This is a genomic window from Rhizobium sp. NLR8a (assembly GCF_019685235.1).
In the GTDB taxonomy this organism is placed as follows: Bacteria; Pseudomonadota; Alphaproteobacteria; order Rhizobiales; family Rhizobiaceae; genus Rhizobium.
Window position 1 is genome coordinate 112,954 of sequence record NZ_JABDWI010000016.1, and the last position, 56,130, is coordinate 169,083.

A 56,130-nucleotide genomic window follows, 5' to 3' on the forward strand; every position below is an offset into this window, starting at 1 on the left:
TCCCGAATATTGTCCGTGCCGTTGGCCAGGCCCTGGTGCTGACCCCGATCACAGCCATTACGACGGCCGGCATTGCTCCATCAGATGCCGCCGCCGCCTCTGGCCTGACCAACATGCTGCGCAATCTTGGCGGCGCGGTCGGCACCGCCTCTCTCGGCACCATCCTGACGAAGCGCGAACAGTTCCATTCCAATATCATCGGCCAGTCGATTACGCTGAGCCGTGACGAAGTTCGCGATCGCCTGGGCAAGCTTACCGGCTACTTCATCCAGCATGGCGTCACCGATCCGGCTGTTGCATCGCAAAAGGCGGTCGTTGCGATGGGTCAGATCGTCAAGCGCCAGGCATTGATCTTGGGCTTCAGCGATACTTTCGCTATCATCGGCGTGGTGCTTGCAGTGGCGGCATTTGCCCTGCTCCTCACCAAAAAGCCTCAGGCCGGCGCCGGTGCGGGCGCCCATTGAAACCCGGCGGACGCCGCAGGAAGATCCTCCGTAGGGAAAGCCCCCCTTTGCCGTCATGCGAAGGGGGGCTTCACACGTGAACGCTAATGGCCGATCTCGACCGTGAAGGCGAAACGCGCAACGGCGCCCGGTGCAAGCAGCGTCGTCGAGGGCCGCTTCGACAACTCGCTCGATGCTCCGGCTTGCGCAGCCGTGCCATGCCATGGCTCGACGCAAAGGAAGGGCGCGCCCGGCTTGGTCCAGAGAGCGAGGTTGGGCAGGTTTTCGAAGCGGAACCGCAGGATTGGCCCGCCTTCGGCCCCGTAGCGCAGCCCTTCGCCCGCACCCTTGGGGAAGATCATCGCATCCTGCTCGAACAGCGCGTGATCCAGAACCAGACGTCCGGCATGAAACGGCGAAGGCAGCGCTGGGGGATTGATAAGGCCGCCCGCCAGCCGCACGAGTTCCGGCTCGCCCTGATTGTCGAGCGTGATGATGTGGGCGCGTCCGGTAGCGCCGGGCAGCGGCCAGGCGAAGGCGGAGTGGAATCCAAGCCCGAAGGGCATCGTCTTCCGGTCGCGGTTGGTCACCTCGGCGCTGACCGTCAGCGCCCGGCCTTCCACCGCATGCTCCACGGCCAGCAGGAATTCGAACGGATAGACCGCCCGGGTACTCTCCGAGGCGGCAAGCTCGTACCGACACATCGTTGCCGCGGATGCCGCGAGGGAAAACTCGCTGCGGCGGGCAAAACCATGCTGGGCCATCGGATAGGTCGTGCCGTCGATTGCAATCTTGTCGTCCGGGGCCTTGCCGACGATCGGAAACAGGATCGGCGAACGCCCGGTCCAGAAGGCGGCGTCGCCCGTCCATAGCCACGAGCGTCCGTCGCTTGATTTAAGTGCCTGCATCTCGGCGCCGAGGGAGGAGACATCGACAGTGAGGTCCTGATTGCCGATCCGGATTGAGGCTGGCATCGCAATTTCCCTTTCGTAGGTTGGTACCAAGTCATCTCATTTCCGCACCGTTAGTTTCGACTCAATCGGTGAGGGTGGTAATCACACGCAAGCTGGCGCTCGTTACTTCCGTATCGCGCCCAACCTTGCGATCACTTCGTTCGGAATTCCGTAGCGCTGAATGGCGTCGCGGTTATTTTTCATTCCGCAGATTTCACGCTGGATGAAGAATGCCCAGACCGCGTCGGAGGCGTCATTGAGAAGTCTCTCGCGCTCCGCACTTTGGCGTTCGCCGGTCCAGGCTTTCAAGGCGGCGAGGGCCGCCTCCACCTTCAGCCCGTGACGCCCGAGTGAATCGGCGCGCTCCGACATCAGCTCGTATTCGAGGACGCTGAGGCCGTTCCTATCCTCCTGGGATTGTCTGAAAGACTGCGGGGGCCGAACGCTCATGGGCACGGATTCCTTATCAGCGTAGGCGACAACCTTATCCAATCCGGTCTTTGAGATCGAGAGGGCAGGGGAACGGACCTTTCCCGCCATTTCCCGGCGTGGTAAGGGCGCCGTAACTTTCTTTCAGGCCCATAGCAGACCATGATTCGTATCGAGAATATCAGCAAGCAGCTCAGCCACCGGATCCTCTTCATTGAGGCGTCGGCCGCTCTTAACAAAGGCGAGAAGATCGGCCTCGTCGGCCCGAACGGCGCCGGCAAGACGACGATCTTCCGGATGATCAACGGTGAAGAGCAGCCCGACGAGGGACAGGTCTCCTGCGAGAAGGGCGTCACCATCGGCTATTTCGACCAGGACGTCGGCGAAATGTCAGGCCACAGCGCCGTCGCCGAAGTGATGAACGGCGCCGGGCCGGTCAGCATCGTTGCCGCTGAACTGCGGGAGCTGGAGGCGGCCATGGTCGACCCCGAGAGGGCCGGCGACATGGAGGAGATCATCGAGCGCTACGGCGAGGTGCAGGCGCGTTACGAGGAGCTGGACGGTTATGCGCTCGACGGGCGCGCCCGCGAAGTGCTTGCGGGCCTGAGTTTCAGCCAGGAGATGATGGACGGCGACGTCGGTGCGCTGTCGGGCGGCTGGAAGATGCGCGTGGCGCTTGCCCGCATCCTGCTGATGCGTCCCGACGTCATGCTGCTGGACGAACCGAGCAACCACCTGGATCTCGAAAGCCTGATCTGGCTCGAAGAGTTCCTGAAGGGTTATGAGGGGGCGCTGCTGATGACCTCGCACGACCGCGAGTTCATGAACCGCATCGTCAACAAGATCCTCGAGATCGACGCCGGCTCGCTGACCTCCTATTCCGGCGACTATGAATTTTACGAGCAGCAGCGGGCGCAGAACGAAAAGCAGCAGCAGGCCCAGTTCGAGCGCCAGCAGGCGATGCTCGCCAAGGAAATCAAGTTCATCGAGCGGTTCAAGGCGCGCGCTTCGCATGCTTCGCAGGTGCAGAGCCGCGTGAAGAAGCTGGAGAAGATCGACCGGGTGGAGCCGCCCAAGCGCCGTCAGTCGGTCGCGTTCGAATTCCAGCCAGCGCCGCGCTCCGGCGAGGACGTGATCAGCTTGAAGAACGTCCATAAGAAATATGGCAGCCGAAGCATCTATGAGGGGCTGGATTTCATGGTACGGCGGCGAGAACGCTGGTGCATCATGGGCATCAACGGCGCCGGCAAATCGACGTTGCTGAAGCTGGTGACGGGCACCACGACGCCCGACGAAGGCAGTGTCGCTCTCGGCGCCAGCGTCAAGTTGGGCTATTTCGCCCAGCATGCGATGGATATTCTCGATGGCGAGCGCACGATCTTCCAATCGCTGGAGGATCGCTTTCCCCAGGCAGGGCAGGGGCCTTTGCGCGCGCTCGCCGGATGTTTCGGCTTTTCCGGTGACGATGTCGAGAAAAGGTGCCGGGTGCTGTCGGGCGGCGAGAAGGCCCGGCTGGTCATGGCTATGATGCTGTTCGACCCGCCGAACCTGCTCGTGCTCGACGAGCCGACCAACCATCTCGACCTCGACACCAAGGAAATGCTGATCAAGGCGCTCGCGCAATATGAGGGCACCATGCTCTTCGTATCCCACGACCGGCATTTCCTAGCTGCGCTCTCCAACCGCGTGCTGGAACTGACCCCGGAGGGCGTCCATCAATATGGCGGCGGCTATACGGAATATGTGGCGCGCACGGGTCATGAGGCGCCTGGCCTGCGCAGCTGACGGCTATTTTTCCGGCGGCACGGCGAAACCATTGAAATCGAAACGACCAGCAGAGCGCGTCCGCATATTGTTGGACGGCCGGCGCTTTATCGGCGGTTGTGAAAGCCGTTTATGTGAACGAAGAAGAGCGCCGGCCGACATTGCCGGCGCTCTGCCACGATGATGACCCATTTCCATGGTGTTCGGGCCTTCTTCAAACAATCGGGGCGGGCACATCAGCATGGACTGGATCAATCGTCATATCGATCAGCCGTTATTGAACGGCGCGGCAGGCTTGCTGCGGCAGTGGCACATTCGTACACGGCAGTCGCCGGAGCTGCTGGAGCCGACGTGGAACCTTGTCGTGCTATCCTTTCTCCTTATCGCGAGCGGACAGGTCATGACGGGCAAGCCTTTCGCGCTGAGCATTGCCGCGCTGATCATGCTGGCCCTGCCTTCAGCCAAGAAGTTGCTTTCGGCGGTCAAGGCAGGGGGAAGCGCCTATGGCGCCCGGGAATACAAATCGTCAAGGGCGCGCGCCGTCGCCAAACGGGAGGCGGAATGGTCGGTGCGGATCATCGTGCTGTTTTCATCCGCCTGCCTTCCGTTCATCGCCCGCATCGATGATCCGGTGGGCGCCTGTTTCATGCTCGGGGCAAGTGTCTGGTTCGTGCTGACCGGGCCGCTCAAAACTTACCTCGATGCGGCCGAACCTCCCGAACCGACCGAGGGCGACCGGATGTACAGCGGCGTCTTTCATTTCGGCTGAAAGCCGCCGATGCGACGTTCCATCGGCCGGCCATGAGAGTGAGGGAACCAAACCGGACGGCCGCCGTTATCTCCGCAGCAACGTAAAAGGAGATTGCGATGCTTTACTACGCTCTGGTGTTTCTCGTTGTGGCCTTGATTGCCGGCGTCCTCGGATTTGGCGGCATTGCAGGGGCTTCAGCTTCCATTGCCCAGGTTCTGTTCTTCATTTTCCTGGTGTTGTTCGTCGTCTCGCTTGTCATGCGCTTCATGCGCAGAGTATAGTGAAGATGGTTCAAGTATAAAAGCCCGGTGATAATTATCGCCGGGTTTTGCTTTCCTTGATGGTCCCGCAGTGGTCGGTGAAACTCGCTTCGAGCGAATGTGCTTTTCGTGCAACCATCCCTAACAAGATCGTGAAAGACCGCATGCTGGTCGCATGTGCCTTCGAAATGTCCCAATGGGGCTGAACCGTGGGGCTGTCGCTTGCGCCTTCCCACGCGCTTTGACACGCGACGCGAAAACGGCGCCGTCCGGGATTGCTCTGCAGTCCCCTCCGATATCCGGTGCCGCCAGCCGGGTGTTCCCGTCACGATTTGAGAAGGAGAGACTTATGAAAACAACTCTTGCGGCGGCGTTTGCCGCGGTATCGTTGACGTTTTTCGGCGCGGGGGCGGCCAATGCCGCCGACCCTGTCACCAGAACCTATGAAGAGCCGGACCTGCGCAATGGCGTGAAGATCGGTTATCTCACTTGCGATATCGGCGGCGGCACGGGATATGTGCTCGGTTCGTCCAAGGAAGCCGATTGCGTCTTTCAGTCAATTGTCGGCAATGAGCTTTTCGATCACTACACCGGCGAAATCCGAAAGCTTGGCATCGACCTCGGCTTCACCACGCGCAGTCGCTTGATCTGGGCGGTGTTTGCGCCGACGGCTGGTTATCATCGTGGGTCGCTCGCCGGACTTTATGTCGGCGCCAGCGCAGAGGCGACGGTTGGTGCCGGCGTCGGCGCCAACCTCCTGGTCGGTGGCACCTCCGGTTCAATCCATCTGCAGACGGTCAGCCTGACGGGCCAGCTCGGCCTGAATGTCGCGGCCGGCAGCGCGTCGATGACACTGACACCGGCGGATTGACGGGTTTTGTCGCCCCCTGCCGCGACGCGGCGGGGGCTCCACGAGATTATTGGGTTGGCTTGCTGGCGACGAAACGATGGATATCCGAATTGCAACGCCGGGCGAGGATGAGATCCTGGTCGGCCACTATCTGAAAATCTGGGACAGCTATGGCACGCCGCCGGAACATTACAGGCCGGATGCGGCGGCGCGGATATTGGCGTTTTTGAGAAGCGGTCGCCAGGAGCGACGCCTCGCCGTTGTGGACGATGGAATCGCCGGTTCCGTATCTTGTCAGCTGCACCAATCGCCGTTTCCGGAAGTCATTCGGCCGGAGCAGCGGTTGCACGGTTATATCTGGTCCGTCTATGTCGCCGAGGCTTTCCGCCGGCGCGGCATTGCTTTGGCGCTGACGAACAGGGCCGTTGATTATCTGAAATCCATCGGCTGCACGACTGCCGTCATTCATGCCTCGGATGTGGGGGAGCCAGTCTATCGCAGCGCCGGCTTCGAGCTGGCGAAGGAAATGCGCCTGAAGTTTCCTGTGGAGTGAGCCGCATAGCCGAAGCGCCTACACACGGCTGAGGCATGTGCGCGGCGGCGCGTTTTCTGTTTACGCTTTCGGCTTTCCGGGCGCGATAAAGGCGTTGATCGCCGTCTCGTCATGGCCGGCTTCGCGTAGGAAGCGGCTGGCGAATTCGATGGCAGGACTTCTCAATGCATCGTCCGGCCGGATCAGGTGAAAAGCGACATGGGAATCGAGGGTGCGCTGTGACACTGCGACGACGCGCCCGGCGGCAAGCGCAGCATCCGACAACGGCGGCCGCGCAAGCGCAATGCCGAGCCCTTGCGCGCAGGCATCGACCACCAGATTGTAATCTTCGAAGCGTCGGTCCTGACCACGCGGCGTATAGTCGACGCCCTCACGCGCTAGCCAGCGCCGCCAGCCCTCGATATTGGAGTCGTGAAGAATCGGCAGATCGAGCAGCGAAAGCGCATCCGAGCGTTGCCCGAGTCGTGCTGCCATTGTCGGTGAGGCGATCGGAAAAGATTTCTCCTGCCACAGCGGCAGGGCGCGCACGCCCGCCCATGGTCCCTTGCCGCAGCGGACGGCAAGGTCCGTGCCTTCGCCGAAGTCCGCCAGGCGGTGTTCGAGCGTCAATTCGACATGCAGCTCATTTCCTTCGAGCTTTGCCAGGCGCGGAAACAACCATAGAGAGGCGACGGACGGAGTAACGGAAAGGCGCACCACCGCCTTGTTCGGCCGTGGCAGCCAGCGCTCGCCGGTGTTCCCGAGCAGGGAAAGAGCTTCCTCGGCACGTGCGAAGAACCGCATGCCCTCCGGGGTGAGGCGCACACCGCGAGCTTCACGCGCGAAGAGCCGCACGCCCATCCAGCGCTCGAGCCGCGAGACCTGCCGCGATACGGCGCCATGGGTGATCCCGCTTTCCTCGGCCGCGGCCGAAAACGATCCGAGCCGAGCGGCGCGGGCAAAGGTCTCGAGCGTATCGAGCGGTGGGAGCACTGGCGAGCTGTGAACCATGCGCACATTTGATCATCGATTGCGGTGCTTTTCAAGCATGTATCGAAGCCCTAATTCGTTGTCGCACGCACAGATGGAGGCGAACATGAGCATGGCGGCAAGCGCACCGGTTTCGGCAAAACAGCAAGGCGGCTTCGATCTGATCGCCTTTGCGGCGATTGTCGTCACCATTCTCTTCTGGGCCTCTTCCTTCGTGGTGATCCGTATCTGTCTCGGGCCGCTGACGCCGATCGAACTGGCAACGGCGCGTTATGTGGCGGCAGGCGTCCTCGCCCTTGTCTATCTCGCCATCTACCGGCCGATGCCGGAAAAGCGTGAATTCGTCCGCCTCTCGGTCGCTGCCGTCCTCTTCATCGCCGCCTATGCGGTTCTCCTGAACACCGGCGAGCAGACCGTGGCGGCGGGGCCGGCGAGCTTCATCATTAATACCATGCCCGTCTTCACCGCCCTGATTGCCACATTCGCGCTCGGCGAGCGTTTCGGCCGCTGGGGCTGGGTTGGCACCGCGGTTTCCTTCGGCGGCGTGGCGCTGATCGCCGTCGCCTCCGACGGCGGCTTCACGCTCGATCCGAACGCTGTGCTGATCCTCGGTGCGGCGCTCTGCTCGGCGATCGCCAGCGTGTTGCAGAAACCGCTGCTCGCTCGCCTGCCGGCGCTTGCCGTCACCGCCTGGATCCTGTTGATCGGCTCCGTGCCACTCTTTTCGGCCGTCCCGGCGACGATCCGCGCGCTGGCGGCGGCGCCGGCAGAGGTCAATTGGGGCGTTGCCTATCTCGTCATCTTCCCGACTGCGATCGGCTATCTTACCTGGGCCATCGCCTTGAAGCGGCTGACCGCTGCGCGCGCCTCGAATTTTCTCTACGGCGTCCCGCCTGTCGCAACGCTGATCGGGTTCGTCGGGCTGGGTGAGACGCCGACCGCACTGGGTGCTGCCGGCGGCGTCATGGCGATCCTTGGCGTGCTCGTGGTCAACGTGATGCGGAAACGATAACCGTATCGCGCTGCCGCCACGTTCGGAGTGCCGCAGTCGGGCAACTGACAAATAGGCATTGCGCTGCCGTTCGCTTTCTTTAAAAACGAAAGCAGAGCGAAAGGGGCGCGGATGTTCTTGACCGACCGACAAACTGAAATCGTGGCGATTGCGAAATCGAGCGGCAGGGTTCTGGTCGAGGAGCTCGCCTCCCGCTTCTCGGTGACGCCGCAAACAATCCGCAAGGATCTGAACGATCTCTGCGACGCGCAGGTGCTGACGCGCATTCATGGCGGCGCGACATTTCCGAGCGGAACGGAGAACGTCAAATACGAGGCGCGGCGGCAGATCGCCGCTTCGGAGAAGCAGGCGATCGGTATGGCGGCAGTCGAGCTGATCCCGAGCGGAGCCTCGCTTTTCATCAACATCGGCACGACGACCGAAGCGGTGGGCGAGGCGCTCGCCAATCACCACGAGCTGATGGTGATCACCAATAATATCAACGTTGCCAACAGGTTGCGTCTCTTTCCGGCCATCGAGGTGGTGATCGCCGGCGGCGTCGTGCGCGGCTCGGACGGCGGCATCGTCGGCGAAGCGGCGGTCGATTTCATCCGGCAGTTCAAGGTCGATTATGCCGTCATCGGCGCATCGGCAATCGATATCGACGGCGCGCTCCTCGATTATGATTTTCGCGAAGTGAAGGTCGCGCAGGCGATTATCGCCAATGCCCGGCATGTCATCCTCGTTGCCGATTCGACGAAATTCGAACGCACCGCGCCGGTCCGGATCGGCCAGCTTTCCCAGGTCCATACCTTCATCACCGACCACTGTCCGGTGCCGTCCATCCGCAATCTCTGCCTCGAAAACAATGTGAAGCTGATCGAAACGAGCACTAGATCGCGCTAGGTCACGCGAATGGAACAAACATTCGTTTGACATTCGCATTCCTTTCGTTTTAACTGTTATCACTTTCGCAATCGCGCAAGTTTTGTGCGATGCGAAATCAGCAGTGGGCTCGGAGGGGCAATTGGGCCGGGAGATACACGACATATTCGTCATTGGCGGCGGCATTAACGGCTGCGGCATTGCGCGCGATGCCGTCGGGCGCGGCTATTCCGTCGCGCTGGCGGAGATGAACGATTTTGCCTCCGGCACGTCGTCCGGCGCCACCAAGCTGATTCATGGCGGCCTGCGTTATCTCGAGCATTACGAGTTCCGGCTGGTGCGCGAATCGCTGATGGAGCGCGAGATCCTCTGGGCGATGGCGCCGCACATCATCTGGCCGCTGCGCTTCGTATTGCCTTATCACAAGGGCGGCATCCGCCCGGCCTGGCTGATCCGACTCGGCCTCTTCCTTTACGATCATCTCGGCGGCCGCAAGCTGCTGCCGGCGACGTCGGTACTCGACATGCGCAAGGACCCGGCCGGCAAGCCGCTGAAGGCGCTGTTCACGAGGGCGTTTGAATATTCCGACGGCTGGGTCGATGATGCCCGCATGGTCGTGTTGAACGCCCGCGACGCAGCCGACAAAGGGGCGGCCATCCTGCCGCGCACCAAGGTGGTGTCGGCGCGGCGCGAGAATGGTCTCTGGCACATTGAAACGACCGATACGGTGACTGGCCGCAATGACAGCCATCAGGCCCGCATGCTGATCAATGCCGCCGGTCCCTGGGTCGATCATGTCATCCGTTCCGCCTTCGGCCAGAACGAGGCCCACCACGTTCGTCTCGTTCAGGGTAGCCATATCGTCGTCAGGAAGAAGTTCGACGACCCTCGTGCCTATTTCTTCCAGAATCCTGACAACCGCATCATTTTCGCCATTCCCTATGAGGGCGATTTCACCCTGATTGGCACCACCGACCGCGACTACACCGCCGATCCCAAGGACGTCCGGATCTCCGAGGAAGAGACCGTCTACCTCTGCAACGCGGCTTCGGAATATTTCAAGGAACCGGTGCGGCCGGAAGATATCGTCTGGACCTATTCGGCGGTCAGGCCGCTTTATGATGACGGCGCCTCGAAGGCGCAGGAGGCGACACGCGATTATGTGCTGAAGCTGGAAGGCGAAGGCGGGGCTGCGCCGCTGCTCAACGTCTTCGGCGGTAAGCTCACCACCTATCGCCGGCTTTCCGAGCATGCGCTGGAGAAAATCGGTGCCGCGATCGGGGTCAAGGGCAGCCCGTGGACGGCAAAGAGCCATCTGCCGGGCGGCAATTTCGCGGTCCAGGGTTATGAGGGCGAAGTCGCCAAGTTGAAGCGGCGTTACCCCTTCCTTGCCGATCCGCATGCGCGCCGGCTGGTGCGCCGCTACGGCACCAGGGCCGAGACGCTGCTCGGCGATGCCCGCGGCATTGAAGACCTCGGGCAGCTGTTCGGCGCCGATCTTTACGAAGCCGAGGTCAAATACCTCGTCGAACATGAGTGGGCCCGGCACGCCGAAGACGTGCTGTGGAGGAGAACAAAGGATGGTCTGCGCCTTTCGAAGGAACAGGCTCAGTCACTGGAGGAGTACATGGCTGCCATACCGGCGATGGCCGGATAAGGTGGCGTGTGGTCCCCGCTGCGTGGAGGCACGGGAATCGGAATGCTGGAACTGCGAAACGCCGCCAAGATGGTGGGCGCGGACTATCATATCTATCCGACCGATCTGGTCCTCGAGCGCGGCACGCTGAACGTCCTGCTCGGGCCGACGCTGTCGGGCAAGACGTCGCTGATGCGGCTGATGGCCGGGCTCGACCGTCCGACCGCCGGCTCCGTCCGTTTCGACGGCGCTGATGTCACTGGCATGCCGGTGCAGAAGCGCAATGTCGCCATGGTCTACCAGCAGTTCATCAATTATCCGGCGCTGACCGTATACGAGAACATTGCCTCGCCGATGCGCATATCGGGCAAGGATGCCGCCACCATCGACCGCGAAGTGCGCAAGGCGGCCGAGCTTCTGAAGCTCACGCCCTATCTTGATCGCACGCCGCTCAACCTGTCCGGTGGCCAGCAGCAGCGCACTGCGCTGGCGCGCGCGCTCGTCAAGAATGCCAGCCTCGTGCTGATGGACGAGCCGCTTGCCAACCTCGACTACAAGCTGCGTGAGGAATTGCGTGAAGAGCTGCCGAAGATCTTCGCCCAATCCGGCGCGATCTTCGTCTATGCCACGACCGAACCGTCCGAAGCGCTGCTGCTCGGCGGCAACACGGCGACATTGAACGAAGGCCGGGTGACCCAGTTCGGGCAGACGATCGATGTTTACCGCCGGCCTGCCGACCTCGCTACCGCCGGCATCTTCGCCGACCCGCCGCTAAACACGCTCGACGTCACCAAATCCGGCAATGCCTTTACGCGTCCGGGCGGGGCAGCCCTTCCGGTTCCCCCGCATCTGGCCGTCGTGCCGGACGGGCCGGTGACGGTCGCTTTTCACCCGCATCATCTCGGCTTCAAGCCGCAGACGGGTGACGCGGCCTGCCTGCAGGCGCGCACGCTGGTTTCGGAGATCACCGGTTCGGAGAGCTTCGTTCACCTGGAATATGATGGCGTGCGCTGGGTAATGCTGGCGCACGGGATTCACGACATCGATCCCGACATGGAGATCGAGGCCTTCCTCGACATGCGCCACCTCTTGGCCTTCGGCGCCGACGGCCGCGCCATCGCTTCGGCCGGCCGCGATGCCGCAACGACCGGAAAGGCATAGGAGAGCACAATGGCACGCATTACGCTCGACCATATCCGCCACGCCTACGGAGCCAATCCGCAGACGGAGAATGATTATTCGCTGAAGGAAGTCGACCACGAGTGGAACGACGGCGGCGCCTATGCGCTGCTCGGTCCTTCCGGCTGTGGCAAGACCACGCTGCTCAACATCATCTCCGGTCTGTTGCAGCCTTCGCATGGCCGCATCCTCTTCGACGGCAAGGATGTGACGAATCTTTCGACGCAGAGCCGCAACATCGCGCAGGTCTTCCAGTTCCCTGTCATCTACGACACGATGACCGTTTACGACAATCTCGCCTTCCCCCTGCGCAACCGCGGCGTGGCGGAAGCCGATGTCGACCGGCGCGTGCGCGACATTCTCGAAATGATCGACCTTGCCGGCTGGGCCAAGCGCAAGGCGCAGGGGCTGACGGCCGACCAGAAGCAGAAGATCTCTCTCGGCCGCGGCCTGGTGCGCAACGACGTCAACGCCATTCTGTTCGACGAGCCGCTGACCGTTATCGATCCGCATATGAAATGGGTGCTGCGCTCGCAGCTGAAACGGTTGCACAAGCAGTTCGGCTTCACCATGGTCTACGTCACCCATGACCAGACCGAGGCGCTGACTTTCGCCGAGAAGGTCGTCGTCATGTATGACGGCCAGATCGTTCAGATCGGCACGCCCGCCGAACTCTTCGAGCGGCCGAGCCACACCTTCGTCGGCTATTTCATCGGTTCGCCGGGTATGAACGTCATGCCGGCGCAGATCGACGGCAGCGCCGTCAAGGTCGGAGACGAGGTGCTGGCGCTCGATTACGCGCCGAAGACTGCAGGTAGCTCCAAGACCGAGCTCGGCATCCGCCCGGAATTCATCCGCCTCGGGCGGGAAGGCATGCCGATCACCATCACCAAGATCGAGGATATCGGTCGACAGAAGATCGTGCGCGCTCGCTTCGCCGGCCAGCCGATTGCGATCGTCGTGCAGGAGGATACGGACATCCCCACGGATGCTCGCGTCACCTTCGATCCGTCCGCCATCAGCATTTACGCCGACAGCTGGCGTGTCGGCAGGGAGGCCTGAGCCATGCAGAAGACGTGGAACAACAAAGCCTGGTTTCTGGTCCTGCCGGTGCTGTTGCTCGTGGCCTTCTCGGCCGCCATCCCACTGATGACCGTGGTCAACTATTCGGTCCAGGATACGTTCGGCAACAACGAGTTCTTCTGGGCAGGTACCGACTGGTTCGTCCAGACGCTGCATTCCGACCGCTTCTGGGAAGCGCTCGAGCGCAACCTGCTCTTCTCCTTCATCATCCTGGCGCTGGAAATTCCGCTCGGCATCTTCATCGCGCTCAACATGCCGAAGAAGGGTATCGGCGTTCCGGTCTGCCTCGTTCTGATGGCGCTGCCGCTGCTCATCCCGTGGAATGTCGTCGGCACTATCTGGCAGGTCTTCGGACGTGTCGATATCGGCCTCCTCGGCCATACGCTCGAAGGGCTCGGCCTCGATTACAACTATGTCCGCGATCCCGTCGATGCCTGGGTCACCGTCATCGTCATGGATGTCTGGCACTGGACGAGCCTCGTCGTGCTGCTCTGCTATGCCGGCCTCGTCTCGATCCCCGACGCCTATTATCAGGCCGCCAAGATCGACGGCGCCTCGCGCTGGTCCGTATTCCGCTACATCCAGCTTCCGAAGATGAAGCGGGTGCTGCTGATCGCCGTGCTCCTGCGCTTCATGGACAGTTTCATGATTTATACCGAGCCCTTCGTCGTCACCGGCGGCGGCCCCGGCAACTCGACGACCTTCTTGTCCATCGATCTCGTGAAGATGGCCGTCGGCCAGTTCGATCTCGGCCCCGCCGCGGCGATGTCGATCATCTACTTCCTGATCATCCTGCTGCTGTCATGGATCTTCTACACGGTCATGACCAGCAGCGACGCCAACGCCTGAGAAAGGAGAGATCCATGGCTGCGACAATGAAATACAAGCCCGCCGGAAATTTCTCCTGGGTGGTCACGACGCTCTACATCGTCTTTCTGCTCCTGCCGATCTACTGGCTGATCAACATGAGCTTCAAGGAGAATGCCGAGATCACCGGCGCCTTCTCGCTGTGGCCGCAAAACCCGACGCTCCGGAACTACGCCGTCATCTTCACCGATCCGTCCTGGTATAGCGGTTATATCAACTCCATCATCTACGTGGTGATGAACACTGTTATCTCGGTGCTTGCGGCGCTGCCGGCGGCCTATGCCTTCTCGCGCTACCGGTTCCTCGGCGACAAGCACCTGTTCTTCTGGCTGCTGACCAACCGGATGGCGCCGCCCGCCGTCTTCGCACTGCCCTTCTTCCAGCTCTATTCCGCCTTCGGCCTGATCGACACGCACATCGCGGTGGCGCTCGCCCACTGCCTGTTCAATGTGCCACTGGCAGTCTGGATCCTCGAAGGCTTCATGTCTGGCGTGCCGAAGGAGATCGATGAAACCGCCTATATCGACGGCTACTCCTTCCCGCGCTTCTTCGTGAAGATCTTCATGCCGCTGATTGCGAGCGGGATCGGTGTCGCCGCCTTCTTCTGCTTCATGTTCTCCTGGGTCGAACTGCTGCTGGCCCGCACGCTGACGACGACCGCGGCAAAGCCGATCTCGGCGATCATGACACGCACGGTTTCGGCGGCCGGCATGGACTGGGGCGTACTGGCGGCAGCCGGCGTGCTGACCATCATTCCCGGCGCGCTCGTCATCTATTTCGTTCGCAATTACATCGCCAAGGGCTTTGCCCTGGGCCGCGTCTGAGGAGGAGACTGCCATGAATTTTTCCTGGATGGCTTGGACACTGCCGACGGCGCTGTTCTTCCTGACGATCCTGGCGCTGCTGATAGCCATGAGCGTCTGGGAATATTTTTCGCCGGGCGGCACGCCGCGCACAGGCGTGCTGCGGTTCGAGACGACGCGCGGCGACCGGCTTTTCATTTCGCTGCTTGGGGCAGCATTCATTCATCTTGCATGGCTTGGGCTCGCTGGGCCCAACCTGTGGTGGGCTCTTGCTATTTCCGTAGTCTACGCCATTGGCGTGTTCCGCTACGTGTAACGGCAGGGAGAAGACAGATGGCCGGGGGTACTGGCCGCCTGAGACGTGACTGCAATCGCAAACCCTGGGAGGATATTATGCGACGGCACTTATTGACGACGACAGCAGGCTTGCTGCTGGCGATGACAGCATCGGCCTATGCCGGCATGGACGAGGCCAAGACGTTCCTCGACAAGGAAGTCGGTGATCTCTCGACGCTTACCCGCGCCGACCAGGAAAAGGAAATGCAGTGGTTCGTCGATGCCGCGAAGCCCTTCGCCGGCATGGACATTAAGGTCGTTTCCGAAACGATCACCACGCATGAATATGAATCGAAGGTGCTGGCTCCGGCCTTCACCGCGATCACAGGCATCAAGATCACCCATGACCTGATCGGCGAAGGCGATGTGGTGGAAAAGCTGCAGACGCAGATGCAGTCGGGCGAAAACATCTACGACGCCTACATCAACGACTCGGACCTGATCGGCACCCATTGGCGCTACCAGCAGGCCCGCTCGCTGACCGACTGGATGGCCAATGAAGGCAAGGATGTCACCAATCCTGGTCTCGACGTCGACGACTTCATCGGCAAATCGTTCACGACGGCGCCTGATGGCAAGCTTTACCAGCTGCCGGACCAGCAGTTCGCTAACCTTTACTGGTTCCGCTACGACTGGTTCAACGACGAGAAGAACAAGGCGGACTTCAAGGCGAAGTACGGCTACGATCTCGGCGTGCCGGTCAACTGGTCGGCTTATGAGGATATTGCCGAGTTCTTCACCGGCCGCGAGATCGACGGCAAGAAGGTCTATGGCCACATGGACTACGGCAAGAAGGACCCGTCGCTCGGCTGGCGCTTCACCGACGCTTGGCTTTCGATGGCCGGCAACGGTGACAAGGGTATTCCGAACGGCAAGCCGGTCGACGAATGGGGCATCAAGGTCGACGAGAACTCCCGTCCTGTCGGTTCGTGCGTCGCACGCGGCGGCGACACCAACGGCCCGGCAGCGGTCTATTCCATCCAGAAGTATCTGGACTGGATGAAGGCCTATGCACCGGCCGCCGCTCAGGGCATGACCTTCTCCGAATCCGGACCGGTCCCCTCGCAAGGTGAAGTCGCCCAGCAGATGTTCACCTACACGGCCTTCACGGCCGACTTTGTCAAGGAAGGCCTGCCGGTCGTCAATGCGGACGGCACACCGAAATGGCGCTTCGCACCAAGCCCGCACGGCGTCTACTGGAAGGACGGCATGAAGCTCGGCTATCAGGATGCCGGCTCCTGGACGCTGATGAAGTCCACGCCCGTCGATCGCGCCAAGGCGGCCTGGCTCTATGCCCAGTTCGTCACTTCCAAGACTGTCGACGTGAAGAAGAGCCACATGGGCCTCACCTTCATCCGCCAGTCGACGCTCGATCATAAGTCCTTCACCGATCGCGCGCCGAAGCTCGGCGGCCTGATCGAATTCTACCGTTCGCCGGCCCGCCTGCAGTGGTCGCCGACCGGTACGAACGTTCCTGACTATCCGAAGCTCGCGCAGCTGTGGTGGCAGGCGATCGGTGACGCCTCTTCCGGCGCCAAGACGGCGCAGGAAGCGATGGACTCGCTTTGCTCCGAGCAGGAAAAGGTGCTGCAGCGCCTGGAACGCGCCAAGGTCCAGGGCGATATCGGTCCGAAACTCGCCGAAGAGCATGATCTCGCTTATTGGAATGCGGATGCGGTAAAGAAGGGCAACCTGGCACCGCAGCTGAAGATCGAGAACGAGAAGGAAAAGCCGCTGACCGTCAACTACGACGAGCTCGTCAAGAGCTGGCAGAAGAAGTAAGGCGGACCCGGCCGGAGGCGACGAGGCCTCCGGCCATCACTTCCTTGCCACCGGCAGCAAGCCGGTGGCATCCCACAATCTTTCTCTCATCAAACCCGGCGTCCTGCCGCTGAGCGGCAGGCTGAGCGGTTTCGTGCGAGCCGGAGATGGATGTATGAGCGGCTATATTCTTTCGATCGACCAGGGCACGACGTCTTCACGCGCCATCATCTTCGATGGCGGCATGAAAATGGCCGGCTCGGCGCAGGCGGAGATCACCCAATATTATCCGCAGCCCGGATGGGTGGAGCATGACGCCGCCGAAATCTGGCAGTCCGTCGTCGTCACGGTGCGCAGCGCGATCGCCGATGCCGGCATGAACGCCGCCGCGATCGCGGCGATCGGCATTACCAATCAGCGTGAGACGGCAGTCGTCTGGGATCGCAAGTCCGGCGCGCCGCTTCACCGCGCTATTGTCTGGCAGGACAGGCGCACGGCCGAAATGTGCGAGAGCCTGAAGGCCGACGGATATGAGAAGCTGTTCAGTGCCAAGACAGGCCTGCTGCTCGATCCCTATTTCTCCGGCACGAAGCTGCGCTGGCTGCTCGACAATGTCGATGGCCTGCGGGAAAAGGCGGAGGCGGGCGAGGTCTGCTTCGGCACGATCGACAGCTGGCTGATCTACAAGCTGACTGATGGTCGCGTGCACGCTACCGATGCGACCAATGCGTCGCGAACGCTGCTCTATAATATCGATGACGGGGCATGGGACGAGGAGCTTCTCGGCATTCTCGGCATTCCCTCCGCCATGCTGCCCGAGGTCAGGGAATGCGCCGATGATTTCGGCCGGGTCGACGAGGCGCTGTTCGGCGCCGCGCTTCCGATCCTCGGTGTCGCCGGCGATCAGCAGGCTGCGGCCGTCGGCAATGCCTGTTTTGATCCTGGCATGATGAAATCCACCTATGGCACCGGCTGCTTCGCTCTGCTGAACACCGGCCGGGATCGCGTTTCCTCCTCCAACCGGATGCTGACGACCATTGCCTGCCGGCTCGACGGCGAAACGACTTATGCGCTCGAAGGCTCGATTTTCATTGCGGGTGCGGCCGTGCAATGGCTGCGCGACGGCCTCGGCATCATCAGCCAGGCTTCCGAGGCAGGGGTTCTTGCGACCAAGGCGGACCCCGGCCAGCAGGTCTATATCGTTCCGGCCTTCACCGGCCTCGGCGCGCCCTATTGGGATCCAGCCGCGCGCGGCGCGATCTTCGGCCTGACGCGCAACAGCGGGCCGGCGGAATTCGCCCGCGCCGTGCTTGAATCCGTCGCCTACCAGACGCTCGACCTGCTCGTTGCGATGAAGAAGGACTGGGGCGCCAACCAGTTGGAAACCGTCCTGCGTGTCGATGGCGGCATGGCCGCGTCCGACTGGACGATGCAGTGCCTGGCGGACATCACGGGAAATCCCGTCGACCGCTCGGCGATCCGCGAGACGACGGCGCTGGGAGCCGCCTGGCTCGCCGGCTCGAAGGCCGGCATCTGGCCCGGCAGGCGGGAGTTTGCACAGGCCTGGGCCTGCGACCGCCGCTTCAATCCCTCGATGGAGGAAGGCGAGCGGCAGACCAAGATCATCGGTTGGAAGAATGCCGTGTCGCGCATGATTTCGGACACGGCGGCAGGATAGCGGCGAGATCGATGCCGTGGGTGTCAAACCACCAATCCGCACTCATGGCGGAATAGCGGTCGCGAAGGCGCAGATATTTAACGCGGAACCGCTTCTGGCGTTCGACTTCGTCCTTAAAGAAGGGATGGTCGAGCGTGCCGCCCATCTTATGGATGCGGCGGAGCAATTTCCGCAGAACATATCCCTGTTCCTTGTTGCCCGGCCGATAGCCGCTTTCCACGATTGTCGTGACGGTCTCGCACGATGTCTCCAGCGCATCGCTTTGCGGCGTGCCGTTGGCGATCATATCGAGACGTTCCCCGCCGAAGCCGCCGTCTATGCAGATTCTGAGCGGATTGACGATGTTTCCGATCTCGACCCCATCTTTGTAGAACGCGGTGCAGTATCCCGTGATGCTGCCATCGCTCCAGATGCATTGCGAATCTGGAACGACGGGCACGCGCCCACTATAGAACGGCGTCCATTCAAGCAGGTGGTCCGGATGGATCGTTACGTGATCCGGCGTGATGCCCAGTGGTCCAGAAACGCAAGCCAGAAGTCGATGGCATCGCCGACTGTCATTTCTCTAAGCGAAAAAAGGCCAAGCATGGTGAAGTGGAGAAGATGAGTCCCGTCTGGATCAGGCGTCCCGCGGTGACATAGGCAACCTCCTTCGCTGTTCGTGTCTTTCTGCAACATAGCGGTATGACGCGCATGCAGACAGGCTATTGAACATTGGTTCATTTGAGACTAAATATAACCTCAAGTGAATTGGAGCCAATTGCATGACCGGATTTGCAGTCGTTGCCGATGTTCTCGGCTTGCCAGCCAGGGAGCCGGCCGCGCGTTCGGCCTTCGGGCTGCTTTCCAGCATCGAGGAGGGATTGCCGGTCAAGGCGCTTGACCGGATGGCGCTGCTTCTCGCACCGAGCGATGCGCAGTTCAAGTACCGACTGGTGCCGAAGGCCACCTATGAGCGGCGCAAGTCCAAGCATCGGCTTTCCTCCGACGAGGGCATAAAGCTCGCTCGCCTCGCGCGCGTCTGGGGGCTGGCGCTCGATGTCTGGCAGAGCGAGATCGAGGCGCGAGATTTCCTGTTCCGCCCCCATGCGATGCTGGAGGACAGGCGGCCGATCGACGTCGTTATCCAGAGCGAAATCGGCGGCGAACTCGTTCTCGATATCCTCGGAAGCCTGAAATACGGCAGTGCTGCGTGAGCGCGCAACGCCTGGATCGCACGCTGACATCTGTCCGCATCGGAGATCCTGACGGAACCTATCCGATCTTCGACGCCACCGGCTCGACCATAGCGCCGGGGCGGTGGAATACGGCAGGCAGCCCGATCATTTACACGAGCGAACACTATTCGACGGCGCTTCTCGAAAAGCTCGTGCATGGCAGCGGGCGGCTGCCGCCAAACCAGCATTATGTCACCATCACCATACCGCGCGGGGTTAGCTACGAGGTTTTCTCCGAGCCCGCGCTCTCGGGCTGGGACAGCATGCCGGCCAGCGTTAGCAAGGACTTCGGCGAAGGCTGGTGCCAGGAGAAGCGCAGCGCTATCCTGCTGGTGCCGAGCGTCGTCGCCCGCGTCAACCGCAACGTGCTGATCAATCCGGCGCATCCGGAATTCTCCTCGATCACGGCAAGTCTCCACGAGCCAGTGTTCTGGGATCGCCGTCTGTTCGGCATGTGACGCGGCAGCAGGAAAACGTTTCCCCCGAGCAATGGCGCTGTCGCTCCTCTCTAATGTTGCGATCAGGTCTTCTGGCGCGGCGAGTGGGCCATCAGCCTGGCATAGGCAATAGCCGACAGCATGTTGACGTGATTGGCTTTGCCGGTACCGGCGATGTCGAAGGCGGTGCCGTGATCGACCGAGACGCGGTCGATCGGCAGACCGAGCGAGACGTTGACGGCCGTATCGAAGGCAACGAGCTTGATCGGTATATGGCCCTGATCGTGATACTGGGCAATGACCAGATCAAAGGTGCCGTTATAGGCGCGGGCAAACACCGTGTCGGCGGAGATCGGACCGACAACGTCGATGCCCTTTGCTTGCGCCTGCTCGACGGCCGGCGCCAGGAATTCCATGTCCTCGGTGCCGAACAGGCCATTTTCGCCGCAATGCGGATTGAGGCCGGCGACCGCAATGCGGGCCTTTTTGCCCAGGCGCAGGAAATGCCTGTGGCCGGCTTCGATGGTCGCGAGCACCCGGTCGGTCTTGGCGCGTTCGATTGCGCCCTTTAGCGAGATATGGGTCGAGACATGGATGGTGTTCAGCCGCTCGGAAGCAAGCAGCATGAAGGAGCTCTTCGAGCCTGTGAGGTGTGCGAGAAGCCCGGTATGGCCGTCATGGTGATGGCCGGCAAGGTTCATCGCTTCCTTGTTGATCGGGGCGGTGACGATGACATCGGCTTGTCCCGACATGGCGAGATCGACGGCGCGGGTGATGTAGCGCACCGAGGCATCGCCGGCGACCGGGCTGACCTTGCCGATCTCGGGCAGGGCGGCGCCGAGCGAGACCTCGTCGACCGCGATCCTGTCGCCGGCGGCCTCGGCGGGTCCGAATTTCAGGCCCGAGCCGGTAACACGATCGGCCCGCTCCAGCGCTTCCACATTGCCGACGATAACGAAATCGCGACGCTCTTCGCTTGGAAGCGCCGCCAAGGCCTTGACGATCACTTCGGGGCCGACGCCGGCGGGATCACCGAGTGTCACGGCGACTTTCGCATTCCTGTCCATCAATCGAGTTCCTTCTGAAACCGTTGCTTAGGTCCGAAGCATGATGTCGAAAACCGCCCACACTTTTCGGCATCATGCTTTAAAAGGCGGCCGCGTAAATCGAGCGAATGTCGGCGCGGGTTAGATCGCGCGGATTGTTGTCGAGCAGCCGGCGAATGGCAAAGGCGTCATCGGCCATCGCATCGAGATCGCTTTCCGGCACGCCTAGGCCGGAGAGCTTCATTTCGATGCCGAGTTCGGCGCAGAAAGCGTAAGCCGCATCGAAGACGGAGGCGATGTTTTCCGCGGTTTCGTAGCCGAGCGCCGCCATCACCGCTTTCGTCTTCTCCGCGGCTGCCGGCGTGTTGAAGGCGAGAACATGCGGGAAGATCAGAGCATTCGCGGCACCATGAGCCACGTGCCAGCGCGTGCCGAGAGGGTAGGCGAGAGCATGGCCGCCGGCAGTATTGACCGGGCCGAGACAGAAGCCGCCGTAAAGGGAGGCGAGCGCGAGACCGGCGCGCGCCTCCGCGTCGCCGCCGTCCTTGACGGCACGGGCAAGATATCTGCCGACGAGCCGCGTTCCCTCGATCGCATAGATGTCGACCATCGGATGGGCTTTGCGGTTGGTGAAGGCTTCGACACAATGGGCCATGGCGTCGACGCCGGTTGCGGCGGTGGTGCGCGCCGGCACGCTGAAGGTCAGCGCCGGATCGACGATGGCGATGTCGGCCAGCATATGAAAGCTTTCAACGGCGAGCTTCGCCATCGTCTTGGGATCGGTGACGAGCGCGCGGATGCCGGCCTCGCTGCCGGTGCCGGACGTCGTCGGCACCTGGGCGAGCCCGACTTTGCGCGGGCCGTTGACCTTGTTCGGACCGACAACCTCGTGCAGCGTCTGCGTCGAGCCGGCAAGAACGGCGGCGAGCTTTGCCAGATCCATGGCGCTGCCGCCGCCGAAGCCGACGATCAACTCGGCATCGGCGGCGTTAGCCACTCCCAATACTTTGTCAAGGTTGGCCGTATCCGGCTCGGGCGTCACCTCGGAAAACACCGTGACCTCGCCCTTCAGTTCCAGCACATCGATGCGCGAAGCGTTGAACGCATCCGAGATCACAAGCGTGCGCCTGTAGCCCTTTTCGGCAGCCCATCTGCCGAGCTTTCCCGCCGTGCCGATGCCGAACTCGATCAAATGCGGCCGAACTATCGTGATTGGCGAACCCAAGCTGGCCATGAATCAGTCCTCCCTGCGGATCTTGCGGCAACAGTGTCGCCCTCTTTAATGTAAAGTTGTAATGTCAATGTCAAGTCGGCATTCCAGAGGGCTGAAAATTTTGTCGCCTGATATCGGAACGTTGAAGCTCTCATGCGGAGAGAATATACATAAACATCAGGTAAATCTGCAGGTTATCGGATCTCTGTCTTTGAATTCCAATAATCCGCTCAGGCCGAACCTGCCTATCGTATGTTCGAGGAGCCAGTCGAACTTGTTATCAAGCTCAAGCCGTTCGACCGGTCGAAGCCGTTGAAACCCGCGTTCTTCTCCCTCTCCGGACGCAGATTTACAATTGCTCAGCCGCCGCCTCGCTTACGGCAAGGATTGCGGGGCGAGGCGCACATATTTGATGGCGCGCCGATAGTATGTGTAGGCGATATGGAGTGTGCCGTCGCCGCCTTGGACGACTGAGGGATAGGAGAATTCGCGGTTCAGCGAATCCTTGGAATTGTTGCTGAGGCAGAAGCCATCGCCGGTATCGAGATCCATGCGATGCGGAAAGCTCTTGCCGCCATTCCTCGATATCGCGAGGCTCAGCGGCGCACGCGGGACACCCCAGACCGCCTTGCGGCCGACATCGGAAGCAGGAACGGTAGCTGTCGCTCCGGCCTCGTCGCCCTCGATTTCATCGTAGAGAGACTGGCGCCGTGCATCCGACATGGCTGCATTCGAATGGTTATAAACCATTGCAATCGCTCCATCATCCAGGACTGTTGCCTGGATCGAGGAATTGTTGTTCGGCAGGTCCGTGGGCTCCGGAGCGCTCCACGTCCTGCCGCCGTCGTTCGATCGGCTGGAAAGAACGGTCTCGGCGAAACGGTTGCGGTAGAAGGCGATCATCTCGCCGCCGCCGAGTGGAAGGATGTTCATGTGCACGGCGCCGATGCTGTCGGGAACGTCGTTCATCTGCCAGCTCGCGCCGCCGTCGCGCGAGATCAACACCGCTGCCGTATCGGCGTCGCCGCTCCAGCGCCGGCCGTCGAGGCCGACGCAGCGGAAGATTGGGAGCAGCCATTCGCCTCTGTCGTTCACGACGATCTGCTGGCGAACGAAGGTACCGGGGCTGTCGCAGAGGATACGGACCGGGCCGAACGTCCGGCCGCCGTCATCGGAGATCCGGCATTTGACAACGGAGCCGTCCTGATTGCCCGAGGTCTGCGAGGTAAAAAGCAGCCATGTCTTTCCGTCAGGAGCATTGAAAATCAACGGGTTCTGCTCGGATTTCTCCGGATCGTCGCTCATCTTCTCCGGTTCGGACCAGCGCTCGGAGCCCGGCGCCAGCCGCGACATGTAAATGGAGATATCGCCCATGCCCTCCATAGTTCCGCCGAACCAGACGCAGGTCAGCGCGCCATCGGGCAGAAAGGCGAGATTTGCCGCGTGGTTCTGGATGCAGGGCGAGGGCAGATAGGTGTCTGCGCGGCCCTCGACAGCGGGGTGGGCTGTGATGGCCCCGGTCATCAGGGCGGGAACGGCTTCGGGGGGCAGTCCGGTAAAGCGCATGGCGGGTCTCCTCAGGGCAGCTTGGCGTAGCTCTCGGCGAGTGCGGCATAATCCGCTTCGCTGAGCGGCATTAGTGGTGCGCGGGTGCGCCTCCATGCGGGATTGCCCGTCTTCAGCCCGACCATTGCCTTGATGGCCGGGATCTGGACGTAGGAGTTGGAAAGTGTGCGGTAAGCATTGATGCGCGCCTGCGCCGCCTCGACTCCGCTGGCGCGCCTCTCGTCGTGGACATGGTCGTAGACCGTGCGCAGTGAATCTGCCACGAGATTGGAGGTCGCAGTGATGCAGCCCGCGCCGCCGGCCTTCAAGAGCGGCAGCAGCAGGGGATCGGCGCCCGCCAGGACGGAAAAGCCGGGATAGGCAGCGATAATGGCCTGCATGTTGTTGAAATCGCCCGCAGATTCCTTGATGCCTACGACGGTTTCCGGGAAAGCGGCAATCAGCCGGCCGATCAGCGGAATGGAGAGCGGCACACCCGAGACCTGCGGGATATGATAGAGGATGACCTGCAGTCGCGTGTCGGCGACTTTCTCCAGCACCTGCGAATAGGCGGCAAAGAGGCCGTCGTCTGAGACGCCCTTGTAGTAGAAGGGCGGCAGCATCACCACCTTGGTGACGCCGAGCGACAGGGCGTGCCGGGTCAGTTCGACGGTCTCCGGAATGGCGACGACGCCCGTTCCCGGCAACAGCTTGTCGGAAGGAATGCCGGCCTCCAGCGCCGCTTCCAGAATGGCGCGCCGCTCGCCTCCGGAAAAGGAATTGGCCTCACCCGTTGTGCCGAGCAGGGCCACGCCATGACATCCCTCGGCCAGCAGCCGTCGGCAATGATCGGTGAAAAGGCTGAGATCCGGCGTATTGTCCGCGGTCAGCGGCGTTGCGGCCGCGCTGAAAACGCCTGTAATCCTGTGATGGCTCATTCCGCCCTCCCTTCGGCGCGCCTTGTCTTGCCGATCCGTCGAACCGTCCGACAGCACATGCGATTGTCATTTGTCTGTGGCGATGGAGTGCAAAGAACTTTTCCATCGCGGCGCTTTTGTCAAGAAGACAAAATGAGTGACTGCGGAGGCGAAATATTATCTAACTGTAATTATAGTGTTATTTTTATCAAATAATTTTCGTCGGATTAAAATCGCGTTTTTTTGTTGACATATTTACAATAACGAGGGAACGATATGACAGGGATTATGCTGCGCCTGGAGGGTGCAGGGAGAGTGCTGCCGATTAATTGTGGGAGGAATGCATGTCTTTTGATCAATCTGACAAAACCAATCTATCACGTCGCAATGCGTTGAAACTCGGCCTCGCCGCCGGCGTCGGCCTTACCGTCTTCGGGATGAATGCCCGCATCGTGCTGGCGGACGAAGGCCAGGTCCTGAAAGTCGCGCATCCGGCTTTCGACCAGGACTGGTCGCCGCTGCGTGGTGGCGGCAGGACCTTCCGCTGGAACGCGATCTGGTGGGCTTCGCCGATGTATTTCGACAGCCAGGGCAATCTCAAGCCCTATGTCTTCACCAGCTGGGAATCGGCCGACAACATCGTCTGGACCTTCAAGATCGATCCCAAGGCCGTCTTCTCCGACGGCAGCAAGATTACCTCGGCCGACGTCAAGGGGTCGTGGGAAGTCGCCTCGATGCCGAACACCAAGAGCCAGCGCGCCGACCAGGTGCTGAGCAAGGTCAAGGGTTATGCCGAGATCGCCGCCGGCTCCGGCAAAGAGCTGACCGGTGTCGCGACTCCCGACGAAGGAACGGTCGTCGTGACGCTCGCCGGCGCCGATCCGATCTTCTTCATGCGCCTGGCAAACCACATCGCGCCGATCACCAAGGCGTCGCAGTCACGCGGTAGCGACGGCGAGGAGGTCATCGATTGGTACAAGCCCGACAGCAAACCGGTCTTCTCCGGGCCTTTCAAGCTGACGAGCCTCGATATCGACGCCGGCAAGCTTACTTTCGAGCCGAATGAACATTTCTTCGGGCCGAAGCCGAAGCTTGCGCGCATCGAGATCACCTCGATCGAGGACAATGTCACCGCGACCTCGCTGATCAACTCGGGCGAGTTCAACGCCCATACAGAGCTCGTCACCTCGACCATTATTCAGGACCTTGGCCCGGAATTCTCGGCCGGCCCGCTGATCCCGACCAGCCAGCATTTCTGGTTCAATATCTCCCGCGCGCCGATGGACGATCCGAAGGTCCGCCAGGCGCTGATCATGGCGGTCGACCGTGATGGCCTGTTCAAGGCTTCTTATCCCGATGGGCCGCACAAGAAGGCCGACCAGATCCTCAACTCGGTTCCAGGCGCGGAGAATTCCGGCTTTGAACCTTTTCCCTACGACCCGGAAGGCGCCAAGAAGCTGCTCGCCGAATCGAGCTACGGCGGTCCGGAGCGGCTGCCGAAGATCATGTTCGTCGGCATTTCGGCGCCGGCGATTGAGGCGGCGGCCCAGTTCATCGCCGAGCAGTGGCGCCAGAACCTCGGCATTACAGCGGTTGACATGAAGCCGCAGCAGGACGCCTACGCCGGCCCGGACCAGAACTCGGTCCAGATCTTCCGCGACGACGTCGGCACCCGCGTTCCCGATGCCGTTTCCTATCTCACGGGCTGCATCGCCTCGACCTCGTCGAATGCGCAGAACAAGCTCGGCGGATACAAGAACGACAAGGTCGACAGCGCCCTTGCCGAAGCGGCGACCAAGGCTGCGGAAGATCCGCAGCGCATCGCTCTCGCCCAGCAGGCGCAGAAGGCCTTCCGCGACGATTGGGCCTTCATTCCGTGGTATTCTCAGGCGATGTCGCGCTGGGCCACCAAGGAGGTCAAAGGCCTCGATAAGAACCTCGACTGGCAGGTTGTCGAACCCTGGAACATCTCCATCGGTTGATCTCGGAAAGCCCTGTTGGAATTGACAATGAGCGCGCGAGGGCCTTGCGGCCTTCGCGCAAGTTTCAAGAAGAGATGCGATCCGTCAGGCTGATGAGGGAAACGCATCGTATAACAGGTGGGAGGTGGCCTTGCTGCGCTACGTGCTAACCCGGTTTGCCATCTGGATTCCGTCCGTTCTCGTGGTCATGCTGGCTGTCTATGCGCTGGCTTTTTACGGCGCCGGCGACCCGATCAAGCTGATCTTCCTGCGCGCGCCGGGCGATGTCGCCTACAATCCGCAGCGCATCGAAGCCATTCGCGAAAGCGCGGGTCTCAACAGGCCCTTCATCGAGCAGTTCGGCCTTTACATCTGGAACCTGCTGCACGGCCAGTTCGGCAACTCGCTGACATCGGGCCGCGCCGTCTGGGCGATGGTCTCGGCCGCTGCGCCTGTCTCCTTTCAGCTTGCCCTCTGTTCCATCATTCTGACCGCCGTCGTCGCGATCCCGCTCGGCATGATCGCCGCGCTGAACCAGAATTCGCGCCTCGACTACGCCATTCTGGGCTCCGCGCTTTTCCTTTGGGCGATCCCAGCCTATGTCGCCGGACCACTGCTGATGGTCGGCCTCATCGTGCTGCTGCCGGGCGTGAAAGTGCCCTATGGCTGGGGCGGCATCCTCGATATCAGAATCCTGCTGCCGCTGATCGTCCTCTCCTTCCAGCCGATCGCGCTCATCGTGCGCCAGACCCGTGCCGCCGTCATCGAGGTGCTGTCGGAGGATTTCGTCAGGACCGCCCGGGCCAAGGGCGTGCCCGAAATCATCGTCGCGCTGCGTCATATTCTGCGGCCGGTGCTGACGCCCGTCGTCACGCAGCTCGGCCTGATCATGATTACGATCGTCAACGGCGCGATCTTCGTCGAACTCGTCTTCGGCCTGCCGGGTCTCGGCCGGCTGACGGTACAGGCGCTGATCAATTCCGATTATCCCGTCATCCTGGCGATCACGCTGATCGGATCGTTCCTGGTGATGGTGTCGAACCTGCTGGTGGACGTGCTCTATCCGCTGCTCGACCCACGCGCCAACGATGCAAGAAGGAGCCGCTGACCATGTCCGCCATCCCTCTTTCCACCGCCGAAACCGTCGACGAGCCGCCGGTCAGCCTGTGGCGCGATGCCTGGCATCGGCTGCGGCGCAACAAGCTCGCCGTCTTCGGCCTCGTCATCGTCCTGATCCTCGCCTTCACGGCGATCCTCGGGCCTTATCTCACGCCCTATGATTATCTCAGCCAGGACCTCAGTGCCCGCAACGCGCTGCCGTCGATGAGCCATCTCTTCGGAACCGACGACCTCGGTCGCGACGTTTTCAGCCGCGTTGTCTTCGGCACGCGGACCGCGTTCCTCGTCGCCGTCATCGTCACCTTCTTCGCGGTGCTGATCGGCTTGACGCTCGGCGCGGTGGCCGGTTTCTTCGGCAATCCTTTCGATCGCGCCATCATGTGGCTGACTGACGTGACGATGTCGGTTCCCAACCTGCTGCTCGTCGTCGTCATCAACGCGTCGCTGAAATCGCCGATCACCCGGTGGATGGAGGCGCGCTACCTCGAGACCCTCAACCCCTTCTACCGCCAGACCATATGGGTGGACTTCATCCTCGTCTTCGGGTCGATGGCGCTGATCTCCTGGCCGCCTTATGCCCGTCTGGTGCGCGCCCAGGTGCTGTCGATCCGCAGTCGGCCCTACATCACCGCGGCCCAGGCGCTCGGCCTGTCGAACTGGATCATCATCAAACGTTATGTCGTGCCGAATGCGCTTGGCCCGCTGATCGTCTCGGTCAGCGCCGGTCTCGGCACAGCGATGGTGCTGGAAAGCGCCTTCAGCTTCTTGGGTGTCGGCGTCAATCCGCCGACGCCGAGCTGGGGCAACATGATCTCGGACGGCCTGCGCGTCTGGCAGCATTATCCGCATCTTCTCGCCGCTCCGGCGGCCGTGCTCGGCCTCGCCTCGGTTGCCTTCAGCTTCCTCGGCGACGGCCTCAACGACGCGCTCAACCCGCGGGGCGGCAAATGATGGATACGAAAAGCACAGAACGCCTGCTCGATGTCAGGGGTCTTACCGTCGAGATCGATGGCCGCAACGGCCCGGCCGTCGTCGTCGACGGCATCGATCTCCACGTTGACAAGGGCGAGACCCTCGGCGTCGTCGGCGAATCCGGCTGCGGCAAGAGCCTTACCATGCTGAGCCTGATGCGGCTCCTGCCGAACAAGATCAAGGTCGCCAGGGGATCGGCGACCTTCGACGGCCGCGACCTGCAGACGATGTCGAACGGCGAGCTGCGCAAGGTGCGCGGCGGCGATATCGGCTTCGTCTTCCAGGACCCGATGACCTCGCTCAATCCCGTCATGCGCGTCGGCGACCAGATCTGCGAGCCGCTGATCTATCACCGCAAGATGAAAAAGGCGCAGGCCCGCGCCCGCGCCGTCGAGCTTCTGCGCCTGGTCGGCATTCCCGGTCCGGAAGAGCGCCTGCAGGCCTTTCCGCACGAACTATCAGGCGGCATGCGCCAGCGCGTGATGATCGCCATCGGCCTTGCCTGCAATCCCAAGCTCCTGATCGCCGATGAGCCGACGACGGCACTCGACGTCACCATCCAGGCCCAGATCGTCGGTCTGGTGAAGGATCTGCGCGCCAAGCTCGGCATGTCCGTCGTCTGGATCACCCACGACCTCGCTTTGATTGCCGGTCTCGTCGATCGCGTCGCCGTGCTCTACGCTGGCACCGTCGTGGAAGATGCGCCGGTGGACGAGCTCTATGCTCGTCCGAGCCATCCCTATACGCGCGGTCTGCTGTCCTCGATCCCGAAACTGTCGGATCCGCCGGCAAGCCGGCTGCGCTCGATCGGCGGCACCCCACCGGAGCCCGGCCGCCGGCCGAAAGGTTGCCCCTTTGCGCCGCGCTGTCCGCTTGTAGAGGCGGTCTGTCACGAGAAGGTGCCACGGCTCGAACCGCTGAGCGGCAGCAGCAATCATCGCGCCGCCTGTTTCGTCGTCCAGAGAATGCAGGAGGCCGCGTGATGGCTGCTCAACCGCTGCTCAAGATCGAAAATCTGGTCAAGCATTTCCATGTCAAGCTCGGTGCTTTCGGTGAGCGGTCGGCGACGGTCTATGCGCTCGACAATGTCGATCTCGACATCATGGAAGGCGAGACGCTGAGCCTTGTCGGCGAATCCGGCTGCGGCAAATCGACGACCGGTTTCACCATCCTCAATCTCTATAAGGCGACCAGCGGCAAGGTCGTCTACAAAGGCCAGGACCTGGCCACCCTCGACGAGAAGCAGATGCGGCCTTTCCGCCGCGACCTGCAGATCGTCTTCCAGGACCCGTATTCGACGCTCAATCCGCGCATGACCGTGGGCGAAGCGATCGGGGAGCCGATCCTCTTCCATAAGCTCTGCGCCAAGGCCGAGCTGAAGGAGAGGGTGGCGACGCTGCTCACCGATGTCGGCTTGCCCACACGCTTTGCCCAGCGCTATCCGCACGAGCTTTCCGGCGGCCAGCGTCAGCGCGTGGTCATCGCCCGCGCGCTCGCCTGCCAGCCGAAATTCATCGTCTGCGACGAGGCGATCTCAGCACTCGACGTGTCGATCCAGGCGCAGATCATCAACCTTCTGCTCGATCTGCAGGAGAAATACGGGCTGACATACCTCTTCATCGCCCATGATCTCGCTGTCGTGCGCCACATCAGCACCCGCGTCGGCGTCATGTATCTCGGGCGGCTGGCCGAACTCGCCACCCGTGAGGAGCTCTTCGACAATCCGCTGCATCCCTATACCAAGGCGCTGCTGTCGGCCGTTCCGGAGACCGATCCGGAACTGGAGCGCACCCGCCAGCGCCAGATCCTGCAGGGCGACGTGCCGAGCCCGCTGAACCCGCCGTCCGGCTGCCGTTTCCACACGCGCTGCCCGATCGCAATGGATGTCTGCAGCAAGGTCATCCCGGCCTGGAAGGAAGCCAGGCCCGGCCATCTCGTTGCGTGCCACGCCGTCAACACGGAGCAAATCGCATGACGCTGAAGGCTGCGATCATTGCCGACGATTTGACCGGCGCGCTCGATACCGGCACGCCCTTCGTCGAAGCCGGCCTTTCGGTCGTCGTCGCGATTGATATGGAGGCGGCCCGGGAGGCGGTCGCCATCGGTTGCGATGTCGTCGTCGTCAATACCGCCTCCCGCGCGCTGGATGAGCGCGAAGCCGCCGAAAGAGTACACTCGGCGGCGGAGGTCTTTCGTGGCGAGAAGCCGGCGGTCGTCATGAAGAAGATCGATTCCCGGCTGAAGGGCAATGTCGCGGTGGAAAGCATGGCGCTGGCGAAGGCATTCGGCCTTAAGACCGTCCTCGTCGCGCCCGCCATTCCCGATCAGGAGCGTTTGACCTACCGGGGCTGTGTCGTCGGCCGCGGCATCAACCGGCCGCTGCCGATCGCTGAGCTGTTCAAAACTGGCGCGGACCGCATTGTCGTTGCAGATGCCGAGGACGATGTCGATCTTGACCGGATCGCCGAGGGTCATGACTGGCAGACGACCCTTGCGGTCGGCGCACGGGGTCTTGGCGCCGCACTTGCGCGCCACCTCGGCGAGAGAGGTCCATCGACCAAGAGGGAATTTGCAGCAAGCCCGCGGACCCTGTTTGCCTTCGGATCGCGCGATCCGATCACTGCCGCTCAGATGAACCGGCTTGAAAGTGCAGGCGCCTTGCGCATGGTAGTGGACGCGCCGATGGGCGAGATCGAATGTGGAGAGGGTCTGGCGCTGCCGGTGCTGTTGCGTTGCACAGGCGATATGGCGGCCGATGCGCGGCTCGTCGCCCGCAGCTTTGCGGCAGGCGTCAAGGCTGTCATCGACGACACGAGGCCGGATATGCTGATGGTCGGCGGTGGCGATACGGCTCTTGCCGTTTTCCGTATACTGGGTGTGAGGGTATTGACGCCCAAGGGCGAGATCGAGGCGGGCATTCCCTGGTTCGATGTGACGGCCGCCGATGGCCGGCTATTTCGGTGCGCCGTCAAGTCGGGGGGCTTCGGCAAGCCTGATAGTCTGCTAAAACTGGTTCTTCGGAATCAGGCGGCATAGAACAGGATGATTTAGGCCAACCAGCCTAAATCATCCTGTTCTAAATTCTGTAGTGAGAGCATGATGTCATCCGAAAACCGCTCACACTTTTCGGCGTCATGCTCTAGTAAGATACCGTCGGGGAGAATGACGTGGTTGAAGCGAATAGCGAATCTTTGAACGCGGAAGCCGGCCCGCCGGGCAAGCCCGAACGCGGCAAGGCCGTCAAGCTGGTCGATCGTGTCTTCGACCAGCTGCTCGAGCGGATTCGTGGCGGAAACTACCCACCGGATTCACGCCTTCCCGGCGAACATGAACTTGCTGCGATGCTGGGGGTTTCCCGGCCGATCGTCCGCGATGCGCTGGCGCGGTTGCGTGATCAGGGCATGGTCTATGCCCGACAGGGAGCTGGGACCTTCGTCAGCGCGCATGGATCGCCGACGACTCAGCTTGCCTATTCGCCGGTCAAGACGATCGCCGATATTCAGCGCTGCTACGAATTCCGGCTGACCATCGAACCGGCCGCGGCCTATTTCGCCGCCAAACGCCGCAATGAGCAGGCGATCCAGAAGATCGCCAGCGCCCTTGCGGATCTGCGCGAAGCGACCAGCCATCAGCTTCACCGCACCGACGCCGATTTCATCTTCCATCGCGCGGTGACGGAGGCTGCCAACAACCATTACTACACCGCCTCGATCGATGCGCTGAAAGCCCATATCGCCGTCGGCATGCACCTTCATGGTCTTTCCCTGCTCGGCCCCCGCCAGGGGCTGGAACAGGTCTATGAAGAGCATAACGCCATCTACAAGGCGATCGCTGATGGCCGGGCTGATGATGCACAACGGCTGATGAAGGCACATCTCGAAGGCTCCCGGGACCGTCTGTTCGAGGGCAGGGTGCTGGATCTTTCCTTCTGAGACGCCTTCGGGATTGGATCAGACAATTCGTAACGGTGAGAGACAATGTCGTCAGCTACCGTCGCGACAGGATGCCGGCAAAGAGCTGGCGGAAGGTACCGGCAATGACGCCCGTCTCATGCGGATCCCCCGTCATCAACGCCGAGGTGAGATTCCGCATCTGCTCGAAGGTGATGTGCGGCGGCAGCGGCGGCACTTCCGGGTCGGTCTTCACCTCGAGGATGACGGGGCAATCGGAGGTCAGGGCTGCTTCCCATGCGGCGCTGAGCTGAGCCGGCCGATCGACGAAAATGCCGCGCAATCCGATGAGGTCGGCGAACTTGTGATAGGCTATGTCAGGAATGGACTGCGACGCGTCGAATTTCGGATCGCCCTCCATCACCCGCTGCTCCCACGTCACCTGGTTCAGATCCTGGTTATTGAAGACGCAGATGACGAAAGTCGGATCGGCCCAGTCCTTCCAGTATTTGGCAACGGTGATCATCTCGGCGAGATTGTTCATCTGCATGGCGCCGTCGCCGACCAGGCCGATGACGGGGCGATCGGAGTGAGCGAATTTGGCGGCGATCGCATAGGGCACGGCAGCTCCCATCGAAGCCAGTCCGCCGGAAAGCGATCCCTTCATGCCGCGGCGCATCTTCAGGTCCCGGGCATACCAGTTTGCGCAGGAGCCGGAATCGCTGGTGACGACGGCGTTTGCCGGCAGCCGCGGCGACAGCTCGCTGACCACGCGCTGCGGATTGACCGGATCGGCGTCGACGTGGGCGCGCTCGTCCAGGGTCTTCCACCAGAAGGCGACGTCTTTCTCGATCGTTTGCCGCCAGCTGCGATCCGGATTTTCCCGCAAGAGAGGCAACAGCGCCCTGAGCGTTTCGGCCGCATCACCGGTCAGGTTGAGCTCCATCGGATAGCGCAGCGACAGCATGTCGGGATTGATGTCGATCTGCACGCCGCGCGCCCGGCCTTCCTCCGGCAGGAATTCGGAATAGGGAAAACCGGAACCGATCATCAGCAGCGTGTCGCAGTCACGCATCAGGTTCCATGAGGGTTCTGTTCCGAGAAGGCCGATCGAACCCGTCACCCATGGCAGGTCATCCGGCAGCGCGGCCTTGCCGAGCAGGGCTTTGGCAGCGCCCGCCTGGAGGCGGTCCGCAACGGCAATGACTTCGTCCGTGGCGTTGAGCGCGCCGGCGCCGACGAGGATCGCCACTTTCTTCCCAGCGTTCAGAATATCGGCCGCAGCCTGAAGATCGTCTCCATGCGGAAAGACCCGCGGCGGGTGGTAACCCGGACCCGAATGCACGGTTCCATGCTTTCGCGCTGGCTCCTCATAGGGCATTTCCTGCAGATCGTTCGGCAAAATGATCGCTGTCACCGTTCGGTTTGCGAGCGCGATGCGAACCGCGCGGTCGATCAGATGGCGCACTTGCGCCGGAGCGGAAGCCTGTTGCACGAAATCGCTCGCGACGTCCTTTAGGAGGGCGGCTAGGTCGAGTTCCTGCTGGTAACGTCCGCCGAGCGCGCGACGCGCCTGTTGGCCGACAATGGCGAGAACTGGCTGATGGTCCATGCGAGCGTCGTAAAGACCGGTGATCAGATGGGTGGCGCCAGGTCCCGAGGTTGCGATGCAGACGCCAAGTTCGCCTGAGAACTTCGCATAGGCGCTGGCCATGAAAGCCGCCATTTCCTCGTGTCGTGCCTGGATGAACTCCATCTTGTCGGATGCGCGATGGAGCGCCCCGAAGACGCCGTTGATGCCGTCGCCGGGATAGCCGAACATACGTCGCACGCCCCATTCGCGAAGCCGTGCCACAAGGAAATCGCCGACTGTTTTCGCCATGGATGCTGTTCTCCCGAGATCGTGTGAGATGCGCTGGAAGCGGATCTACTCCGGATCAAGCCGCAGTTTCAGTGCCGGGCTAATCGATGCGACCCGGTCTGCTTCCGTGGGTTAATAGCTGAGCCGGCCCCAGGAGGGATCCCATTCGACGTCCTCGACAAGTTCGACGAAGACGGGGCTGTTGCTGTTGCCTCTATGGGACTCTGCCAGTTGGAATGCCGCCTCAGGCTCCATTTCCTCGCCGGGATAGACCGTGTCGTCCAGGTCGCTTTCCGCGACCTTGCGAACATATCCCCGGATCTGGTTGCCCGATCGATAGAGTTTGATGATCAGCGACCCTGCCGGCGCCGAGCCATGGGAATATCGGATGTATTCCCGACCATCTTGCGCCGGGTCACCCGCTCGATACCAATGTGCGAGGTCCTGACCTTCCGGGCGCCCCTCGCTTTCCCAAATCCGGTAGGCACGGATCCTTCGTGTCTCCTCATCGATCATTCTTGCCTCCCGTCGGGCCTCATGATCACCTTGACCATGCGGTCCTGCCGCTTACTTGTTGAGCTCTTTGGCCATCTGCAGATGATGTTCCAGAGCGGGGCGCGTACTTGCAGCCCATGCCTTCAGTTCGGGATTGTCCCCTTCGTCGCCATAGCGCTTGAAGAGATCGACCGCGTCCTCATGGGCAGATTCCTGGTCGGAGTGATACTGCTTGTTGAAATCGGCTCCTTGCAGGCCGTTCAGCTTGTCGAGCATGCTTTGCTGATCCGACGTCATGGTGCTCGGAAGCGCCGCCTTGACCTTGCCGCTGGAAACCAGTGCCTTGAGTTCCTCGCTGGTCTTCTGGTGGTCGGTGAGCATCTGCTGCGCGAAGGCCTTCGTCGCATCGTCGCCACGCTCGGTCGCAAGCTTGCTGGAGGCGATTTCGAACATGTCGCTCACGGCTGCTTCCTTGACGAAATCTTCGGTTTTCGGCGGCACACCGATCAGGGAATTGACCCCGCTCTTTTCGGCAGCCGATTGGGCGAAGGCCGGGACAGCAAGCGAGAGGGCGAGCGAGGCGATAACACAGCGTTTCATAAGGATCTCCTGGGTTGGTGATCGCCAAACTTGCGCACAGGCGCAGAGTTCCCGCCTTATCGCGTTGTTGATGATCGCTCTTCGTTCGACACAGCCGGGGCTTAGAGCCCAAAGGGAAAAGTTTCCGGATCCGATGTACCGGACTCCGGTGCCATGAGCGGCGAAAGCGCCCGGGTTTCATCGAACCAAAGATATGCATCATATTGCCGCGACAGTGATGCCGACATGTAATGGCTCAGCCGTTCCGTTTCCGGCCGGTAGATGACGCCGATGAAGCGCTGAAGCCGCTGGTCGACGAGGCTTGCATGCAATTCTTCATCGGCCGCGAGGTCGAGGAGAAATCGCGGCTTTCCGGAATCGTGACAGAGACGCTCGCAGCTTTGCGGCAGGGACGGATTGACTTGCTTCTTCTCGGCCTGTCCATCCCAGTCGCTTGCCGCAATCACCTCGCCGGAATGCGTACCCAGTCCTATGAGGCTTGTCATTCCATCGAAACGCTGCCGACACAGCTGGCCAAGATTCAGTTCGTCGCGGGCGGCTGCCATATCGGTATAGCGGGCATCGCCGATATGCGAGTTGTGCGCCCATATGATGATCTTTGCCGTCGGACCGTGGAAGTCGAGGAGGTGCTCGACGGTATCGGCCATGTAGGTGTCGCGGAGATTCCAGGCCTGAGAACCGCCGTAATACATGATCCGGTAATACCGCTCGGCTGCGGCAAGCAACCGCGCCGACTGGGCGGCGTTCAGAAAGTCATGACCGTCTGAGGCAGCGTCGTCCAGGGATCGCGCCAGGAGCTCCGTGCATTGCTTGAGCACCGCCTCCTCGCATGACCTATAGGCATCGGTGAGCACGGCCCGGCCATAAGTCGCCGGATCGCTCTGCCAGGGGCTGAGGCAGCCATAGCGTTCCCTGGCAATCTCGGCGGTCTCCGGGCTGACATCTTCGAGATAGTCGAGGACCGAGCGGATCGATCCCGACATGTTGTAGAGATCCAGGCCGTAGAACCGGATCGGATCGGCGTGTAAAGCCTTGCGACGCTCATTATGCCCCTTCAGCCAGCCGAGGAATCGCGAAAATTCCAGGTTCCGCCACATCCACCTGGGAAAACGGCTGAACGGTCGATCGCCTTTCGACGGCTGGCCGTTTATCCAGCGGTCGACCGCCGCGGCGTCCGGCCAATCCGCTTCGACCGCCACCATTTTAAACCCGTGATGTTCGATCAGGTGACGGCTGATGGCCGCGCGTGCCTCGTAGAATTCGGCCGTGCCATGGGTGGATTCACCCAGCAGAACGATGCGGCTTTCGCCAAATCGATCGAAAAGGGCGGCAAAGCTCCGGTCGTCGACCGAGGGAAATTCTTCCGCCATGGTCGCGATGAGTTTGTAAGGCGTTTCCTCCATGCGCGATGACGGGGCTGCCGCCGTGTACATCGGATGTGCGGCAGTCCAGGCATCCTCGCCGATGAGGGGAACGAAGAAGACGCCGCCGAGATCCTCCTCCTCGAAGGTGGTTGCACCGGTGCGCGTGATGCGTTTCAGGCGCTGCTCTTCACCTCGGCCGACCGGGATGACGAGCCGCCCTCCGAGATCCAGCTGCTCCTTCAAGGCGGCCGGCACCTCGGGTGCGCCCGCGGAAACGATAATGGCATCGAAGGGAGCGGCTTTGGCCCAGCCCTTGCTGCCGTCGCCGACTCGGACGTCTATGTTGCGGTATCCAAGCTTCTCGAATCGCTCCCGAGCCTGAACCGCCAGCCTTTCATGCCGTTCGATGGAATAGACGTGCCTTGCGATCCGGCTGATGAGGGCCGAGGCGTAGCCCGAACCGGTTCCGACCTCCAGAACCTTGTCGCCGGCGTCCAGATCGGCTTTTTCGATCATCAGTGCGACAATGTAGGGCTGCGAAATTGTCTGGCCCTCGCCGATCGATAACGGCGCATCCTCATAGGCGAATTCCTCGAAACCAGGATCGACGAATTTTTCGCGCGGCACCATCCGCATCGCCCTGGTAACGCCTCGATCGCGAATGCCGCGCCGCATGACATGATGTTCCACCATGTGGTCTCGGATGCGGGTCATATCCATGGGTCACCTCCAGTCTCGGGGAGAACAGCTGAAAGCAGGTGGTTGTTCCCCGGCAGTGCGGCCATGGCCTTGCTAGGGCTTACACTCGTTTGCGGCCATGGCTTGCGGGTTCAACCGGATCGCAGCGCCCGTCAGCACGGCATCGATATCAGGCGCGCGTCGCAGATGGCCAATTGTTCCGCACAGTTCGCGAGTTTTGCAATATGAGCGGATGGGATCGGCGGCAGAGGGACGGCCAGATGCCTGGGTCCTTCTATGCCCTTGGCTCCGGGAACCCGAGCGGCCGCTGGTTGTTGGTTATCGCCCCAGCCCCCGGATAAGGAATAGAGATTGAACCTCAGTACCCTCCTGTTGGGTCGGCGTCTCGCCAATCGCGAGCACGAAGACAAGAAGATCGGTTGGATAGAAGCCGTGCCCGCCATGGGGCTGGATGGCCTCGGCTCATCATCCTATGGGCCGGAGGCAGCGCTCACCGTCCTCATTCCACTCGGCGCGCTCGGCCTGGCCCATATCGGCCCGGTGATCTTCTGCATCGTTGCTCTGCTGGGGGTTCTCTATTTCTCCTACCGGCAGACGCTCGCCGCTTACCCGACGAATGGCGGCGCCTATGTGGTGGCGAAGGAGAACCTCGGAGAATATCCGAGCCTGCTTGCCGCCGCAGCGTTGATGATCGATTACGTCCTGAATGTCGCTGTTGGCGTTTCGGCAGGGGTTGGGGCACTCGTCTCGGCGGTGCCGAGCCTTCACCCCTACATTCTGCCCCTCTGCCTTGGCATCGTCCTCCTCGTCATGCTGGCCAATTTGCGAGGAACGGGAGAGGCCGGCTGGCTATTCGCATTGCCGACCTACCTCTTCATCCTCTGTTTCCTTGGCGCCATCGGCTATGGGTTGGTGGGCATCGCTTTGGCGGAGAAGCCCACCACCCTCATACCGCCGCCTGCCCTGGGCCCAGTCACACAGGGTGCGACCGTCTGGCTCCTCATGCACGCCTTTGCCAGCGGCTGCACGGCCATGACGGGAGTGGAAGCCGTTTCCAACGGGATGGGGTCTTTCAGAGAGCCTGTCATGCGCAACGCTTATTTCACGCTGACGATCATTGTCGTCATTCTCGGCCTGCTTCTTGGTGGTGTCGCTACCATCGCAACCGTCTTCGAGATCGGCGCAATGGATCAGACGAAGGAAGGTTATCAGAGTGTGCTGTCGCAATTGCTTGCCGCCGTCGCCGGCCACGGCGCCTTCTATTATATCGCAATGGCCAGCCTTCTCAGCGTTCTTTGCCTGTCGGCCAATACCAGCTTCGTCGGCTTTCCGCGTCTTTGCCAGATGGTTGCCGCCGACGGCTATCTGCCGAGGGCTTTCGCCCAGCCGGGCCGCCGCCTGGTGTTCACCGTCGGCATCGTGTTTCTTTCCGGCTTCGCCGCACTGCTTTTGATCGTCTTCGGAGGAATAACCGACCATCTCATACCGCTCTTTGCGATCGGCGCCTTCTTGACATTCACGATCTCTCAGGCGGGCATGACGATGCATTGGCGCCGTCAGCCCAAGAGGTACACCGCAAAGCTGGCGATGAACGCGGTCGGCGCGGTTTCGACAGGTGCGGCGCTCATCATCATCCTGATCGCCAAGTTTGCGGAGGGCGCGTGGATCACCCTCATCACGGTCCCGGTGACCATTGCCATTCTGAAATCGATCAAGAGCTACTACCGCGCGCTTCAACGCGAACTCAGGACGCCTGGTCCTATCACCGTCGAAGATATTGAGCCGCCGACCGTTCTCGTCGTAACCGAAACATGGAACAGGTTGAGCGAACGCGCCATCAAGTTCGCACTGACGATCTCGCCCGACGTTGTCGCCGTCCATTTCATCCGTCTCGGTGGGCCTGATCTGGAGGAAGGTGAAAAAGCGCTTCGCGAGGAATGGCGCGTCGAGGTGGAAGAGCCGATCGCCGCCCACGGGCTGAAGCCGCCGCGGCTCATGCTCATCCCAGCGCCTTATCGGCAACTGCATGAGCCGCTTCTGCGGCTGATCGAAAGGCTTGATGCCGATAGTCCGGAGAGGCGGGTCGCGGTTCTGATCCCTGAAACGGTGAAAGACAAATGGTGGCAGAAGCTGCTGCACATGAACAGGGCAGGGCGGCTAAGGGCAAAACTGGTCAAGCTTGGAGGTCCCCGCCTGACGGTGGCGACGGTTCCCTGGCGACTATATCGGGAGGAGCAGGCGGCGACATGAGCGTTTTCTCACCGTGCAGCGGCGGAACTTAGTGTCCGGAGCGAAGTTGGACAGGCACCAGCAAAGAGGCGCCAATGTCCCCGAATCCACTTATATCTGAACCGGTCGAAGAGCTTGCCAGACGCCTCGAGGCGATGACCGACGACGAGTTGTTTCTGACCATGAGTGAACTGGAAACAGCGAGCAACGCTGCCGAGAACGACGCGGCGGCGGAGGTTCTCTCCCGGATCGCTTTGACCGAGGACGAGATCGAGCGGCGTTATCCTGGCCAGGTGCTCGCGCCGTATCGCGACTGGAAGCAAAGGCAGCCGCTGCTGTAACCGCGTGAGCCATGGCAGCACCATCGCTCAAAACCAAGAGGAATGGAGGCTTCAATGAGCAGTTCTGAGACGACGACGGATCACAAGAAAATCCGTAAATGGGCGGAGGAAAGAGACGGCAGGCCGGCAGCTATCCGGACCCGCGGCAAAGGCGGCGTTCTCCGGATCGATTTTGGAGAAAAGGAAGAGGAATTCGACGAGATCGACTGGGACGAATTCTTCAAGATCTTCGACGAAAACAAGCTCGCCTTCCTCTACCAGGACAAGACCAAGGACGGAAAGACGAGCCGCTTTAACAAGTTTGTCGAGCGCGACTGAGCGCTCAACCTTCTTGCCTTCTGGTCGCTGCCGTGATGACGGCGGCGACCGGTCGTTTAGGGAAACTGCCATCTATTTTATGCCCGAACCGGGCTTTGCCATCTTCGAATGCTGGTCGGCGAGCACGCTTGCCGGCGTGACGTTGGCGACGGCCGCCTGAAGCTTGTTCTTCCAGCCGCTGACGACATCACCTTCGCCATCCATCATTGCGTCATAGCCGATGCGCGCGACTTCGCCGGCATCGTCCTTCTTCGCCTGACCGATCGCCGTATCCGTAAGTCCGGCTCGCTTGAAGAATTCAGTTTCCGTCGCGCCGGGCATAAGACAACTGACAGTGACGCCGGAATCCTTCAGTTCCTCACGCAGTGCAAAGGAGAAGCTGTTGATGAAGGCTTTGGTGGCGTTATAGACGGCCTGGTAGGACCCCGGCATGAAGCCTGCGATCGAGCCCGTCAGCAGGATGCGCCCTTCGCCGCGGCTGCGCATCTGATTGCCGATCGCATGAATGAGGTGGATCGTTCCGGTGACATTGGTATCTACGACCCTGCGCGCCGCGGTGAAGTTCTGGTCGAGAAAGGCCTTGCCGAGGCCGCATCCCGCGTTGGCCATCAGCAGGTCCACCGACCGGCCGCTGGCCGTGATCCGTTCCACAAGCCGGTCCACGCCCTCGGGCGTTGAAAGGTCGGCTTCCACGGCATCCACTGCCGTGCCGAATTCCTTCAGCCGGGCCGCCGCCTGGTTGATGCGGTTCTCATCGGCGGCAATGATGAGATCATATCCATCGCGGGCTGCGCATTTCGCCAGTTCGTAGCCGATGCCCGTGGAGGCGCCGGTGACGACGGCGAGGCCCTTGCCTGCTTCCTTATCAGCCATGATCCTTCTCCTTTAGAGCCTTCCGTTCGAAGGAAGCGCAGGAAGTTTAGGGTTTCAGGACGACCTTGATGCATCCGTCCTGTTTGTCGCGGAACGTCTTGTAGAGGGCCGGACCGTCTTCCAGCGTGCCGCGATGGGTGATGACGAAGGACGGGTCGATGTCGCCCTTTTCAATACGCTCCATCAGGATGGGCAGATAATGCTGGACAGGCGTCTGGGCCATCTTGAACGTCAGGCCGCGGTTGATTGCCGAACCCATCGGGATCTTGTCGAGAAAACCGCCATAGACGCCGACGATCGAGACCGTTCCGAAGTTGCGGCAGCAGTGGATGGCCTGACGCAGCACATGCGGCCTGTCCGTTCCCATGAACATGGCGACCTTGATGCGGTCGAGGCGCGAATCCCAGCTGGCGGCCGCCTCGGCTTCGGTTCCCACCGCGTCGATGCAGGCATCCGCACCGCGGCCATCGGTCAGTTCCATGATCTGGTCGTAGACGTCCTTGTCCATAAAATCGAGGGTAATGGCGCCGGCCGCTTGCGCAAGCGCCATCCGTTCGGGCACTGCATCGATGGCGATCACCCGTTCGGCGCCGAGCAGGAAGGAAGAGCGTATTGCCATCTGGCCGACCGGGCCGCAGCCCCAGATCGCGATCGTGTCGCCAGGCTGGATGTTGCAGAAATCGGCCGCCATATAACCGGTCGGGAAAATATCGGACAGGAAGAGCACCTGCTCGTCGGAAAGCCCCGCCGGCACCTTGATCGGCCCGACATCGGCATAGGGCACGCGCAGATATTCCGCCTGTCCGCCGGCATAGCCGCCGAGCAGATGCGAGTAGCCGAACAGGCCCGCCGGCGAATTGCCCCAGAGTTTCGCGACCTTGGCTCGATCGGGATTTGAGCGCTCGCAGCCGGAATAGAAGCCGCGCTTGCAGAAGAAACATTCGCCGCAGGAAATGGTAAAGGGCACGACGACGCGGTCGCCGACCTTGAGTTTGGTATTGTCCTTGCCGACTTCCACCACTTCGCCCATCGTCTCATGACCCATGACGTCGCCGCTGTGCATCTCCGGCATGACGCCGTCGTAGAGATGCAGATCCGATCCGCAGATCGCGCAGGCCGTGACCTTGATGATGGCATCGCGCCCGTCCTGGATCTGAGGATCGGGGACGCTGTCACAGCGGATGTCGTGCTTGCCGTGCCACGTCAGAGCTCTCACGGTGGTTCTCCTCGCCGGTCGCCGGCGCATCGGCCCGAAAATCGGAATCGATTTCGGAAAAGCCCGATGCGCGGATTCAAGGTGTTAGAGCGCCTTTGAGCGTCCGAAAGGACGCGCAACGCTCTCATGGCGCTTCAACATCAGCTTCGGAAAAATGTTCCCGGCAATGCAGGACTTTTCATGGTCACGGGTTCATAGGCTGATTCAGGGGAACCCCGGACTATGCCGTGAGTTCACTCAAAAGGGTCGCAACGTTGCAAGGAGAAGATGATGACCTCCCCCAAACATGCCAAGACCATGAAGCCAAGCGATATTGACCTTACCGACGATCCGGGCATTAGCCGCTCGCGTGGCATCGTCTCGCCGCCGGACGACGAAGCAATGCAGGCCGAAAACACCGTCGAAGGCGACACAGCCAACGATACGACGCCCCAGGGCGGTGTGGATCCGCGCCAGCGTGGACGCACCAACAAGTAGCCGTGACGCTCGGCTCAGTCAGAGCTCAAGCAACGCGTAGGGCTTTCCCGTAGGCTTCTCGATATGGGCCGCGACATTGTAGACGGGGGCGCCGCCCGGCGTCCGGCCCTCATAGGACCCCCGGTGGGCGTGGCCATGCACGACCGCACTGACGCGGAATCGGTCGATTGTTTCCGCCAACCGTGAAGAGCCGAGAAACGGATAGATTTCCAGGGGCTCACCGGCCACCGTTTCGGCAATGGGCGCGTAGTGCAGCACGACGAGGGAGCGATCGGAGCGGACCTGGCGCATCGCGTTTTCGAGGCGCATCGACTCCTCGACGCTTTCGGCCACCATCGCCTTGATCGCCGCCTCGCCGAACGAGCCGAGCATGTGTCGCCCGAAGCCGCCCGCAAAGCCCTTGACGCCAACGAAGCCGACGCCGGCGACTTCGGCCGCCTGACCGTTGAGCAGTTTCACGCCGGCGTCGGTCAGGACCCGGCAGACGTCATCGACCTGGCCGCTCTCGTGATCATGGTTGCCGAGGACGGCGACTGTCGGCACCGTGCAATGGCGCAGATCGCTCGCAAGCAGTTCGGCCTCCTTGGGCTTGCCGAGATCGGTGAGGTCGCCGGCGATGACGAGAACGTCGGCCACGGAGGAAATCTCCGCAAACAGATCCTTGTAGGACTTGGCGCCGTCTTCGGTCACATGAAGATCGGCCACCGCCGCAATTCTCACGCTCCTTCGCTGTTCATCCATTATGGTTCTCCTAATCTCCTCGCAATTCGCCTTCGCCGCCGACATCGGCAAAACCCCATTCCTTCACGTCGATTTCGAAATCCACGCGGGAATACATCCGGCCACGGCATATTTTCATTTGCGGCAACGGCAGCTCCTGCTGCGCCTTGAGCCGGTCCAGCAGTTCTTCCAGCAGCCATTGCGGAATCTTGTCTCGCTCGGTCGGGTAGATCCACCGGAAATTGAGGAGATGGATGAGGAGGACTTCCCAGTGAACTTCCAGATAAGCCAGCAGCTTGCGCCAATCGATGGAATCATGTGCCTTCAAGAGGACGTGCGCGATATCGGCGCCATCATAGCGGTGGCGCAGTTGGACAAAGCACTTCGACCAGACGAGTTCGGTCGGGCTGACGATCCTGACCGTGTGGCCGCACATCTTGACCCTGCGCGCATCCTCGAACCAGTCGTCGCCGACCGGCATCGTTCCGTTGGAGGAGGCAAAGATGACGTCGAAGAAATGGTTGCCCTTGAAGACCTTTCCGAGCCAGCGCTCGTCCTCGACTTCGACCGTGTAACCCTTTGCCTTGAAGTGGCCGAGGATGCGCGCGTAGTCGCCCGCTTTGCAAAAAATGTCGAAGTCCTTCGTCTGGCGCGAAATGCCCGTATAGGCGCAGACAGCATAGGTGCCGGCGACCAGAAACGGGATCTGCGATCCGACGAGTTCTCGGACGGCCTGGGTCACGAACGGCTCGGCGTCGGGATCGATGAGTTCCGGAACCGCCTTCACTTTCATGAGCGAATTGTCGTTTTTGTCTCTTTCGGCACTTCGAGCGGTCATCGTCGATCCCAGCAATTGATACGCAAAGCAACACCTGGATGGCTTCTATGTTCCGCCGAGCCCGTCGGGGCGATGTACACGCGATAATCGCAGGGGGGCGACAAAAGCTGCCGAATTATCCGGAACTTCCTACCGGCGCGTCGTTTGGACCATGACAAGCATCGCAGAAACGTTCCCGAGATCTGAACGGAGGATGTCATGGACAAGCGAGCGAAAATATCCACCGGCACCAATGACAGGCCCAGAAACGAGACTATTGCTGAAAGCGGCCCCGGCATTCCCGATGACAGCGGCCGGATGGTTGAGGTGCCGGATGCGGAAGCGAGGCGCATGAAAGCGTCGCTGCTGCGCGATCGGCTCGACGAACTCAAGGAGAAGCTCGATGAGGAGACGGAGCTTCCGCAACGGGGCGCGCCATGAGCGAGGTGAGGAAAGGCGGCTCTTTTCCTTCAGGAATGAGCCACGATAACTCCCAACCGCCACGGCGCATGCTGATATGCGTGGTCACCATTTTTATGATCGCCTGCCTTGTCGCACTCGCATTCACATGGATGAGGCATCCCGGCAAACCCGGCGAGACATCACCTGCGGCCACGACGGAGCAGACACGATGAGCGAGGGGGATAAAGATCCGGTTCAGCGGCCGTCGTCCTCTTCCGTCGGCAGGCGCGCCAGGCTCAATGCCGGCAGAATAGCCCTGATCCTGGTCGGCACGGTCGCCGTTGTCGCATTCACCCTTTATGCGACGATCGTTCTCTATGGCCTCGTCAAAGGCTCCTAGATCGATCACATGCCGGCGCCATAGATGCCGTCGATTGTCTCCGCGACCGCGATGAAATTCTCGCACGCGGGATCGTGGCGCTGGCCTCCGGCGAGCTTTCTTGCCCAATCCACGGCAGCCCGTCCGCCCCATTCATCGGGAGGGAGGGCCAGAGTTTCGCTCGAAGTGCCGGACATCCTGACGGCCGTAAAATCATAGAATGAGCCATCGACATTTCTGAACGAGGCGCCTCCCTCGGTTCCGAAGAAATCAGCGCGGATCTCGGCGTCACAGCCGGCGTTGAGGCGCCAGGAGCATGTCAGACGGATGATTTCGCCGCCTGCAAGCGTCAGCGTTGCGGTCGCAAAATCCTCGACCTGACCCTTGCTTTCGAGCCTTTTCCCACCCGCTCTCAATGCGCTCGTGACGTTGGTGACGGAGGGAAAATCGAGGCACCATAAGGCCAGGTCGACGAGGTGAACCCCGAGATCGACGACGCAGCCGCCGCCGGACTGGTTCTTGTCGTAGAACCAGGGCTTGTCGGGGCCATAGGCGTTGTGGAAGGTCAGATCGGCCGCAAAGATCTTTCCAAGAGCGTTCGCGCGGATGAGCTGACGGATCTGCTGCATGCCCTGCGTGTGTCGATAGGAAAGGTCGACGCCAAGCAGCCTGTCGGCGGTTCTGGAAGCATCGACGACGGCCCTGACCTCGGACGCCGTTCGGCCAAGCGGCTTTTGGCAGAAGACGGCAAAGCCCGCACCGAGGGCGCGGATGGACTGTTCGGCATGACAGGCGCTTGGCGTGGCGATCACGATGCCGTCGAGCTCCTGTTCCAACAGCGCGTCCAGATCGGCGACGATCCTGGCATCCGGGGCAAGCGCCAGGGCCTCTCGTGCCATATTTGCGGAGGGGTCGGCGACGGCGACGGCCTCGGCAACGCCGCTCCCGAGGATCGCTTTCATCCGATGCCGGCCGATCCAGCCTACACCGAGAAAGCCGAGCTTCAGCCGTCTGGCGGTCGCCGCATGTTCTCCGGAGATCCACGTCTTCATGAATATTGCACCAGAGCCTTGAGGAAACCGTCCGGCCGGTCGCGCGTCGTGTTGAGGGCGTCGTCCAGCCTTTCCAGCGGATAGCTATGGGTGTAGAGCGGCTGCGGATCGATCCGACCTTGGCGCACGGCTTCTATGGCGTCGCGAATGCCTTTGATATAGACGGCCGGCTCGCGCTCATGAGCGTTGATGACGTCGAGGCCGCGCCAGTTCCAAAGCTGCATGTTGATTTGGCGGGGCCCATCCTGGTGATAACCGGCGATGATCAGTCGCCCCCGTTCCTTCGTAAGCTCGCCCGCCAGGTCGAGCGGCCATTGTTTGCCGACGGCTTCAATGACGCAATCGCAGAATTTTCCGTCCGTGAGTGCTTTAACTTGTTCGATGATGCGCCAATGATCGTCCATGGGAATAGTCTCGGCCGCTCCCATCTCTCTCGCCACCTCAAGGGAATAGGGCCGGCGCGAGATGGCGATCACCCTTGCGCCAGCAGCCGCGGCAAGCCGGGTGAGGAGGGCGCCCAAGAATCCGATGCCGATGATGGCGACGGATTGGCCGCTCTCGATGTTGCTGCGGCCGAAGATGTTCATGGCGCAGCCGAGCGGTTCGCCCGGAAAGGGCTTGCCATCCAGCTCCTTCGGCAGTGATGCGACCATCGAGGCATCGGCAATGTCGTGCGTGGCGTAGGCATGGTAGGAAAGAGCAGCAACCCGCTCTCCCATCCGGATTCCCGTCACATCGGGGCCTATGGCGTCGACAATGCCCCAGCCCTCGTGACCTAACCCGCCAGCTTCGGTGGGGAACGTCATCCAGTCCGGCCCGGCCCAGGGCGTGAGGTTCGAGGCGCAGACGCCGCATCCTTCCAGTTTCACCCTGACCTGGCCCGGACCGGGTTCCGGCAAGGGGCGGGTATCCACCGAGATACGTCCGGGGCCGGTGACGATGGCCGCCCGCATGAGCCCGGTCTTCTGTGTCGCCGCAATGTCCATAAGATGTCCTCCAATGTGGCATCCCTAGAACAAAAGGCCTCCCGAAGAGTTCCGGTAGAGGTCAAAGAAGCATAGATGATGAAGTCAATAAAGATGTCATTGAAGAAGGAACTTTTCCATTCGCGTTCGGTTCGGCGCCTATCTCCGAAGCCAATTATTCAACCGGACGGATCTCATAATGACGATTTTGATAACTGGAGGATGCGGCTTCATTGGTCGCCACGTTGCTGAAGAACTTCTGAAAAATGGCTACGACGTGCGCATTCTCGATGCGCTGATCGACCAGGTGCATGGCGACGCCGAAGTCAGCCTGCCTGATGGAGCCGAGATCATCCAAGGCGATGTCAGAGACAAGGACGCCGTGCGCGCGGCGCTTGCCGGTGTGAACGGCGTCATCCATCTCGCCGCCGAAGTCGGAGTCGGACAGTCGATGTACGAAATTGCCCGCTACGTCGGCTGCAACGATCTCGGCACCGCGGTGCTCCTGGAAGCCATGATCGGCCTTCCCGTCAAGACGATCGTCGTCGCCTCCTCGATGAGTGTCTATGGAGAAGGGCTCTATCGGACGGTCGATGGAAAGCGGCTCGGCTATGTCAGGCGGCGCATGCAGCATGTCAAGCAGGGCCGCTGGGATCCGCTTGACCAGGACAACCGGCCGCTGACGCCGGTCGCCACCGACGAGGAGAAACCGGTCGATCTTGCGTCCATCTACGCTTTGACGAAATACGCCCAGGAGAGGCAGGTTCTGATTTTCGGTGAAGCCTACGGGCTTGATGCCGTCGCCCTGCGTCTCTTCAACGTTTTCGGCGCGGGCCAGGCGCTTTCCAATCCTTACACCGGCGTGCTCGCCAATTTCGGTTCGCGTCTGGCCAACGCTCAGCCGCCGATGATCTTCGAGGATGGCAGGCAGCGGCGCGATTTTGTCCATGTCCGCGACGTGGCGACAGCTTTCCGCCTGGCTCTGGAAAAACCCGCAGCCGCCGGTCACGTGCTCAATATCGGCAGCGGCCAGGCCTATTCGATCGCCGATGTCGCAACGCTTCTCGCCGATGCCATGGGCGTGCCCGAGATTGGCCCGGACATCATGAACAAGGCGCGTTCGGGAGACATCCGCAATTGCTTCGCCGACATTTCCAAGGCGCGCGAACTGCTCGGCTTCGAACCGAAATATCGTCTCGAAAATGCCCTCGCTCCCTTCGCCGAATGGGTGCGGCAGACCGGGGCGGTCGACCGTGGCGCCGAAATGAAGCGGCAACTGGAAGAGCGGGGGCTGGTTTCATGAACAAGGCCGGTTCTCGAGCATCCGATCACCAGGAGACGAGGCAGTTCGGTTTCGTCGAATGGTTCCGGCCCGGAGAATATGAGCGGGCTGAGGTCGCGCTGCCGGATATTCTGGAAAGTGGCGCCAGTTATCTCCGCACGCATCTTTCCTGGGCGGAATATCTGGCGCCCGGCGGCCAGCAATGGTTCGATTGGCTGATCCCGCGTATCGGCAGTGAAATCGACCTTCTGCCGTGCATACACTATACCCCGCCTTCCCTGTCCCGGACGGGCAGGTCTTCGGGCCCGCCGATCGATCTCAAATCCTATGCCGACTTCGTTGATCATGTCCTGACGCGCTATGGCCGCTATATCAGCCATATCGAGCTCTGGAACGAACCGAACAACCTGCTTGACTGGGACTGGCGCCACGACAGCGACTTCCTGCTTTTCTGCGAAATGGTCGGAGGCGCCGCCTACTGGGCGAAGCAGAGGGGCTACAAACCGGTGCTTGGCGGCCCGTGCCCCTTCGATCCCTATTGGCTCAATCTGATGGGTACGCGCGGCGTGCTCGGCGTGGTCGATGCGGTCGGCTTCCATGGCTTTCCCGGAACCTGGGACAGCGAGGAGGCAAGCTGGGGCGGCTGGGACATGCATCTCGGGGAGATGCGTGGGATTATCGATCGTTATAATGCCGATGCGGAAATATGGATCACCGAAACCGGCTACTCCACCTGGCGCAATGACGAGATCGAACAGGCGCGGCGCTTCATCAAGGCCCTGAACGTGCCGGCCGATCGCATGTACTGGTATTCCTGGTGCGACGTGCCGCCGGATGTTCCGGTTCAGGAAGGCCTGTGGTTTGATCCCAGGCATTATCATCTGGGGGCTGTCAGCCACGACAACAAGCCGAAGCTGCTTGCCCGCCTTCTCACGGAAGGAGGCGTCAAGAGGCTGGAGGAGGTCGCGGCCCTTGCCGCTCCCAACATCGCCTCCGGCGCCGCGCCGATCGTCGTCACGGGCGGCAGCGGGTTTGTCGGTTGCAATCTCGCCGACAGCCTGCTCAGCGACGGCGAGGACGTCATCATTCTCGACAGTCTGGCACGATCGGGAGTCGATCAGAATCTTTCATGGCTGAAGGAGCGGCATGGCGGACGGGTGCATCCGGTGCTCGCCGACGTTCGCGATCTGCTGGGCATCGAGGCAGCCTTCAGGGATGCCAAGGCCGTGTTCCACTACGCTGCACAGACGGCGGTGACCACCAGCCTCGTCGACCCGCTCGAGGATTTCGAAACGAACGCGCGCGGTACCCTCAATGTGCTGGAATCGGTGCGCAGGGCAGGCAAACGGGCTCCGGTCATCTTTGCCAGCACCAACAAGGTCTATGGTGCTCTCGACGATCTCGGCCTGGTCGAACTCGGCGATCGTTATCTTCCCGAAGACGAGACCGTCAGGACGCAAGGAATCGGCGAGGATCGGCCGCTTGATTTCTGCACGCCTTACGGATGTTCGAAGGGTGTGGCCGATCAGTATATCCTCGACTACGCGAAATCCTACGGCATCCCTGCCGCCGTCCTGCGGATGAGCTGTATCTATGGGCCGCGCCAGTTCGGCACCGAGGACCAGGGCTGGGTGGCGCATTTCCTGATCCGGGCGCTCGGCGGGGAACCCATTTCAATCTACGGAGACGGCAAGCAGGTGCGGGACATTCTGCATGTCGATGATGCCGTCGCTGCCTATCGGGCGCTGCTTTCCAATATCGAGCGGGTTAGCGGCAAAGCATTCAACCTCGGTGGCGGACCGCGCAACGCCGTCAGCGTGCTCTCGGTGCTGCGCGAGATCGAAGTGTTTGCGGGTCGGCCTGTCGAAACCAGCTTTGGCCCATGGCGCGCCGGCGACCAGTTCTATTTCGTGGCCGACACGACGAGACTTGAACAGGAAACCGGCTGGCAAGCCGGAATCGGATGGCGTCATGGTTTGCGGCACCTCGCCGAATGGCTGATCGCCCATCGTTTCGGCGGCCGGCAGATCCGCAGGGAAAAGCGGAAGGTGTCGGCATGAGCGGACACGACCGGAGCAACAGGCACCGCCGCGTGCTGATGACGGTCGACGCCATCGGCGGCGTCTGGCGTTACGCCATGGACTTGGGCGCAGCCCTGAAATCGAACAACATCGAGGTTGTCTTTGCCGGGCTGGGGCCTTTCCCTGCAGACGACAAGGTCGCCGAGGCCGGCCGGGTCGGCAAGCTCGTCTGGCTGGATGCGCCGCTCGACTGGACGGCCCAGACTGAAGAGGCCGTTGCCGAAGTTCCGCGGCTGATCGCCGATCTCGCGCGCCGCGAACAGGCCGATCTTCTGCATCTCAATCTGCCGTCGCAAGCGGCGGGCATGCAAACAAACCTGCCGATTGCGGTGGTTTGCCATTCCTGTGTCGTCACATGGTTTGCCGCTGTCCGCGGACGCGAAGTGCCGCCGGACTGGCAGTGGCAGTACCGGCTGAACCAGGAGGGCTTTGCATGCGCGGACACGGTCATCGCGCCAAGCCACAGCCATGCGAGAGCGATGGAAGCGGCCTATGGAACGATCGGAAATCTCCAGGTCGTTCACAACGCCAGCGCCCTTGCGGTTTCCGACGAACCCAAGCAGGACTTTGTTCTTGCCGCCGGGCGCTGGTGGGACGACGGCAAGAACGGGGCCGTGCTGGATGATGCTGCAGCGATGACGCGCTGGACGGTGGCGGCGGCCGGCGCGACCACCGGTCCCAATGGGCAGAACATGCGATTTCGCCATGCCGATCACCGCGGCGAGCTTTCGCATGAGCGGATGAGCGCCTTGACGCGGCAGGCGGCCATCGTCGCCTCGCCGTCGCTCTACGAGCCTTTCGGTCTAGCCGCTCTCGAAGCGGCGCGGGCGGGCGCGGCCTTGGTGCTTTCTGATATTCCCACCTATCGCGAGATCTGGGACGGAGCCGCTCTCTTTGCCGATCCGCATCGCCCCGATGTCTTCGCCGATGCTTTCAATTCTCTTGCCGGCGATCCGCAGCAGCGCGCCGCGCTCGGACGAAAAGCGCGTGCTCGCTCTGCCGGCTTCAGTGTCAAGGCTCAGGCAGAGGCGATGCGCTCGATCTATTCCGGCATGTGCGCCCGCGGTTTTTCAACAGCAGCGGAGTGACCATGAAGTTCCTTTTTTACACTCATTCACTGGTCTCCGACTGGAATCACGGCAATGCCCATTTTCTTCGCGGCATCATGCGCGATCTCCAGCGGCGCGACCATGAGACGCTGGCGCTGGAGCCGCAGGATGCCTGGAGCCGGGCCAATCTGGTGAGGGACCAGGGGCCGGCTGCGGTCGAGGCATTTCACCAGGCATTTCCGCAGCACCGTTCGCGAACGTATGGTGTCGAATTCGACCATGAAGCAGCGCTTGCCGATGCCGACGTCGTCATCGTCCACGAGTGGACGGAACCGCAATTGGTCGAGAGGCTCGGCCGCATCCGGCGTAATGGCGCAACCTTCACCCTGCTTTTCCACGATACGCATCATCGGGCCGTCTCCGCCGAGGGCGATATCGCAGGGCTGGCGCTTGACGACTATGATGGGGTGCTGGCCTTCGGACAGACGCTGCGCGAACGTTATCTCAGAGCCGGCTGGGGGAAATCCGTCTTCACTTGGCACGAGGCGGCCGACGACACGCTGTTTCGACCGTTGCCGGAGATCGAGAAAGCCGGAGACCTCATCTGGATCGGCAACTGGGGCGACGATGAACGGTCCGCCGAAATCGGCGAATTCCTGGTCCGCCCCGCAAAAGATCTCGGCTTGAACACGGTCGTGCGCGGCGTCCGCTATCCCGGCCATGCATTGGACGAGCTTCGCGAGGCCGGCATCGCCTATGACGGCTGGATCGCCAATGCCGATGTGCCCATGGCCTTTGCCCGTCACAAAGCAACGATTCACATTCCGCGGCGGCCCTATATCGAACATCTGCCGGGGATTCCGACCATCCGCGTCTTCGAGGCGCTCGCCTGCGGAATACCCCTGATCTCGGCGCCCTGGAATGACGCGGAACATCTCTTCGAACCTGGCAGGGACTATTTGGTCGTCGGTGATGGCGAGGAGATGAAGAAAAGTCTGCGTGACGTCCTCGCCGATACCGATCTGGCTGCGAACCTTGCCGCTGCCGGCCTCGAAACGATCAAGGCTCGTCACACCTGCCGCCACCGCGTCGACGAGCTTTTTGCCATCCTGGCGCGCTGCGGCACGCATAGGGTCACCGCAAACCTGCAATCCAGGGAGGCTGCCGAATGAAGATCGCCTTTTACGGATCGAGTCTCGTCTCCGCCTATTGGAACGGCGCCGCCACTTATTATCGCGGCCTTCTGCGAGCGCTGGCGGAGAAAGGTTACGACATCACCTTCTACGAGCCCGATGTCTATGATCGGCAGAAGAACCGCGACATGGATCCGCCGGACTGGTGCAGGGTCGTCGTCTACGAAGGGACGATCGACGCCCTCAAGGCCGTCACCAGCGAGGCGTCCGAAGCTGATATCGTCGTCAAGGCGAGTGGTGTCGGCTTCGAGGACGATCGGTTGCTGGAAGAGGTGCTTCGCAACGCACGGCCGCACGCGCTGAAGATCTTCTGGGACGTGGACGCGCCGGCGACGCTTGCCGAACTCAGGACCAACCCCGATCATCCGTTGCGCCGCGCGCTCGCCGGGCTTGATCTCGTGCTGACCTATGGCGGCGGCGACCCCGTCGTGAACGCATATCGTTCCGTCGGAGCGGCCGAATGCGTGCCGATCTACAATGCGCTGGACCCGCAAACGCATCATCCGGTGCCGCAGGATGACCGCTTCGCCGCCGACCTCGGGTTCCTTGGCAACCGCCTGCCGGACCGCGAGGCGAGGGTCGAGCATTTCTTCCTGGAAACGGCGTCGCGTCTGCCGAACCGAACGTTCCTGCTTGGCGGTTCCGGCTGGCAGGGCAAGCCGATCTCGTCAAACGTCCGCTATATCGGTCATGTGCCGACGCGCGATCACAACGCTTTCAACGTGACGCCGATGGCGGTCCTCAACATATCGCGCGCCAGTATGGCGGAGAATGGTTTTTCCCCTGCGACACGGGTCTTCGAGGCGGCCGGCGCCGGGGCTTGCCTCATCACCGACTACTGGGAAGGCATCGATGTCTTTCTGAAGCCCGGGGAGGAGGTCCTGGTCGCGCGCGACGGACAGGACGTGGCTGCCTTGCTCAGCGGCCTGTCGCACCAAGCCGCACGGGAAATTGGGGAAAGGGCGCGCCGGCGCGTTCTGGCCGAACACACCTATGTCAATCGCGCCGAAACGGTAGACGAGATTTTTCGCGCCCGTCTTGGCGCGCGGGAGGCGGCTGAATGACGAGATCGCTCGATATCGTTTTCCTCGGACTCTCCCTTTCCTCTTCCTGGGGGAACGGTCACGCCACGACCTATCGCGCCCTGATCAAGGGGCTTCGGCAGGACGGCCATCGGGTCCTGTTCCTGGAGCGGGACGTGCCCTGGTATGCCAGCCACCGGGACCTGCCATCGCCGGGCTTCTGCGAGCTTGCCTATTATTCCGATATCGGCGCAATGATCGAGCGTCACGGTGAAAGGCTCGGCAAGGCCGATGCCGTCATCGTCGGATCCTACGTCCCCGATGGTGTGCCGCTCATCGACAGGCTCGAGGCGCTGGAGCCGAAACGCCTCTGCTTCTATGACATTGACACGCCGGTCACCCTCGCCAAGCTCGATCGCGGTGACGAGGAATATCTGGCGCTGCGCCAGATTCCTTTATTTGACACCTACTTCTCCTTCTCCGGAGGAAGGGTGTTGACGCGGCTCGAACAGAGATATGGCGCGCGCAGGGCCATCGCGCTCTATTGTTCGGTCGACGAGGGCCGCTATGCCGATACCGGCGAGCCCACTTGCTGGGATCTCGGCTACCTCGGAACCTATAGCCCCGACCGCCAACCGACACTGGAGCGGCTTCTGCTGGAGCCGGCGCGCCGCCTGCCGTCGATGCGCTTCGTTGTCGCCGGGCCGCAATATCCCGCCGGGATCGAATGGCCGGCCAATGTCGAGCGCATCGAGCATCTGCCGCCTGCCGATCACGCAAGCTTTTACAGCCGGCAGCGGTTCACGCTGAACGTGACCCGCAGCGATATGATTGCCGCGGGCTGGTCTCCCAGCGTGCGGTTGTTCGAGGCTGCCGCCTGCGGTGCGCCGATCATCAGCGATTTATGGCAGGGTCTCGACGAGCTGCTGCCGGACGGTAAGGCCTTGTTCGTTGCGCGCGCGCCGGAGGATGTCGTGGCGCTGCTGACGGAGCTTCCCGACAGCGACCGCCTGGCCGCCGCCGCAGCAGCGAGAAAGCTGGTGATGAGCAGTCATACCGGTGTCGCACGTGCCGGCGAGCTCGTCCGGGCTCTTTCCGATCGGCCCGCCAAGCGAACTTTCGACCGTATCTCAGCGTGAAGGAGAGTATCGATGCTTCAAGCCAATCGTCGCGGAAAAGGCAAGACTGTTCTGGTGGCAGGAGGCGCCGGCTTTGTCGGCTCGCATCTATGCGATGCTCTGCTCGGCCGTGGCGACAGCGTCATTTGCGTCGACAGCTATATTACCGGCTCGCGGGACAATGTCAGGCCGTTGATGAACCATCCGGGCTTCCGGCTCATCGAACAGGATATCTGCAAATTCATTGAAATCGGCGAACCGCTCGACCAGATCTATAATCTGGCCTGCGCCGCGTCCCCGCCGCAATACCAGGCGGATCCCGTTCACACGATGATGACGTGCGTCGCCGGCACGGGCAATCTGCTGGCGCTTGCCGAGCGGCACCGGGCCGCCTTTCTCCAGGCCTCGACGAGCGAGGTCTATGGCGATCCCGCCGAGCATCCGCAAACGGAAGACTATCGCGGAAATGTCAGCTGCACAGGACCGCGCGCTTGCTATGACGAGGGAAAGCGCGCCGCCGAAGCTCTTTGCTTCGATATGCTGCGCGCGGGCCGCGTCGATGTGCGGGTCGCCCGCATCTTCAACACCTATGGGCCGCGAATGCAGGCAAATGACGGCCGGATCGTCTCCAACCTGATCGTGCAGGCCCTCTCGGGGAAACCGCTCACCATCTACGGAAGCGGCATGCAGACCCGATCCTTCTGCTACGTCAGCGATCTTGTCGGCGGCCTCAAGGCGCTGATGGATGTGCGGCCGAACCCTGGCGTGCCCGTCAACCTCGGCAATCCCGGGGAGTTCACCATCAACGAGCTTGCGCAGATGATTCGATCGATGGTGCCGGTGCGAACGGCTGTGGCCTACCGACCTTTGCCGAAGGATGATCCTCAACGCCGCCGGCCCGATATTTCCCGCGCGACAGAACTTCTCGATTGGCAGCCGACGGTGCCCCTTGCCGAGGGGCTCAGATATACGATCGACTGGTTTGCCGCCAATTTGGACGATCGTCCCCGTAAACGCGTCGCTGCGCCTCGCCGTCATCGCGCCGCGGCTGCCTCGCAGGCCGCCCCCT

General features: G+C 61.6%; 55 protein-coding genes and 2 pseudogenes (2 of these 57 cut by a window edge). 38 read left to right on the top strand and 19 right to left on the bottom strand.

Annotated elements, in window-relative coordinates; translation table 11 throughout:
* Nucleotides 1-464: the 3' end of a DHA2 family efflux MFS transporter permease subunit gene (locus HJC04_RS27220; protein ID WP_210633680.1), read on the top strand. Its footprint begins 1,120 nt before the window's first position; the window shows 464 of its 1,584 coding nt (coding positions 1,121-1,584); the start codon falls outside the window, past its left edge; the stop codon is at nt 462-464.
* An 83-nt stretch (nt 465-547) separates the two neighbouring features.
* Here HJC04_RS27220 and HJC04_RS27225 read toward each other — a convergent pair whose 3' ends face one another.
* Together HJC04_RS27225 and HJC04_RS27230 are read right to left on the bottom strand one after the other, a co-directional pair.
* Entirely contained in the window at nt 548-1,417 is an 870-nt protein-coding gene (locus tag HJC04_RS27225) for an aldose 1-epimerase family protein (RefSeq protein ID WP_221147543.1), read from the bottom strand.
* A 102-nt stretch (nt 1,418-1,519) separates the two neighbouring features.
* Nucleotides 1,520-1,846, bottom strand: a complete 327-nt coding sequence (locus HJC04_RS27230) for a DUF6665 family protein (RefSeq protein ID WP_210633683.1) — start codon at nt 1,844-1,846, stop codon at nt 1,520-1,522.
* 141 nt (nt 1,847-1,987) lie between these two features.
* On the opposite strand from HJC04_RS27230, the gene HJC04_RS27235 reads away from it, so the two are divergent.
* The 5 genes from HJC04_RS27235 (at nt 1,988) to HJC04_RS27255 (ending at nt 6,003) form a co-directional block, all read left to right on the top strand.
* Complete coding sequence (locus tag HJC04_RS27235) at nt 1,988-3,610, top strand: ABC-F family ATP-binding cassette domain-containing protein (protein WP_221147544.1); 1,623 nt, start codon at nt 1,988-1,990, stop codon at nt 3,608-3,610.
* Nucleotides 3,611-3,830: 220 nt separating this feature from the next.
* Complete coding sequence (locus tag HJC04_RS27240; RefSeq protein WP_085781420.1) at nt 3,831-4,358, top strand: hypothetical protein; 528 nt, start codon at nt 3,831-3,833, stop codon at nt 4,356-4,358.
* Between the two features lie 98 nt (nt 4,359-4,456).
* A complete protein-coding gene (locus HJC04_RS27245) occupies nt 4,457-4,621 on the top strand; it encodes a DUF1328 domain-containing protein (RefSeq protein ID WP_003571841.1) in 165 nt (54 codons plus the stop codon).
* A gap of 328 nt (nt 4,622-4,949) precedes the next feature.
* Entirely contained in the window at nt 4,950-5,471 is a 522-nt protein-coding gene (locus tag HJC04_RS27250) for a DUF992 domain-containing protein (RefSeq protein ID WP_210633686.1), read from the top strand.
* Nucleotides 5,472-5,547: 76 nt separating this feature from the next.
* Nucleotides 5,548-6,003 carry a GNAT family N-acetyltransferase gene (locus tag HJC04_RS27255; RefSeq protein WP_210633688.1) on the top strand — a complete coding sequence of 152 codons (456 nt, stop codon included), beginning with the start codon at nt 5,548-5,550 and terminating at the stop codon, nt 6,001-6,003.
* A gap of 60 nt (nt 6,004-6,063) precedes the next feature.
* Here HJC04_RS27255 and HJC04_RS27260 read toward each other — a convergent pair whose 3' ends face one another.
* The gene (locus HJC04_RS27260; RefSeq protein WP_210633690.1) at nt 6,064-6,993 is read right to left on the bottom strand and encodes a LysR substrate-binding domain-containing protein; all 930 of its coding nucleotides are present in this window, start codon (nt 6,991-6,993) and stop codon (nt 6,064-6,066) included.
* Nucleotides 6,994-7,066: 73 nt separating this feature from the next.
* On the opposite strand from HJC04_RS27260, the gene HJC04_RS27265 reads away from it, so the two are divergent.
* From HJC04_RS27265 to glpK, 10 genes are all read left to right on the top strand, one after another.
* Complete coding sequence (locus HJC04_RS27265; protein WP_221147572.1) at nt 7,067-7,984, top strand: DMT family transporter; 918 nt, start codon at nt 7,067-7,069, stop codon at nt 7,982-7,984.
* Between the two features lie 111 nt (nt 7,985-8,095).
* Nucleotides 8,096-8,869 (top strand): DeoR/GlpR family DNA-binding transcription regulator, encoded by a 774-nt coding sequence (locus HJC04_RS27270; RefSeq protein WP_085781425.1) that lies wholly within the window; start codon nt 8,096-8,098, stop codon nt 8,867-8,869.
* Between the two features lie 121 nt (nt 8,870-8,990).
* Complete coding sequence (gene glpD, locus HJC04_RS27275; RefSeq protein WP_210633691.1) at nt 8,991-10,505, top strand: glycerol-3-phosphate dehydrogenase; 1,515 nt, start codon at nt 8,991-8,993, stop codon at nt 10,503-10,505.
* A 42-nt stretch (nt 10,506-10,547) separates the two neighbouring features.
* The gene (locus HJC04_RS27280) at nt 10,548-11,645 is read left to right on the top strand and encodes an ABC transporter ATP-binding protein (RefSeq protein ID WP_210633692.1); all 1,098 of its coding nucleotides are present in this window, start codon (nt 10,548-10,550) and stop codon (nt 11,643-11,645) included.
* A gap of 9 nt (nt 11,646-11,654) precedes the next feature.
* Nucleotides 11,655-12,725, top strand: a complete 1,071-nt coding sequence (locus HJC04_RS27285) for an ABC transporter ATP-binding protein (RefSeq protein ID WP_210633694.1) — start codon at nt 11,655-11,657, stop codon at nt 12,723-12,725.
* 3 nt (nt 12,726-12,728) lie between these two features.
* The gene (locus tag HJC04_RS27290) at nt 12,729-13,595 is read left to right on the top strand and encodes a carbohydrate ABC transporter permease (RefSeq protein WP_210633696.1); all 867 of its coding nucleotides are present in this window, start codon (nt 12,729-12,731) and stop codon (nt 13,593-13,595) included.
* Nucleotides 13,596-13,609: 14 nt separating this feature from the next.
* A complete protein-coding gene (locus HJC04_RS27295) occupies nt 13,610-14,437 on the top strand; it encodes a carbohydrate ABC transporter permease (RefSeq protein ID WP_210633698.1) in 828 nt (275 codons plus the stop codon).
* Between the two features lie 13 nt (nt 14,438-14,450).
* Nucleotides 14,451-14,732 (top strand): DUF2160 domain-containing protein, encoded by a 282-nt coding sequence (locus HJC04_RS27300; protein ID WP_064806467.1) that lies wholly within the window; start codon nt 14,451-14,453, stop codon nt 14,730-14,732.
* A 77-nt stretch (nt 14,733-14,809) separates the two neighbouring features.
* Nucleotides 14,810-16,534 carry an ABC transporter substrate-binding protein gene (locus HJC04_RS27305; RefSeq protein ID WP_210633699.1) on the top strand — a complete coding sequence of 575 codons (1,725 nt, stop codon included), beginning with the start codon at nt 14,810-14,812 and terminating at the stop codon, nt 16,532-16,534.
* A gap of 154 nt (nt 16,535-16,688) precedes the next feature.
* Nucleotides 16,689-18,191: a glycerol kinase GlpK gene (gene glpK / locus HJC04_RS27310; protein WP_221147545.1), complete on the top strand. Its 1,503-nt coding sequence runs from the start codon at nt 16,689-16,691 to the stop codon at nt 18,189-18,191.
* On the opposite strand, the pseudogene HJC04_RS31985 reads toward glpK, so the two are convergent.
* A pseudogene (locus HJC04_RS31985) lies at nt 18,136-18,806 on the bottom strand (hypothetical protein); the annotation flags it as partial. The gene glpK and the pseudogene HJC04_RS31985 overlap by 56 nt on opposite strands.
* A 149-nt stretch (nt 18,807-18,955) precedes the next feature.
* Between HJC04_RS31985 and HJC04_RS27320 the strand changes: the two are divergent.
* Together HJC04_RS27320 and HJC04_RS27325 are read left to right on the top strand one after the other, a co-directional pair.
* Nucleotides 18,956-19,387, top strand: a complete 432-nt coding sequence (locus HJC04_RS27320; protein ID WP_221147547.1) for an antitoxin Xre-like helix-turn-helix domain-containing protein — start codon at nt 18,956-18,958, stop codon at nt 19,385-19,387.
* A complete protein-coding gene (locus HJC04_RS27325; RefSeq protein WP_221147548.1) occupies nt 19,384-19,866 on the top strand; it encodes an RES family NAD+ phosphorylase in 483 nt (160 codons plus the stop codon). Before HJC04_RS27320 ends, HJC04_RS27325 begins: the two co-directional genes overlap by 4 nt.
* Before the next feature lie 62 nt (nt 19,867-19,928).
* Here the strand turns inward: HJC04_RS27325 and pdxA are convergent, their stop codons facing one another.
* The 4 genes from pdxA to HJC04_RS27345 all read right to left on the bottom strand — a co-directional run bounded on the left by pdxA (nt 19,929) and on the right by HJC04_RS27345 (nt 24,587).
* On the bottom strand, nt 19,929-20,912 hold the full coding sequence (gene pdxA / locus HJC04_RS27330; protein WP_221147549.1) for a 4-hydroxythreonine-4-phosphate dehydrogenase PdxA: 984 nt from the start codon (nt 20,910-20,912) through the stop codon (nt 19,929-19,931).
* 79 nt (nt 20,913-20,991) lie between these two features.
* Complete coding sequence (locus HJC04_RS27335) at nt 20,992-22,125, bottom strand: iron-containing alcohol dehydrogenase (protein WP_210633707.1); 1,134 nt, start codon at nt 22,123-22,125, stop codon at nt 20,992-20,994.
* Nucleotides 22,126-22,479: 354 nt separating this feature from the next.
* Nucleotides 22,480-23,670: an exo-alpha-sialidase gene (locus HJC04_RS27340; RefSeq protein WP_210633709.1), complete on the bottom strand. Its 1,191-nt coding sequence runs from the start codon at nt 23,668-23,670 to the stop codon at nt 22,480-22,482.
* Nucleotides 23,671-23,681: 11 nt separating this feature from the next.
* Nucleotides 23,682-24,587 (bottom strand): dihydrodipicolinate synthase family protein, encoded by a 906-nt coding sequence (locus HJC04_RS27345; protein WP_210633711.1) that lies wholly within the window; start codon nt 24,585-24,587, stop codon nt 23,682-23,684.
* A 323-nt stretch (nt 24,588-24,910) separates the two neighbouring features.
* On the opposite strand from HJC04_RS27345, the gene HJC04_RS27350 reads away from it, so the two are divergent.
* The 7 genes from HJC04_RS27350 (at nt 24,911) to HJC04_RS27380 (ending at nt 32,550) form a co-directional block, all read left to right on the top strand.
* On the top strand, nt 24,911-26,548 hold the full coding sequence (locus HJC04_RS27350) for an ABC transporter substrate-binding protein (RefSeq protein ID WP_221147550.1): 1,638 nt from the start codon (nt 24,911-24,913) through the stop codon (nt 26,546-26,548).
* Nucleotides 26,549-26,678: 130 nt separating this feature from the next.
* Nucleotides 26,679-27,635 (top strand): ABC transporter permease, encoded by a 957-nt coding sequence (locus HJC04_RS27355; protein WP_221147551.1) that lies wholly within the window; start codon nt 26,679-26,681, stop codon nt 27,633-27,635.
* A gap of 2 nt (nt 27,636-27,637) precedes the next feature.
* Nucleotides 27,638-28,597, top strand: coding sequence for an ABC transporter permease (locus HJC04_RS27360; protein WP_210633716.1), 960 nt, complete (start codon nt 27,638-27,640; stop codon nt 28,595-28,597).
* On the top strand, nt 28,594-29,601 hold the full coding sequence (locus HJC04_RS27365) for an ABC transporter ATP-binding protein (protein WP_210633718.1): 1,008 nt from the start codon (nt 28,594-28,596) through the stop codon (nt 29,599-29,601). The genes HJC04_RS27360 and HJC04_RS27365 overlap by 4 nt, the downstream gene beginning before the upstream one ends.
* Nucleotides 29,601-30,593: an ABC transporter ATP-binding protein gene (locus HJC04_RS27370; RefSeq protein ID WP_210633719.1), complete on the top strand. Its 993-nt coding sequence runs from the start codon at nt 29,601-29,603 to the stop codon at nt 30,591-30,593. Before HJC04_RS27365 ends, HJC04_RS27370 begins: the two co-directional genes overlap by 1 nt.
* Nucleotides 30,590-31,654 carry a four-carbon acid sugar kinase family protein gene (locus HJC04_RS27375; protein ID WP_221147552.1) on the top strand — a complete coding sequence of 355 codons (1,065 nt, stop codon included), beginning with the start codon at nt 30,590-30,592 and terminating at the stop codon, nt 31,652-31,654. The genes HJC04_RS27370 and HJC04_RS27375 overlap by 4 nt, the downstream gene beginning before the upstream one ends.
* A 131-nt stretch (nt 31,655-31,785) precedes the next feature.
* Nucleotides 31,786-32,550, top strand: coding sequence for a FadR/GntR family transcriptional regulator (locus HJC04_RS27380; protein WP_210633722.1), 765 nt, complete (start codon nt 31,786-31,788; stop codon nt 32,548-32,550).
* Between the two features lie 55 nt (nt 32,551-32,605).
* On the opposite strand, the gene HJC04_RS27385 is transcribed toward HJC04_RS27380, so the two are convergent.
* From HJC04_RS27385 to HJC04_RS27400, 5 genes and pseudogenes are all read right to left on the bottom strand, one after another.
* A complete protein-coding gene (locus HJC04_RS27385; protein WP_221147553.1) occupies nt 32,606-34,390 on the bottom strand; it encodes a thiamine pyrophosphate-requiring protein in 1,785 nt (594 codons plus the stop codon).
* Nucleotides 34,391-34,501: 111 nt separating this feature from the next.
* Nucleotides 34,502-34,759: a hypothetical protein gene (locus HJC04_RS31990; protein ID WP_247241827.1), complete on the bottom strand. Its 258-nt coding sequence runs from the start codon at nt 34,757-34,759 to the stop codon at nt 34,502-34,504.
* A gap of 39 nt (nt 34,760-34,798) precedes the next feature.
* Nucleotides 34,799-34,885: pseudogene (locus HJC04_RS32285) on the bottom strand (DUF2934 domain-containing protein); the annotation flags it as partial.
* A gap of 51 nt (nt 34,886-34,936) precedes the next feature.
* On the bottom strand, nt 34,937-35,464 hold the full coding sequence (locus HJC04_RS27395) for a DUF4142 domain-containing protein (protein ID WP_221147555.1): 528 nt from the start codon (nt 35,462-35,464) through the stop codon (nt 34,937-34,939).
* 101 nt (nt 35,465-35,565) lie between these two features.
* On the bottom strand, nt 35,566-37,548 hold the full coding sequence (locus HJC04_RS27400) for a protein-L-isoaspartate(D-aspartate) O-methyltransferase (RefSeq protein WP_221147556.1): 1,983 nt from the start codon (nt 37,546-37,548) through the stop codon (nt 35,566-35,568).
* Between the two features lie 330 nt (nt 37,549-37,878).
* Between HJC04_RS27400 and HJC04_RS27405 the strand changes: the two genes are divergently transcribed.
* The 3 genes from HJC04_RS27405 to HJC04_RS27415 all read left to right on the top strand — a co-directional run bounded on the left by HJC04_RS27405 (nt 37,879) and on the right by HJC04_RS27415 (nt 40,415).
* Nucleotides 37,879-39,777: an APC family permease gene (locus HJC04_RS27405; RefSeq protein WP_221147557.1), complete on the top strand. Its 1,899-nt coding sequence runs from the start codon at nt 37,879-37,881 to the stop codon at nt 39,775-39,777.
* Nucleotides 39,778-39,851: 74 nt separating this feature from the next.
* Nucleotides 39,852-40,097: a hypothetical protein gene (locus tag HJC04_RS27410; protein ID WP_221147558.1), complete on the top strand. Its 246-nt coding sequence runs from the start codon at nt 39,852-39,854 to the stop codon at nt 40,095-40,097.
* 54 nt (nt 40,098-40,151) lie between these two features.
* Entirely contained in the window at nt 40,152-40,415 is a 264-nt protein-coding gene (locus HJC04_RS27415; protein WP_064712032.1) for a hypothetical protein, read from the top strand.
* 72 nt (nt 40,416-40,487) lie between these two features.
* On the opposite strand, the gene HJC04_RS27420 is transcribed toward HJC04_RS27415, so the two are convergent.
* Entirely contained in the window at nt 40,488-41,288 is an 801-nt protein-coding gene (locus HJC04_RS27420) for an SDR family oxidoreductase (protein ID WP_210633734.1), read from the bottom strand.
* A gap of 46 nt (nt 41,289-41,334) precedes the next feature.
* Nucleotides 41,335-42,504, bottom strand: coding sequence for a zinc-dependent alcohol dehydrogenase (locus HJC04_RS27425; protein ID WP_210633736.1), 1,170 nt, complete (start codon nt 42,502-42,504; stop codon nt 41,335-41,337).
* Nucleotides 42,505-42,774: 270 nt separating this feature from the next.
* Here HJC04_RS27425 and HJC04_RS27430 point away from each other — a divergent pair, with 270 nt between their 5' ends.
* The gene (locus tag HJC04_RS27430; protein ID WP_210633738.1) at nt 42,775-42,981 is read left to right on the top strand and encodes a hypothetical protein; all 207 of its coding nucleotides are present in this window, start codon (nt 42,775-42,777) and stop codon (nt 42,979-42,981) included.
* A gap of 18 nt (nt 42,982-42,999) precedes the next feature.
* Here HJC04_RS27430 and HJC04_RS27435 read toward each other — a convergent pair whose 3' ends face one another.
* The gene (locus HJC04_RS27435) at nt 43,000-43,722 is read right to left on the bottom strand and encodes a metallophosphoesterase (protein ID WP_210633740.1); all 723 of its coding nucleotides are present in this window, start codon (nt 43,720-43,722) and stop codon (nt 43,000-43,002) included.
* 10 nt (nt 43,723-43,732) lie between these two features.
* Nucleotides 43,733-44,539, bottom strand: coding sequence for a nucleotidyltransferase family protein (locus tag HJC04_RS27440; RefSeq protein ID WP_221147559.1), 807 nt, complete (start codon nt 44,537-44,539; stop codon nt 43,733-43,735).
* 198 nt (nt 44,540-44,737) lie between these two features.
* Between HJC04_RS27440 and HJC04_RS27445 the strand changes: the two genes are divergently transcribed.
* Nucleotides 44,738-44,959, top strand: coding sequence for a hypothetical protein (locus HJC04_RS27445; protein WP_210633744.1), 222 nt, complete (start codon nt 44,738-44,740; stop codon nt 44,957-44,959).
* Between the two features lie 190 nt (nt 44,960-45,149).
* Nucleotides 45,150-45,320, top strand: a complete 171-nt coding sequence (locus HJC04_RS27450) for a hypothetical protein (protein ID WP_210633745.1) — start codon at nt 45,150-45,152, stop codon at nt 45,318-45,320.
* A gap of 5 nt (nt 45,321-45,325) precedes the next feature.
* Here the strand turns inward: HJC04_RS27450 and HJC04_RS27455 are convergent, their stop codons facing one another.
* Both HJC04_RS27455 and HJC04_RS27460 read right to left on the bottom strand, forming a co-directional pair.
* On the bottom strand, nt 45,326-46,351 hold the full coding sequence (locus HJC04_RS27455; protein ID WP_221147560.1) for a Gfo/Idh/MocA family protein: 1,026 nt from the start codon (nt 46,349-46,351) through the stop codon (nt 45,326-45,328).
* Nucleotides 46,348-47,337: a zinc-binding dehydrogenase gene (locus tag HJC04_RS27460; RefSeq protein WP_210633748.1), complete on the bottom strand. Its 990-nt coding sequence runs from the start codon at nt 47,335-47,337 to the stop codon at nt 46,348-46,350. The genes HJC04_RS27455 and HJC04_RS27460 overlap by 4 nt, the downstream gene beginning before the upstream one ends.
* 178 nt (nt 47,338-47,515) lie before the next feature.
* On the opposite strand from HJC04_RS27460, the gene HJC04_RS27465 reads away from it, so the two are divergent.
* The 7 genes in view from HJC04_RS27465 to HJC04_RS27495 are tightly spaced (at most 12 nt apart) and all read left to right on the top strand, a layout consistent with a single transcriptional unit that may run on beyond the window.
* Complete coding sequence (locus HJC04_RS27465) at nt 47,516-48,619, top strand: NAD(P)-dependent oxidoreductase (RefSeq protein ID WP_221147561.1); 1,104 nt, start codon at nt 47,516-47,518, stop codon at nt 48,617-48,619.
* Nucleotides 48,616-50,658: an NAD-dependent epimerase/dehydratase family protein gene (locus tag HJC04_RS27470; RefSeq protein WP_210633752.1), complete on the top strand. Its 2,043-nt coding sequence runs from the start codon at nt 48,616-48,618 to the stop codon at nt 50,656-50,658. Before HJC04_RS27465 ends, HJC04_RS27470 begins: the two co-directional genes overlap by 4 nt.
* A complete protein-coding gene (locus HJC04_RS27475; RefSeq protein ID WP_247241823.1) occupies nt 50,655-51,767 on the top strand; it encodes a glycosyltransferase family 4 protein in 1,113 nt (370 codons plus the stop codon). The genes HJC04_RS27470 and HJC04_RS27475 overlap by 4 nt, the downstream gene beginning before the upstream one ends.
* A 2-nt stretch (nt 51,768-51,769) precedes the next feature.
* Nucleotides 51,770-52,900 carry a glycosyltransferase gene (locus HJC04_RS27480; RefSeq protein WP_221147562.1) on the top strand — a complete coding sequence of 377 codons (1,131 nt, stop codon included), beginning with the start codon at nt 51,770-51,772 and terminating at the stop codon, nt 52,898-52,900.
* Entirely contained in the window at nt 52,897-53,985 is a 1,089-nt protein-coding gene (locus tag HJC04_RS27485; RefSeq protein ID WP_221147563.1) for a glycosyltransferase, read from the top strand. Before HJC04_RS27480 ends, HJC04_RS27485 begins: the two co-directional genes overlap by 4 nt.
* Complete coding sequence (locus tag HJC04_RS27490) at nt 53,982-55,082, top strand: glycosyltransferase (RefSeq protein ID WP_221147564.1); 1,101 nt, start codon at nt 53,982-53,984, stop codon at nt 55,080-55,082. The genes HJC04_RS27485 and HJC04_RS27490 overlap by 4 nt, the downstream gene beginning before the upstream one ends.
* Nucleotides 55,083-55,094: 12 nt before the next feature.
* Nucleotides 55,095-56,130: the 5' portion of a UDP-glucuronic acid decarboxylase family protein gene (locus HJC04_RS27495; protein ID WP_221147565.1), read on the top strand. Its footprint extends 11 nt past the window's final position; only the first 1,036 of its 1,047 coding nucleotides appear in the window; its start codon is at nt 55,095-55,097; the stop codon falls past the right edge of the window.

Bases quoted from the DNA above. Each gene is read 5' to 3' on its own strand.
- HJC04_RS27225 (WP_221147543.1), bottom strand. From the start codon at position 1,417: ATGCCAGCCTCAATCCGGATCGGCAATCAGGACCTCACTGTCGATGTC.
- HJC04_RS27230 (WP_210633683.1), bottom strand. From the start codon at position 1,846: ATGAGCGTTCGGCCCCCGCAGTCTTTCAGACAATCCCAGGAGGATAGG.
- HJC04_RS27235 (WP_221147544.1), top strand. From the start codon at position 1,988: ATGATTCGTATCGAGAATATCAGCAAGCAGCTCAGCCACCGGATCCTC.
- HJC04_RS27240 (WP_085781420.1), top strand. From the start codon at position 3,831: ATGGACTGGATCAATCGTCATATCGATCAGCCGTTATTGAACGGCGCG.
- HJC04_RS27245 (WP_003571841.1), top strand. From the start codon at position 4,457: ATGCTTTACTACGCTCTGGTGTTTCTCGTTGTGGCCTTGATTGCCGGC.
- HJC04_RS27250 (WP_210633686.1), top strand. From the start codon at position 4,950: ATGAAAACAACTCTTGCGGCGGCGTTTGCCGCGGTATCGTTGACGTTT.
- HJC04_RS27255 (WP_210633688.1), top strand. From the start codon at position 5,548: ATGGATATCCGAATTGCAACGCCGGGCGAGGATGAGATCCTGGTCGGC.
- HJC04_RS27260 (WP_210633690.1), bottom strand. From the start codon at position 6,993: ATGGTTCACAGCTCGCCAGTGCTCCCACCGCTCGATACGCTCGAGACC.
- HJC04_RS27265 (WP_221147572.1), top strand. From the start codon at position 7,067: ATGGAGGCGAACATGAGCATGGCGGCAAGCGCACCGGTTTCGGCAAAA.
- HJC04_RS27270 (WP_085781425.1), top strand. From the start codon at position 8,096: ATGTTCTTGACCGACCGACAAACTGAAATCGTGGCGATTGCGAAATCG.
- HJC04_RS27280 (WP_210633692.1), top strand. From the start codon at position 10,548: ATGCTGGAACTGCGAAACGCCGCCAAGATGGTGGGCGCGGACTATCAT.
- HJC04_RS27285 (WP_210633694.1), top strand. From the start codon at position 11,655: ATGGCACGCATTACGCTCGACCATATCCGCCACGCCTACGGAGCCAAT.
- HJC04_RS27290 (WP_210633696.1), top strand. From the start codon at position 12,729: ATGCAGAAGACGTGGAACAACAAAGCCTGGTTTCTGGTCCTGCCGGTG.
- HJC04_RS27295 (WP_210633698.1), top strand. From the start codon at position 13,610: ATGGCTGCGACAATGAAATACAAGCCCGCCGGAAATTTCTCCTGGGTG.
- HJC04_RS27300 (WP_064806467.1), top strand. From the start codon at position 14,451: ATGAATTTTTCCTGGATGGCTTGGACACTGCCGACGGCGCTGTTCTTC.
- HJC04_RS27305 (WP_210633699.1), top strand. From the start codon at position 14,810: ATGCGACGGCACTTATTGACGACGACAGCAGGCTTGCTGCTGGCGATG.
- glpK (WP_221147545.1), top strand. From the start codon at position 16,689: ATGAGCGGCTATATTCTTTCGATCGACCAGGGCACGACGTCTTCACGC.
- HJC04_RS27320 (WP_221147547.1), top strand. From the start codon at position 18,956: ATGACCGGATTTGCAGTCGTTGCCGATGTTCTCGGCTTGCCAGCCAGG.
- pdxA (WP_221147549.1), bottom strand. From the start codon at position 20,912: ATGGACAGGAATGCGAAAGTCGCCGTGACACTCGGTGATCCCGCCGGC.
- HJC04_RS27335 (WP_210633707.1), bottom strand. From the start codon at position 22,125: ATGGCCAGCTTGGGTTCGCCAATCACGATAGTTCGGCCGCATTTGATC.
- HJC04_RS27340 (WP_210633709.1), bottom strand. From the start codon at position 23,670: ATGCGCTTTACCGGACTGCCCCCCGAAGCCGTTCCCGCCCTGATGACC.
- HJC04_RS27345 (WP_210633711.1), bottom strand. From the start codon at position 24,587: ATGAGCCATCACAGGATTACAGGCGTTTTCAGCGCGGCCGCAACGCCG.
- HJC04_RS27350 (WP_221147550.1), top strand. From the start codon at position 24,911: ATGTCTTTTGATCAATCTGACAAAACCAATCTATCACGTCGCAATGCG.
- HJC04_RS27360 (WP_210633716.1), top strand. From the start codon at position 27,638: ATGTCCGCCATCCCTCTTTCCACCGCCGAAACCGTCGACGAGCCGCCG.
- HJC04_RS27365 (WP_210633718.1), top strand. From the start codon at position 28,594: ATGATGGATACGAAAAGCACAGAACGCCTGCTCGATGTCAGGGGTCTT.
- HJC04_RS27370 (WP_210633719.1), top strand. From the start codon at position 29,601: ATGGCTGCTCAACCGCTGCTCAAGATCGAAAATCTGGTCAAGCATTTC.
- HJC04_RS27375 (WP_221147552.1), top strand. From the start codon at position 30,590: ATGACGCTGAAGGCTGCGATCATTGCCGACGATTTGACCGGCGCGCTC.
- HJC04_RS27385 (WP_221147553.1), bottom strand. From the start codon at position 34,390: ATGGCGAAAACAGTCGGCGATTTCCTTGTGGCACGGCTTCGCGAATGG.
- HJC04_RS27395 (WP_221147555.1), bottom strand. From the start codon at position 35,464: ATGAAACGCTGTGTTATCGCCTCGCTCGCCCTCTCGCTTGCTGTCCCG.
- HJC04_RS27400 (WP_221147556.1), bottom strand. From the start codon at position 37,548: ATGGATATGACCCGCATCCGAGACCACATGGTGGAACATCATGTCATG.
- HJC04_RS27410 (WP_221147558.1), top strand. From the start codon at position 39,852: ATGTCCCCGAATCCACTTATATCTGAACCGGTCGAAGAGCTTGCCAGA.
- HJC04_RS27415 (WP_064712032.1), top strand. From the start codon at position 40,152: ATGAGCAGTTCTGAGACGACGACGGATCACAAGAAAATCCGTAAATGG.
- HJC04_RS27420 (WP_210633734.1), bottom strand. From the start codon at position 41,288: ATGGCTGATAAGGAAGCAGGCAAGGGCCTCGCCGTCGTCACCGGCGCC.
- HJC04_RS27430 (WP_210633738.1), top strand. From the start codon at position 42,775: ATGACCTCCCCCAAACATGCCAAGACCATGAAGCCAAGCGATATTGAC.
- HJC04_RS27435 (WP_210633740.1), bottom strand. From the start codon at position 43,722: ATGGATGAACAGCGAAGGAGCGTGAGAATTGCGGCGGTGGCCGATCTT.
- HJC04_RS27440 (WP_221147559.1), bottom strand. From the start codon at position 44,539: ATGACCGCTCGAAGTGCCGAAAGAGACAAAAACGACAATTCGCTCATG.
- HJC04_RS27445 (WP_210633744.1), top strand. From the start codon at position 44,738: ATGGACAAGCGAGCGAAAATATCCACCGGCACCAATGACAGGCCCAGA.
- HJC04_RS27450 (WP_210633745.1), top strand. From the start codon at position 45,150: ATGAGCGAGGGGGATAAAGATCCGGTTCAGCGGCCGTCGTCCTCTTCC.
- HJC04_RS27455 (WP_221147560.1), bottom strand. From the start codon at position 46,351: ATGAAGACGTGGATCTCCGGAGAACATGCGGCGACCGCCAGACGGCTG.
- HJC04_RS27460 (WP_210633748.1), bottom strand. From the start codon at position 47,337: ATGGACATTGCGGCGACACAGAAGACCGGGCTCATGCGGGCGGCCATC.
- HJC04_RS27465 (WP_221147561.1), top strand. From the start codon at position 47,516: ATGACGATTTTGATAACTGGAGGATGCGGCTTCATTGGTCGCCACGTT.
- HJC04_RS27470 (WP_210633752.1), top strand. From the start codon at position 48,616: ATGAACAAGGCCGGTTCTCGAGCATCCGATCACCAGGAGACGAGGCAG.
- HJC04_RS27475 (WP_247241823.1), top strand. From the start codon at position 50,655: ATGAGCGGACACGACCGGAGCAACAGGCACCGCCGCGTGCTGATGACG.
- HJC04_RS27480 (WP_221147562.1), top strand. From the start codon at position 51,770: ATGAAGTTCCTTTTTTACACTCATTCACTGGTCTCCGACTGGAATCAC.
- HJC04_RS27485 (WP_221147563.1), top strand. From the start codon at position 52,897: ATGAAGATCGCCTTTTACGGATCGAGTCTCGTCTCCGCCTATTGGAAC.
- HJC04_RS27490 (WP_221147564.1), top strand. From the start codon at position 53,982: ATGACGAGATCGCTCGATATCGTTTTCCTCGGACTCTCCCTTTCCTCT.